General features: G+C 69.9%; 40 protein-coding genes and 9 pseudogenes (1 of these 49 only partly in view). 25 read left to right on the forward strand and 24 right to left on the reverse strand.

Features of this window, described 5'->3' with window-relative positions; genetic code table 11:
- Together AB0958_RS16455 and AB0958_RS16460 are read left to right on the forward strand one after the other, a co-directional pair.
- A protein-coding gene (locus AB0958_RS16455; protein ID WP_366891124.1) for an RICIN domain-containing protein crosses the window boundary here: on the forward strand, nt 1-694 show its end. Its footprint begins 1,040 nt before the window's first position; 694 of the gene's 1,734 nt are visible here — the last part of the coding sequence; its start codon lies beyond the left edge, outside the window; it ends in the stop codon at nt 692-694.
- A gap of 302 nt (nt 695-996) precedes the next feature.
- Nucleotides 997-1,962 carry a pirin family protein gene (locus AB0958_RS16460; RefSeq protein ID WP_366891125.1) on the forward strand — a complete coding sequence of 322 codons (966 nt, stop codon included), beginning with the start codon at nt 997-999 and terminating at the stop codon, nt 1,960-1,962.
- 231 nt (nt 1,963-2,193) lie between these two features.
- Here the strand turns inward: AB0958_RS16460 and AB0958_RS16465 are convergent.
- Together AB0958_RS16465 and AB0958_RS16470 are read right to left on the reverse strand one after the other, a co-directional pair.
- Nucleotides 2,194-2,715 (reverse strand): annotated as a pseudogene (locus AB0958_RS16465) (transposase); the annotation flags it as partial.
- 37 nt (nt 2,716-2,752) lie between these two features.
- Nucleotides 2,753-3,544 carry a maleylpyruvate isomerase family mycothiol-dependent enzyme gene (locus AB0958_RS16470; RefSeq protein WP_366891126.1) on the reverse strand — a complete coding sequence of 264 codons (792 nt, stop codon included), beginning with the start codon at nt 3,542-3,544 and terminating at the stop codon, nt 2,753-2,755.
- 418 nt (nt 3,545-3,962) lie between these two features.
- Between AB0958_RS16470 and AB0958_RS16475 the strand changes: the two genes are divergently transcribed.
- Nucleotides 3,963-4,166: a hypothetical protein gene (locus AB0958_RS16475; protein WP_366891127.1), complete on the forward strand. Its 204-nt coding sequence runs from the start codon at nt 3,963-3,965 to the stop codon at nt 4,164-4,166.
- 42 nt (nt 4,167-4,208) lie between these two features.
- On the opposite strand, the pseudogene AB0958_RS16480 reads toward AB0958_RS16475, so the two are convergent.
- Both AB0958_RS16480 and AB0958_RS16485 read right to left on the reverse strand, forming a co-directional pair.
- A pseudogene (locus tag AB0958_RS16480) lies at nt 4,209-5,042 on the reverse strand (fumarylacetoacetate hydrolase family protein); the annotation flags it as partial.
- Nucleotides 5,043-5,342: 300 nt separating this feature from the next.
- Nucleotides 5,343-6,713: a protein kinase gene (locus AB0958_RS16485; RefSeq protein ID WP_366891128.1), complete on the reverse strand. Its 1,371-nt coding sequence runs from the start codon at nt 6,711-6,713 to the stop codon at nt 5,343-5,345.
- A gap of 199 nt (nt 6,714-6,912) precedes the next feature.
- On the opposite strand from AB0958_RS16485, the gene AB0958_RS16490 reads away from it, so the two are divergent.
- Entirely contained in the window at nt 6,913-7,248 is a 336-nt protein-coding gene (locus AB0958_RS16490) for a trypco2 family protein (protein ID WP_366891129.1), read from the forward strand.
- Between the two features lie 7 nt (nt 7,249-7,255).
- Nucleotides 7,256-8,740 (forward strand): serine protease, encoded by a 1,485-nt coding sequence (locus tag AB0958_RS16495; protein ID WP_366891130.1) that lies wholly within the window; start codon nt 7,256-7,258, stop codon nt 8,738-8,740.
- 258 nt (nt 8,741-8,998) lie between these two features.
- On the opposite strand, the pseudogene AB0958_RS16500 reads toward AB0958_RS16495, so the two are convergent.
- Nucleotides 8,999-9,241, reverse strand: a pseudogene (locus tag AB0958_RS16500) (nuclear transport factor 2 family protein); the annotation flags it as partial.
- A 680-nt stretch (nt 9,242-9,921) separates the two neighbouring features.
- Between AB0958_RS16500 and AB0958_RS16505 the strand changes: the two are divergent.
- The 3 genes from AB0958_RS16505 (at nt 9,922) to AB0958_RS16515 (ending at nt 12,540) form a co-directional block, all read left to right on the forward strand.
- Entirely contained in the window at nt 9,922-10,506 is a 585-nt protein-coding gene (locus AB0958_RS16505; protein ID WP_366891131.1) for a TetR family transcriptional regulator, read from the forward strand.
- 267 nt (nt 10,507-10,773) lie between these two features.
- Nucleotides 10,774-11,589, forward strand: a complete 816-nt coding sequence (locus AB0958_RS16510; RefSeq protein ID WP_366891132.1) for an oxidoreductase — start codon at nt 10,774-10,776, stop codon at nt 11,587-11,589.
- Between the two features lie 222 nt (nt 11,590-11,811).
- Nucleotides 11,812-12,540 (forward strand): SDR family oxidoreductase, encoded by a 729-nt coding sequence (locus AB0958_RS16515; protein WP_366891133.1) that lies wholly within the window; start codon nt 11,812-11,814, stop codon nt 12,538-12,540.
- Between the two features lie 627 nt (nt 12,541-13,167).
- Here the strand turns inward: AB0958_RS16515 and AB0958_RS16520 are convergent.
- Nucleotides 13,168-14,070, reverse strand: a complete 903-nt coding sequence (locus AB0958_RS16520; RefSeq protein ID WP_366891134.1) for a helix-turn-helix transcriptional regulator — start codon at nt 14,068-14,070, stop codon at nt 13,168-13,170.
- A 136-nt stretch (nt 14,071-14,206) separates the two neighbouring features.
- Here AB0958_RS16520 and AB0958_RS16525 point away from each other — a divergent pair, with 136 nt between their 5' ends.
- The 5 genes and pseudogenes from AB0958_RS16525 to AB0958_RS16545 form a co-directional block, all read left to right on the forward strand.
- Nucleotides 14,207-15,439 (forward strand): MFS transporter, encoded by a 1,233-nt coding sequence (locus tag AB0958_RS16525; protein WP_366891135.1) that lies wholly within the window; start codon nt 14,207-14,209, stop codon nt 15,437-15,439.
- A gap of 94 nt (nt 15,440-15,533) precedes the next feature.
- Entirely contained in the window at nt 15,534-16,556 is a 1,023-nt protein-coding gene (locus AB0958_RS16530; protein ID WP_366891136.1) for a zinc-dependent alcohol dehydrogenase family protein, read from the forward strand.
- 309 nt (nt 16,557-16,865) lie between these two features.
- Entirely contained in the window at nt 16,866-17,432 is a 567-nt protein-coding gene (locus tag AB0958_RS16535) for a (2Fe-2S)-binding protein (protein WP_366891162.1), read from the forward strand.
- A 9-nt stretch (nt 17,433-17,441) separates the two neighbouring features.
- A complete protein-coding gene (locus AB0958_RS16540) occupies nt 17,442-18,422 on the forward strand; it encodes a xanthine dehydrogenase family protein subunit M (RefSeq protein WP_366891137.1) in 981 nt (326 codons plus the stop codon).
- Nucleotides 18,419-19,945, forward strand: a pseudogene (locus AB0958_RS16545) (xanthine dehydrogenase family protein molybdopterin-binding subunit); the annotation flags it as partial. The gene AB0958_RS16540 and the pseudogene AB0958_RS16545, both read left to right, overlap by 4 nt.
- Here the strand turns inward: AB0958_RS16545 and AB0958_RS16550 are convergent.
- A pseudogene (locus AB0958_RS16550) lies at nt 19,920-20,390 on the reverse strand (GvpL/GvpF family gas vesicle protein); the annotation flags it as partial. The pseudogenes AB0958_RS16545 and AB0958_RS16550 overlap by 26 nt on opposite strands.
- A gap of 3 nt (nt 20,391-20,393) precedes the next feature.
- A complete protein-coding gene (gene gvpJ, locus AB0958_RS16555) occupies nt 20,394-20,774 on the reverse strand; it encodes a gas vesicle protein GvpJ (protein WP_366891138.1) in 381 nt (126 codons plus the stop codon).
- 343 nt (nt 20,775-21,117) lie between these two features.
- Between gvpJ and AB0958_RS16560 the strand changes: the two genes are divergently transcribed.
- From AB0958_RS16560 to AB0958_RS16570, 3 genes are read left to right on the forward strand one after another with little or no spacing between them, the layout of a single operon-like run.
- Nucleotides 21,118-21,489: a phage holin family protein gene (locus tag AB0958_RS16560; protein WP_366891139.1), complete on the forward strand. Its 372-nt coding sequence runs from the start codon at nt 21,118-21,120 to the stop codon at nt 21,487-21,489.
- A complete protein-coding gene (locus tag AB0958_RS16565) occupies nt 21,486-21,968 on the forward strand; it encodes a DUF3618 domain-containing protein (protein ID WP_366891140.1) in 483 nt (160 codons plus the stop codon). The genes AB0958_RS16560 and AB0958_RS16565 overlap by 4 nt, the downstream gene beginning before the upstream one ends.
- A gap of 4 nt (nt 21,969-21,972) precedes the next feature.
- Nucleotides 21,973-22,239: a DUF4235 domain-containing protein gene (locus tag AB0958_RS16570; RefSeq protein WP_366891141.1), complete on the forward strand. Its 267-nt coding sequence runs from the start codon at nt 21,973-21,975 to the stop codon at nt 22,237-22,239.
- 584 nt (nt 22,240-22,823) lie between these two features.
- Here the strand turns inward: AB0958_RS16570 and AB0958_RS16575 are convergent.
- A pseudogene (locus tag AB0958_RS16575) lies at nt 22,824-23,507 on the reverse strand (serine/threonine-protein kinase); the annotation flags it as partial.
- Here AB0958_RS16575 and AB0958_RS16580 point away from each other — a divergent pair.
- Nucleotides 23,506-24,153: a DUF3592 domain-containing protein gene (locus tag AB0958_RS16580; RefSeq protein ID WP_366891142.1), complete on the forward strand. Its 648-nt coding sequence runs from the start codon at nt 23,506-23,508 to the stop codon at nt 24,151-24,153. The pseudogene AB0958_RS16575 and the gene AB0958_RS16580 overlap by 2 nt on opposite strands.
- A gap of 48 nt (nt 24,154-24,201) precedes the next feature.
- Here the strand turns inward: AB0958_RS16580 and AB0958_RS16585 are convergent, their stop codons facing one another.
- On the reverse strand, nt 24,202-25,056 hold the full coding sequence (locus AB0958_RS16585; protein WP_366891143.1) for a hypothetical protein: 855 nt from the start codon (nt 25,054-25,056) through the stop codon (nt 24,202-24,204).
- A gap of 288 nt (nt 25,057-25,344) precedes the next feature.
- Between AB0958_RS16585 and lspA the strand changes: the two genes are divergently transcribed.
- The gene (gene lspA, locus AB0958_RS16590) at nt 25,345-25,941 is read left to right on the forward strand and encodes a signal peptidase II (RefSeq protein ID WP_366891144.1); all 597 of its coding nucleotides are present in this window, start codon (nt 25,345-25,347) and stop codon (nt 25,939-25,941) included.
- A gap of 78 nt (nt 25,942-26,019) precedes the next feature.
- Entirely contained in the window at nt 26,020-26,319 is a 300-nt protein-coding gene (locus AB0958_RS16595) for an HTH domain-containing protein (RefSeq protein WP_366891163.1), read from the forward strand.
- Between the two features lie 216 nt (nt 26,320-26,535).
- Here AB0958_RS16595 and AB0958_RS16600 read toward each other — a convergent pair whose 3' ends face one another.
- From AB0958_RS16600 to AB0958_RS16640, 9 genes and pseudogenes are all read right to left on the reverse strand, one after another.
- Nucleotides 26,536-29,079: a sensor histidine kinase KdpD gene (locus tag AB0958_RS16600; RefSeq protein WP_366891145.1), complete on the reverse strand. Its 2,544-nt coding sequence runs from the start codon at nt 29,077-29,079 to the stop codon at nt 26,536-26,538.
- A 1-nt stretch (nt 29,080) separates the two neighbouring features.
- Nucleotides 29,081-29,764 (reverse strand): response regulator, encoded by a 684-nt coding sequence (locus AB0958_RS16605; protein WP_366891146.1) that lies wholly within the window; start codon nt 29,762-29,764, stop codon nt 29,081-29,083.
- 133 nt (nt 29,765-29,897) lie between these two features.
- Nucleotides 29,898-30,566 carry a potassium-transporting ATPase subunit C gene (locus AB0958_RS16610; protein WP_366891147.1) on the reverse strand — a complete coding sequence of 223 codons (669 nt, stop codon included), beginning with the start codon at nt 30,564-30,566 and terminating at the stop codon, nt 29,898-29,900.
- Nucleotides 30,567-30,571: 5 nt separating this feature from the next.
- The gene (kdpB, locus tag AB0958_RS16615) at nt 30,572-32,710 is read right to left on the reverse strand and encodes a potassium-transporting ATPase subunit KdpB (RefSeq protein ID WP_366891148.1); all 2,139 of its coding nucleotides are present in this window, start codon (nt 32,708-32,710) and stop codon (nt 30,572-30,574) included.
- Entirely contained in the window at nt 32,707-34,371 is a 1,665-nt protein-coding gene (gene kdpA, locus AB0958_RS16620; protein WP_366891149.1) for a potassium-transporting ATPase subunit KdpA, read from the reverse strand. The genes kdpB and kdpA overlap by 4 nt, the downstream gene beginning before the upstream one ends.
- Nucleotides 34,372-34,378: 7 nt before the next feature.
- On the reverse strand, nt 34,379-34,468 hold the full coding sequence (kdpF, locus tag AB0958_RS16625) for a K(+)-transporting ATPase subunit F (protein ID WP_010351568.1): 90 nt from the start codon (nt 34,466-34,468) through the stop codon (nt 34,379-34,381).
- A gap of 264 nt (nt 34,469-34,732) precedes the next feature.
- Nucleotides 34,733-35,281 (reverse strand): annotated as a pseudogene (locus AB0958_RS16630) (amino acid permease); the annotation flags it as partial.
- A 77-nt stretch (nt 35,282-35,358) separates the two neighbouring features.
- Nucleotides 35,359-36,150: a DUF4118 domain-containing protein gene (locus AB0958_RS16635; protein ID WP_366891150.1), complete on the reverse strand. Its 792-nt coding sequence runs from the start codon at nt 36,148-36,150 to the stop codon at nt 35,359-35,361.
- Nucleotides 36,150-38,645, reverse strand: coding sequence for an ATP-binding protein (locus tag AB0958_RS16640; protein ID WP_366891151.1), 2,496 nt, complete (start codon nt 38,643-38,645; stop codon nt 36,150-36,152). Before AB0958_RS16640 ends, AB0958_RS16635 begins: the two co-directional genes overlap by 1 nt.
- A gap of 237 nt (nt 38,646-38,882) precedes the next feature.
- Between AB0958_RS16640 and AB0958_RS16645 the strand changes: the two genes are divergently transcribed.
- Nucleotides 38,883-40,457, forward strand: a complete 1,575-nt coding sequence (locus AB0958_RS16645) for a Na+/H+ antiporter (protein WP_366891152.1) — start codon at nt 38,883-38,885, stop codon at nt 40,455-40,457.
- Here the strand turns inward: AB0958_RS16645 and AB0958_RS16650 are convergent.
- Both AB0958_RS16650 and AB0958_RS16655 read right to left on the reverse strand, forming a co-directional pair.
- Nucleotides 40,454-41,866 (reverse strand): hypothetical protein, encoded by a 1,413-nt coding sequence (locus AB0958_RS16650; RefSeq protein WP_366891153.1) that lies wholly within the window; start codon nt 41,864-41,866, stop codon nt 40,454-40,456. The genes AB0958_RS16645 and AB0958_RS16650 overlap by 4 nt on opposite strands.
- A 608-nt stretch (nt 41,867-42,474) precedes the next feature.
- Nucleotides 42,475-42,567: pseudogene (locus AB0958_RS16655) on the reverse strand (DUF302 domain-containing protein); the annotation flags it as partial.
- Nucleotides 42,568-42,701: 134 nt separating this feature from the next.
- Between AB0958_RS16655 and AB0958_RS16660 the strand changes: the two are divergent.
- The 3 genes from AB0958_RS16660 to AB0958_RS16670 are packed head-to-tail and all read left to right on the forward strand — an operon-like array spanning nt 42,702 to nt 45,228.
- Nucleotides 42,702-44,078 carry an MBL fold metallo-hydrolase gene (locus AB0958_RS16660; RefSeq protein ID WP_366891154.1) on the forward strand — a complete coding sequence of 459 codons (1,377 nt, stop codon included), beginning with the start codon at nt 42,702-42,704 and terminating at the stop codon, nt 44,076-44,078.
- Nucleotides 44,079-44,116: 38 nt separating this feature from the next.
- The gene (locus AB0958_RS16665) at nt 44,117-44,479 is read left to right on the forward strand and encodes a rhodanese-like domain-containing protein (protein ID WP_366891155.1); all 363 of its coding nucleotides are present in this window, start codon (nt 44,117-44,119) and stop codon (nt 44,477-44,479) included.
- Nucleotides 44,476-45,228, forward strand: coding sequence for a sulfite exporter TauE/SafE family protein (locus tag AB0958_RS16670; RefSeq protein WP_366891156.1), 753 nt, complete (start codon nt 44,476-44,478; stop codon nt 45,226-45,228). The genes AB0958_RS16665 and AB0958_RS16670 overlap by 4 nt, the downstream gene beginning before the upstream one ends.
- Nucleotides 45,229-45,265: 37 nt before the next feature.
- On the opposite strand, the gene AB0958_RS16675 is transcribed toward AB0958_RS16670, so the two are convergent.
- The gene (locus tag AB0958_RS16675; RefSeq protein ID WP_010358257.1) at nt 45,266-45,547 is read right to left on the reverse strand and encodes a metal-sensitive transcriptional regulator; all 282 of its coding nucleotides are present in this window, start codon (nt 45,545-45,547) and stop codon (nt 45,266-45,268) included.
- Between the two features lie 79 nt (nt 45,548-45,626).
- On the opposite strand from AB0958_RS16675, the gene AB0958_RS16680 reads away from it, so the two are divergent.
- Nucleotides 45,627-46,193, forward strand: coding sequence for a rhodanese-like domain-containing protein (locus AB0958_RS16680; protein ID WP_366891157.1), 567 nt, complete (start codon nt 45,627-45,629; stop codon nt 46,191-46,193).
- 24 nt (nt 46,194-46,217) lie between these two features.
- On the opposite strand, the gene AB0958_RS16685 is transcribed toward AB0958_RS16680, so the two are convergent.
- Together AB0958_RS16685 and AB0958_RS16690 are read right to left on the reverse strand one after the other, a co-directional pair.
- The gene (locus AB0958_RS16685) at nt 46,218-46,397 is read right to left on the reverse strand and encodes a hypothetical protein (RefSeq protein ID WP_366891158.1); all 180 of its coding nucleotides are present in this window, start codon (nt 46,395-46,397) and stop codon (nt 46,218-46,220) included.
- 152 nt (nt 46,398-46,549) lie between these two features.
- A pseudogene (locus AB0958_RS16690) lies at nt 46,550-46,913 on the reverse strand (DUF4158 domain-containing protein); the annotation flags it as partial.
- Between the two features lie 125 nt (nt 46,914-47,038).
- On the opposite strand from AB0958_RS16690, the gene AB0958_RS16695 reads away from it, so the two are divergent.
- Complete coding sequence (locus AB0958_RS16695; protein ID WP_366891159.1) at nt 47,039-47,545, forward strand: DinB family protein; 507 nt, start codon at nt 47,039-47,041, stop codon at nt 47,543-47,545.
- Nucleotides 47,546-47,639 lie beyond the last annotated feature (94 nt).

The following is a 47,639-nucleotide window of genomic DNA, read 5'->3' on the forward strand; positions in this document are numbered from 1 at the left end:
CAACCAGATCAGTGTCGTCACCGGCGGCTGCACCGGTGCGTGCGCCGTGACCGTCAACGGACTGTCGTCCCTGTCGGCCTTCGGCAGCACGGTACACGTCAAGCTGGAGTACACGCCGTCCAAGGGCCGTACCACCGCGGTCTCCGGACCGATCACCATCTCCGACACGGACTACCCCGTCAGCGGCGGCTCGATCACCGTCCCGGTGACCATGAACGCCTCGGACGGCTACCACCTGACCATCACCCCGGCCGGCACCGCCGGCTCGCTGGCCGGGCGCTACCAGATCACCAACAGGAACAGCGGTCTCGCCCTGGACACCAGCGGCGCGGGCACCGCCCAGGGCACCGCCGTCGTCCAGGCCACCGGCACCAGCGGCACCGACCAGAACTGGACCCTGGTGGCCGCCGGCAACGGTCTCTACAAGATCCAGCAGCAGGCGAGCGGGCTGCTCCTCGGCATCACGAGCATGAGCACCTCCGCCGGGGGCACGGCCCTGATCTGGGGTGACAACGGCACCGCCGACCACCTCTGGCAGCTGATCCCGTCCGGGGACGGCTACTTCAAGATCGCCAACTACAACAGCGGGCTGTTGCTCGGTGTGACCACCATGAGCACCTCGACCGGTGCCCAGGTCCTCCAGTGGGACGACAACGGCACCGCGGACCACCTGTGGAAGCTCACGGCCCGCTGACGCGCACCGCGGTGCACCCGAGCACACCCGCACGGGGCCACCGTCCACGACCGACCGGCCCCGCCCTCGCGAGAGGCCGGGGCCGGTCGTCGCCGGATCACCGCAGGTGACCGGGGAGGGACGGTAGTCGTGACGGGACTGACCGAACGCGACCTCTGCGCACCGGCCGCAAAGGGGGACACCTGCCCGCGGGTCTTCGACAAGGTGAGGGCCCGCCGGTCGTTCGACAAGGTGAGGGACGGAATCCGCACGGCCCGCCGGTGGCTCGGCAACGCGGATCGGCGCCCGCTAAGTTTGGCGGCATGAGCAACCTTGACCGCGCTCCCGTACCGAGCGTGTGCGGCGGCCGCGGATTCGTCGTCGCCGAACCCGTCCGCGAACTGCTGAGCCCCCGTCACGTGCGACTCGGGGAGTCCACCGAGGTGCGCCGGCTGCTGCCGAACCTCGGCCGCCGCATGATCGGCGCCTGGGCGTTCGTCGACCACTACGGGCCCGACGACATCGCCGACGAGCCCGGGATGCAGGTGCCGCCGCATCCGCACATCGGGCTGCAGACGGTCAGCTGGCTGCACCAGGGCGAGGTGCTGCACCGCGACTCCACCGGCAGCCTCCAGACGATCCGCCCGCGCGAGCTGGGGCTGATGACCTCGGGGCGGGCGATCAGCCACTCCGAGGAGAGCCCCCGGTCGCATGCCCGGTACCTGCACGGCGCCCAGCTGTGGGTGGCGCTCCCGGACGCCCACCGGCACACGGACCCGATGTTCGAGCACCACCCCGACCTGCCTACGGTGACCGCGCCCGGCCTGATCGCCACGGTCATCCTCGGCGCGCTGGACGGGGCGGCGTCCCCGGGCACGACGTTCACCCCGATCGTCGGCGCGGACCTGTCCCTCACCGGGGGCGCGGACCTGCGCCTGCCCCTGGAACCGGACTTCGAGTACGGCGTACTGGCGATGTCCGGCGAGGTACACGTCGACGGCGTTCCGGTGCTCCCCGGTTCCATGCTCTACCTGGGCTGCGGCCGCACCGAACTCCCGCTGCGCGCCGAGTCGGACGCGGCGATCATGCTGCTCGGCGGCGAACCGTTCGAGGAGGAGCTGGTCATGTGGTGGAACTTCGTCGGGCGTACCCAGGAGGACATCGAGCAGGCCCGCGCGGACTGGATGAGCGGGTCGCGGTTTGGGGAAGTGAAGGGGTACGACGGAGCGCCTCTCCCGGCGCCGGAACTGCCGCCGGTGCCGCTGAAACCGCGAGGCCGAGTGCGCTGAACAGGAATTTCACAGCCTGACACACAGAGTGCCGGGGTCGCAGTCGGACTGTCGACCGGGGTGGGACCATCCACGCGGGCGCGGGGATGATCCGCATGCCCGCACACGGGCACCACAGCGCGGGGATGATCCCGCCACCGCCGCCGACGAACCATCGCAGCGACGACCGCCATGCGTGAACGGCCGAGGCTGATCACCGCTGAGCCGGGAGTGCAGGGCGCTACCCCGTACTCTCCCTACGTTTCCGCCCGGGACCCGGAGTACCTGTACACCGCTGTCGATTGCTTCTGCAGTAATGATCGCAGGGGGACAGTGGTGACCGACCTGAAGCTGTTCTGGCCGGATACCGATGGCCGAGACATCGAGCGGAGCGTCCGAGCGCGTGGTCGGCGGGCTCGCCGGCCGCCCCTTTTTGCGCGCTCCGGCGGCGTGCTGGTGGGCGCGGACGACGGTGGAGTCCACCGACACGGTCCAGTCGATGTCGTCATCACCGACCGCCGCTGCCAGAACGGCGGCGAGGATCATCTCCCAGGTGCCGTCGACGGCCCACCTGATCAGCCGTTCATGGGCGGCCTGGAACGAGCCGAGTTCGTCGGGCAAGTCCCGCCAGGGCGAGTTGGTGCGGTACTTCCACACGATGGCCTCGAGGGTGCGGCGATGATCGGCCCACCTCCGTCCGCGGACCGGATCGGCCAGCATCAGCGGTGCGATCCGGCCCCACATCGCACCAGTGATCACTAACCGGACAGGCACATCCGATCACCTGACCAACCCATCAAAGAGACACGCGCTAGAACGCGGAGTTGGTGAACCAGTGAGTCAGCAGGTCCTTGTCTCCGTCACGTGTGAAGACCGCCGCATCGTGGTGCAGTCGGCCGTAGACGAGCAGCAACAGATCGGCCACGTCTCCATGAACCGTTGCGTCGGCGGTTTCGGCAGCACCGGGGTTCGCGGCGAGCCCGAAGCCGTCGGACCGCAGGCGCACGAGCCAGTTTCCCTCACCGTCGGTCGCGTGGAAGCGGATGGCCTTGTCGGGGCCGCGCAGCTTGGCGACGTTGGGCGCGAAGGAGGCGGCGAAGGGCAGATTGACGAGGAACTCGTCGACCCCGTCGACCGCCAACGGGCGGTCGACGATGGGTCGGCGGCCCAGTGCCAGTTCGGCGTCGACCCGGTGCAGCAGGGTCTCGAAGAGCATCCGGCGTGCCCAGAAACGGGCGTGCTGATCGCCGCCCCATGCCCACATGGGCAGGTCCGGGTCGGTGGCCGCGAAGGCCTGCGCGGCCACGGTCGCACTGTCGGTCAGCCAGTCGGGGTACTCTTCCTGCCGCTCCGGGAGTCGCAGGTCCACCTCCCGCTTGCGCGGGGGCTCCTGGATGCGCGCGTGCAGAAGACTCGAGAACCAACGCTGGACGCTGCCGGTGTGCTTGACCAGGTCCGCCAGTGTCCAACCGGGGCAGCTCGGCACGGGGGTCGTCAGGTCGGCATCCTTGAGGGCTGCGACGAGTCGGGCGGTCTCCACCGCGATCGCGGCGCGGTGGTCGACCGGAGCGGGTCCGTGCGCGGGGCGGTCCAACGAGTTCATCTTGGGGGCCTTTCTCTGGGGGCTGGCTTGAGGTGACGGCGGGTCTGCCGCCGTCACGCGGCAGAACTTGTCGAGCTGCAGGCACTCGGTGGCGGGGTGATCCGGCTACTTCTGGCCTCACGCCCTCCGATGGTCGCACCCGCACGCGCACCCCACTCGCACGGGATCCCGCCGCTGGCTGGAGGTGCCCGGGATGGTTCGGTCGAACAACACCGTCGTCCGTGCTCGAGGTGCAGTCCTTCAGCGTTCCGTCCCTGTTGGAGCGACACGCCGGCCTCTGACGCGGACCGGGCGACCCGCATAGCTCAGCGGCCCGACTTCTCGCCCGGCGGTCCGGGCTCCGGCCCCCGCCGTCCGATCGGCAAGTGCCAGGCGATATCGACCGGCGTGCTCGAACGCCTGTCGGTACGGTCAGCCCATGGAAGACCTGCCCGAGAGCGTGGACCGCCACATCCTGGACCATCGGATCGTTGTGGCACTGAAGGCGATCATGGACACGTCCGGCTGCACGCTCCACGAAGCGATCGACATCTTCGGGGTCCGATACGAGGAGCTCCGCTGCGACCGGCCGGACGACTTCCAGGTGAGCCGCGAGGAGTACGGACGCAACGTCTACACCTGACCTGAGCTCTTCCCGCCAGTCGGGATTCGCCTGCTGGCGGGCGAAGAACTTCTGCCAGCGCTTGTGCGGGGGCAGCAGGGCGGCAAGCGTCGTCAGCAGCCTGCCCGGCGACTTCAGGGCGGTGCCGCCGGGCGTTCCGGTGAGCAGGACGTCACCGGGCTGCAGGGTCTGGAAGCGGGCCAGCAGACTGACGGCGCGGGCGGCCCGGACGATCATCTCCGTGGTGGTGCGGTCCTGCCGGGTGGCCCCAATGACCTTGAGGGCGAGCCGAAGGTCCGGCAGGCGGGCCAGGTCGTCGGCGTCGACCAGGAGCAGCCGGGGGCCCAGCGGGGTGAAGGTCGGGTACGACTTGGCCTCGTAGAACTGGGTCTTGGGCAGTTGCAGATCGCGTGCGCTGACGTCGTCGGCGACGACGAGCGCGGCGACGAACGCCGACAGGGTGGAGTCGGTGACCTCGGTACCGACCGGCAGATCGGCGCCCATCACCAGCCCGAGCTCCACCTCATAGTCCAGGAAACGCACGTGTTGTGGACGTTCGATGTCCTGGTAGGGCCCGCTGACGGACCCGGACGCCTTGCGGAAGAACGCCGGCGGAACGGCGTCCGGGTCGAATCCGGAGTCCACCGCGTGGGAACGGTAGTTGACCATCTGCGCTACCACCCGGCAGGGCGTGGTGACAGGCGACAGCAGCTCGGCCTCTCCAACCGAAACCCCGGCGTCGGGGTCACCCGTGGCGCGGGCAGCCGCCTTCTGCACCGCGGAACGGTCGGCGAGCAGGCCGGCGGTGGTGTCCGCGCCGGTGTCGACGCGGTGCAGCCGTCCTGTGCCGCTCTCCACCCACCAGCCGTCTGTGGTGCGGACGACCTGGATACTCATCGGCTCTCCTGAGTCCTGGACAGGCACCGACCGGAACTCCCGCGAGCAGCTCCAGTCAGCAGTGATGAGAGAATCAGTCCAGATGACGACCCCGTCAACAACTGTCAGTCGTGATGGAACCATCAAAATTGACGCCCTGGACATGGGTGGAGAGATGAGTATTGATCGACAGGGCAGGGCCAACCCACCCAGCCACATGCCCAACCGCGTGGACCGACGCAAGGCGCGCACCCGTGCCGCGCTGATCGCCGCCGTGAGTTGGTGTTGGGGTGGGTGCGCGCCGTGGCGACGGCTTTGGGGTCAACCGTTGGCATCCGGATAGGAGCCGTTGGCGCTCTTGGGAGGCGGCTGATCGGGTACGGCTCTCCTGCCGTTCCAGCGGAAGCGGAAGGTCTTGTTGCCGCCGGTGGGGCCGGCCAGGGCATCGTGCGGCCTGTACTGCGGGCAGGTGAAGGCCACGGATGTGCCGCCCTGGGAGATGGTGCACCCGTAGGTGGCGTCCGCCTGCCAGACCAGGGTGGTGCCTGCGAAGAGCGAGACGGCGCCGCAGTGCCCGTCCATGGAGCCGGAGCACACGGTGTAGAAGCCGCGCAGGGGACCGGGCGAGCCTGTCTTCTCGGGGCCGGTGACGATGGTCTGGTGGTCCTGGGCGAGAAGCTTGCGCACCACGGAGTAGTCAAACGGAGCCCCCGTACGCGCGGGCGAGGACGAGTGCGACTCGTCCCAGGCGCCGTCGTGAAGGGTCCACAAGGCTGCCGCGCCACCGGCGACAGCCACCGATGCGAGCCACGCAGCGAGCATCCGGAAGCGCCGCGGCCTCGGCGCGGCGGATTCCGAGGCCGACGACACAGGTGGGTCGGTGAGCGTGGGGGTCGAAGAGTCGTCGGACTCGACGCCCACCGATCGCGCGGCCTCGGCGAGGGCCTGCCGGCCACGCTGTTCCCAGCCGGGCCCGTACAACTGGTCCCCCGCGGATTCGACCTCCGTCACGAACGCCCCGGCGTCACTCGCCCCGCCCGGCAGATCTGCGGACAGACCGCGGCGCGCGAGGAGACGGAGGGACTCGGGGAACTCGCCGAGGTCAGGTGAGCCGCCAGGAGGGCGACCGTCCAGAGCCTCGTACAGGACGGCTGTCGCGGAGCTGATGTCACGCTCAGGTGAGGCGGCCGGAGTGGCCCCGCGACCCGTCAGGCCGAAGTCAACGAGTTTGGTGTCGCCCTCGGTGGAGATCAGGACGGTCTCGGTGCCGCAGGCCCGGTGCACTATGCCCAGCCGATGAGCGGCGGCCAAGCCCAGCAGCAGTCCTTTGAAGAGCGTGAGGGCAGCCTCCGGCGGCAGGGCGCCGTGGTGGAGCAGCACGGAGTGCAGGGCCGGCCCCCGGACCGGTTCCGTCACCAGTGCGGCGGTGCCGCCGTGCTCCACGTACGAGTACACGCGGGCGGTGTAAGGGGAGCGAAGGCCGGTGAGCATGGACACCTCGCCGCGGAACTGCTGCCTGAACCCGAGGTCCGCCAGCAGTCGGTCGCTCAGGTATCTGATGACCACCGGCGTGCCCGTGGCGTCGTCGACCGCGAGGACGACGCGGCCCGCGGTCCCGTCGCCCAGCTCTCGGACCTCGCGGAAGCCGGGCAGCCGCCACGGTCTGCCGAACCGGATACCTGGCGCTCGCATCGTGCCCCCAAGCCCGTGACTCGCGCTCGCGGGCCTCAGTGTGACGATCGCACAGCCGATCGTAAACCCCGCGGCCCGCGCCTGCCGGCCGGCCCGCTGCGGCTGGGCCACCCACTGGCACATGGGGCGCGACGGTGCCACGGCGTCACATCGTCATCGTCTGGAAAGAACGATTCGTTCGAGACACAGGAGCGCTACCGTGCAGCGTACCGTCGGACGGCGAAGCGAGGGGCGCGTGATCGAACTCTCCGAACTCATCAGCGAGTTGCGACGTGAACTGCAGAACGCCATGGTCACGGCAGCGGACCAGTCCCTGCGGTTCGAACTCGGTCCTGTGGAGCTGGAGACCACCGTGCTCGCGGCGAAGGAGGCCGGCGGCCGCGGAACCGTGCGCTTCTGGGTGGTGGAGGCCGGCGGCGACGGCCGCCTCACGCACAGCTCGACCCACAGGGTGAGACTCACTCTCCAGCCACGCGTGTCGGACACCGGCGAGGTCGCCTACATCCACGGCAGCGACCAGCCGGGGGAACGTTGACAGCGGGATGACGGACAACGGCGGGGTGCGGGCGACCCTGGTCGCCGAAGTCCTGGTCGAGGAGGACGGCCGACAGCCGGGGCGCCGCGGCTCCGGCTACCTCGTCTCCTCCGGTCTGGTCCTCACGGCAGCGCACGTCGTTCGCGACGCGCGGGCGATACGCGTGCGTCTGGACGCGGACCGTCCGACAGAGCGGTCCGTGGCGTCCACCGTCATCTGGCTCAACGAGCGCATCGACGTCGCCCTCCTGGTGGGGCCGACCGGCCCCGCCGTGCCCAGGGCCGCGTTCGCGGCCGTGGGTGAGCGGGACGCGACCATACGCTGTAGCGCTGTGGGATTTCCGCTGTTCAAACTCCGCCAGGACGCCGACGGATCCCGATACCGCGACGCGTGTCACGCGACGGGCACCTGCGCGCCGATGTCCAATCGCCGGGAGGGAACGCTGGAGTTGCGGTTCGCCGCTCCCCAGGCCGACCCGGACCCGACGCGCTCACCGTGGGAGGGCATGTCCGGAGCCGCCGTCTGGAGCGGCGCGCGGATCATCGGCGTCGTCGCGTCGCATCACCGTGCCGAGGGCCTGGGCAGGCTCACCGCAAGCCGGGTGGACCGGTGGCACGAGAGCCTCGACGACGACCAGCGGCGCCAACTGGAGGCCCTGCTGGGCACGGGGCTCGGTCCAGGGCGTCTCCCCCAGCTGCGAAGTGGCCCGCTGGAGACCACCACCCGCGCCGAACCGGCGGCACGGCGTCGAACCGTCTGGGCCGCCGTCGGCACCGCCACGGCGGCAGCCGTGATCGCCGTCATCGGGGTCGTGTCGGAACACGGATCGCCCTCCACCACGGCCGCCGGCTCCTCATCCGCGTCCCGCGCCGGTGCCGGCGGTGCCCATACCGCTGCTGACGACATCCTGGTTCAGAAGGCGGACTACTGCCCTCCCTACTACTACCCCGGCACGATCGCGCGGTACGTGATGCGCGCCGGATCCGACTACGCCGCGACCGCTCCCGTCGAGGGGCCGCTGGTGCTGGACATCACCAACCAGACGTCCTCGAAGGAGGCCGTCATCCTCTCCGGCATCCACATCCTGGTGCGCAGGAGAAGCCCCGCGCCGACCTCGGGAATAACCGTGCAGTACAGCGGCTGTGGCGGCGCCGTGATCGTCCGCTACTTCTCGGTCGACCTGGACGCCGCGCAGCCGAAGGTGGTCGCGGAGGCGGGAGGCGGAGCCGACGGCCACGCACCGCCCGTACGCTTCCCGTTCTCCATCACGCCAGGCGACCCGGAGATCTTCGAACTGACGGCGACGGGCACACAGGACTGCACCTTCGACATCGAGATCGACTGGATCGCAGCAGGCAGACCGGGAAAGACGATCCTCGACAACCACGGGAAGCACTTCCGCCAACTGAGAGTTGCCAAGAACCTCCCCAACTACACGTTCCCCAGCGGCCAGAACTCCCCGATTCCCGCCCCACGAGAGGAGATCGGCTGAACTCTGCCGCTCCGCACGGCTGCGACGTGGCCGGCATTCCCTCGGTGATCACCGAGCGGGGCGAGGTTCGGGGAGGTGGAGGATTACGACGGAGCGTCTCTCCCCGCCCCGGAACTGCCGCCCGTGCCGCTGAAACTGCGGGGCAGAATGCGCCGAGCAGGAACTTCACGGCCTGACGCAGGCAGTGCCGGGCGAGGTCGCCCCCCCCCGGCCCGGTTCCCGCACACAGCCGCCCTGGCCTCGTTCCCGCCACCGCTGTCAGAACATGGTGTTGTCGTTCTCGGAAGTGGGTGGCACGACCTGGAGCACGTCCCAGTGTTCGACGATCTTCCCGTCCGGGTCGAAGCGGAAGATGTCGATGCCTGCGTACTCCTCATCGGGCCAGAACTGGTGGCAGTGCAGGACGACATGGTCGCCCTCCGCGAAGGTGCGCTTGAACTCCACGCGTTTGCCGGGGTATTCCGCGGCCATGCGGACGAAGTAGTCGATGAACGCCTGCTTGCCGTCGGCGACGTGCGGGTTGTGCTACTTCTTCCGGAGCAGCCACGTGGTGCCAGCATCGTCCAAGAGCTGCACGGGCGCTTCGAGCTGATCGGGGTTCATGTGGAAGGCCTGCGTGGTGTGAGTATTCGGCATCACGACGGGTGAGGTCATCCTGGTTTTCACGGAACTGCGGTCAGAGTCTTGCGACCGTCCTCATCAGCGGCCGACGAAGGCGGTGCGGTCAGCAACCGGGAGGAGGACGTGGGCGGGGTCGTAGATACCGAGCCCCCTGCCGCACCAAACCCGAGATCAATCGAGGGAATAGTGCACGGTCGGAATAACCCCCTCCCGCCAGTAGCGGCCGGACTGCGCAGCGGATGCTGCCCCGACCCACAGCCGGACAGGGCGGGGCGCACGGGGCGGCACTTGATCACCAGCACCGTGTACAAGACTGCCCGAGATGAAGACGGCAACCACCGCTCCGAGGGCGAAATCCGCGATGCTCCCTGGGTGGCCATTGCCCCCGTCGTGAACGCCATCCGGGTCCTGGAACGCATGGTTCCGCCAGGGCGGCTGCTGTTCGACCACCACCTGTTCCTGAAGGGGGCATGGCGGCCACTTGGGTGCCACTCGTTGAATTATGGTCGTACGATAAGGTTAGGTCTGGGCGATGGCCGTCCACAGGTGAAGGAGGGCCAGTGGCGCGCTACGGGAAAGAGCACAAGCAGGCCACCCGGCAGCGCATCATCGAGGCGGCCGGACGCCGGTTCAAGCGCGACGGCATCGACGGCTCCGGGGTTGCCGTGCTCATGTCGGATGCCGGGTTGACCAACGGCGCTTTCTACGCTCATTTCGCCTCCAAGGACGACCTGGTCGTCAACGCCGTCGCACAACAACTTCGCGACTTGGCCGAGAGCCTGGACGCGATGGCGGGTGACGGCGGCGTCGAACAGCTCGTGCGCGCGTACCTCTCCGTCGAGCATCGCGACCATCCCGCGGAAGGCTGCCCGTCCGCCGCGCTGCTCGACGAGATCGGCCGGTGCGGGCAGGCGACCAAACGGGCTTACACCGACGGAGTGGTCGCCATCGCCGACGACATCGCGGCGCGCCTGGCGCCGCGCGATCCGGCGTCGCTGCGCCTTGCGGTGCTCACCGCCTATGCCGGGATGGTCGGCACGCTGCAACTGGCCCGTGCTCTGGCGGATGAACAGTTGTCGCAGGCGGTTCTCGAACAGGGCATCAGCAACGCCCTCGCCCTCCTGAGCGTGCCGAAGCCGAGCTGAGGCACCGCAGCGCCGGGGCCGTGGTCCCGCGCACAGTTACGGCTGCATGTACTGACATCGGCGCCGATCGATGCAAATCGACGGGTCGCACGCGCGCCGGGCACACGCCCCCGCCGAGCGCCGTCGGCCCGTCTGCCTGCACCCTCTTCCACCCGGGACGTCGCCCTCAGGTGCCGCCCGATCAGCCCGCTTGCCAGTCGACTCCATCCCGCATAGTATTACGAACATAATTTAATCAGCCTTGATCCACTGATGAAGGAGACTGCGGTGACGACGAACAGGCCGGTGGCGCTGGTGACAGGGGCGTCCTCAGGAATCGGGAAGGCGGCCGCCGCCGCTCTCGCCGAGGCGGGCTTCGAGGTGGTCGGGACGAGCCGCAACACCTCCGGGCTCGCCCCCACCCCGGGTGTGACGATGCTCGATCTGGACGTGACCGGCGCCGATTCGGCCACCACCGTGGTCAAACTGGTGATCGAGCGGTTCGGAGGGATCGACGTGCTCGTCAACAACGCCGGCATCGGCGCGGCGGGCGCCGCCGAGGAAAGCTCGCTCGCGCAGGATCAACGCATCATCGACGTCAACGTCTTCGGCGCCATACGCATGATGAAGGCCGTCCTGCCGCACATGCGTGCCCAGGGATCCGGGCGCGTCATCAACCTCTCGTCCGTCGTCGGGCTCGTCCCGCAGCCCTACATGGCCATCTACGCCGCCTCCAAGCATGCGATCGAGGGCTACTCCGAGTCCGTGGACCACGAGGTCCGCGAGCACGGGGTGCGGGTACTGCTGGTCGAACCCGCCCTGACCAAAACCTCGTTCGACGCGAACGCCGTGCGCTCCGACCTGCCGCTGCCCGTCTACGCGAAACAGCGCGGCGTGTTCGACCAGCTCGTCGCGGAACTGATCAAGAAGGGCGACGATCCGTCCGTCGTCGCCAAGGTGATCGTGACCGCGGCCACCGCACCGAAGCCGAAGCTGCGCTACGCCGCCGGCCCGACAGCCTCACGTGTCAGCGTGCTGCGCCGCATCGTGCCCGCCCGGGCATTCGACCGGCAATTGCGCAAGCTCAACCAGCTGCCCGGCTGACCCCTCGCACGCAGACCGCACCAAAAGGCGAACCGCACCGCCACGGTCCGCAGCCACACGGCCATCGACGCTTCGGCAACGAGAAGACCGATACACGCAAGGTGTCCTGCCGGCGGACAGTCCCGCAGGAACGCCACCGGGCAGCAGTCGCGCTCGTCGAGGCGTCGTCGCTCAACCCTCTGGCCGCGCCCAACCCCCAGCACCTGATCAGAAGAGGCAGACATGAAGATCAAAGGTTCGGTCGCCCTGGTGACCGGCGCCAACCGCGGCATCGGCAAGGCATTCGCGGAGGAACTCCTTGAGCGCGGTGCGACCAAGGTGTACGCGGCTGTACGCGATGTCGCCACGATCACCGATCCGCGGCTCACGCCCGTCGCGCTGGACGTGACGGACCCGGCGGCTGTCGCCGCGGCCGCGACCGAGCTCGCCGATGTCGCGATCGTCGTGAACAACGCCGGGATCGCCAGCGGAAACCTCGCCCTCTCCGCACCGCTCGACGTCGCGCGCAACGAGCTCGAGGTGAACTACTTCGGGCTCATCGCCATGACGCAAGCCTTCGCCCCGGTCGTGGCAGCCAACGGTGGCGGTGCCTTCGTCAACATGCTCTCGGTCGTCTCCTGGGCGGCGTACCCCGTGGCCGCAACGTACAGTGCGTCGAAGGCTGCCGCATGGAGCTACACCAACGCCGCCAGGCAGCAGCTCAAGACGCAGGGGACCGAAGTCGTCGCCGTCCACGTCGGGCCGGTCGACACGGACATGCAAGCCGGCATCGACATCGCCAAGACCCCGCCCGCCGACGTGGCCCGCAGCGCCCTGGACGCGCTGGAGACAGGTCGGCCCGAGGCCATCGTCGATGAGCTCAGTCGCAACGTGAAGTCCACGCTGCACGACGACCTGACCCTGCTGTACCCGGCCCTCGAGACGCAGTTCGCCGCGTACCTGGCGAGCTGACCCACGGGGGGTGTGCCAAGGCCGACACAGGAGTCCTCACGCAGGGGTAGCCCCGGTCGCAGCCGCCCAGTTCACTCCGGCACCTGTGGGTGAAGGTGGCGCTCACCACCTTCACAACGATCAGTCTCGTTGCGCTTCGCGAGAGGCAGGCTGTCCGCTGAGGGGGGCAGGTTGGTGGCCAGGTACCAGGTGGCCTTCTCCGGCAGGCGGGCTGGGTCGGTGGTGGCCACGACCAGTCGGCAGGGTGAGCTGGGGCCGTAGCCACTCAGGCGGGCATCGGCGGCCGCCAGGTCTCGGTGTGCCCGTCGCGGAAGTGCCGCGCCACGGGTGTCCAGTAGCCGGGACGCTTGGTATCGCGCCAGGTGTGCGGTTGGTCGGCGCGAACCCGGGCACCGCGGTGCGCTTGAGCGCGACCACGTAGGCCAGGCCCGCCTCGCGTAGTGCGAGGTACCAGCTGGGGGCTGTTCAGACACCGGATCCCAGGCGTGGCTTTTCGAGGCAGCGCGTTGCGGCTGCAGCTCAGAGATCGGTGCCAGCTCCCAACTTGCGCATCGCGCTACGCAGATACGACGTCGGTTGCGGGCAGCAACGAGGATCTCCTGCACCGCAACGGTCGGCTCGCCCGGCTCACGACCGTCGGCGCAGCGAGCTGGTGGGTCCGGGGGTGGCCGTCCAGCTGGCGAGGAGTTTGAGTCGTTCTTCGTCGGGGGTGCCCGGCTGGGCGGTGTAGATGGTCAGTGAGTGCGCTTCGTGAGCGGAGATGGGCAGGTCCAGTGGCTGATAGGTCAGTTCCAGTGGGCCGGCGTCGGGGTGGTGGAAGCGTTTGACTCCGCCGTGGTGGATGCGCACGTTGTGGGCGGCCCACCGGGTGCGGAATTCGGCGCTGATGGTGGACAGCTCGCCGACGAGTTCACGCAGTGCCCTGTCATTGGGATAGCGGCCGGCTTCGGCGCGCAGCAGTGCGACGGTGGTGTTGGCGGCGCGGTCCCAGTCCTCGACGAAGTCGTGGGCCGCGTCGTCGAGGAAGTAGTACCGGGCGAAGTTGGGGAGGCTGCGCTCGCCGGTGGTGCGACTGTCGAACATCGGAGCGAACAGGGCGCGGGCCAGGGCGTTGGTGGCCACGATGTCCAGGCGGCCGTTGCTGACGAAGGCTGCGGACAGCGTCATGGAGTCGAGGAGCCACTGGACGCGGGGCGGGACGTCGACGGCCTTGCGGCGGCGCCGGGGTGCGGGGCTGGGATGGGCGGCTTTGGCCAGGTCGAACAGGTAGATGCGTTCGTCCTCGCTCAGCTGCAGAGTGCGCGCCACCGCGTCGAGGACATCCTCGGACACGCCGCTGATGTGGCCCTTCTCCAGCCGCGTGTACCACTCGGTGCTCACCCCGGCGAGAACGGCGACCTCCTCACGGCGCAGCCCGGGCACCCGGCGCCGGCCGCTGGTGGGCAGGCCGACCTGCTCGGGGGTGAGCTGGGCGCGCCGGCGGGCGAGGAAGTCACGGATGTCGGCGCGGTTCTCGGAGCGGCTTTCCATGCTTCCCACGCTACGGCCCGCAATCCCCGGCAGGGGGGTCGAGCTTGTACCCCCTATAAACGCAGCCTCCCGCGCGGGCGGAAGGAGCGGTTTCGTGGGACGCGCACCCCGATCTCGATCGCTGCGGAGATGATGCATGACCACGCGAGGAGGAGCCCTCCACGCCCCCGCCGATGTAAGCGCCAGTGACCGCGGGCGGTCGCCCACCCGGCTTCCGCTCGTCGTGTACGTCCTGGCGCTGGGCACATTCCTGATGGGCACGACCGAGTTCGTAGTGGCGGGCCTGCTGCCCGAGATAGCGGACGATGTGCAGGTCAGCGTGGCGCGAGCCGGACTGCTGATCACGGTCTTCGCCCTAGGGATGATCGTCGGCGCGCCGCTGATGGCGATGCTGACGCTGCGGCTGCCCCAGCGGCTGACCCTGATCCTTGCTCTGGGCATCTTCGCGGCCGGACACGTCATCGTCGCGCTCGGCTCCAGCTTCACCCTGCTGCTGAGCGCACGGTTCCTGACAGCGCTGGCAACAGGGGCTTTCTGGGCGGTGGCCAACGTGGTGGCCACCCGTGCCGCCGGTCCCGCCGCGAGTTCCCGCGCTCTGGGCGTCGTGGGCGCCGGCGCGATGCTCGCCAACGTCGTTGGTGTGCCGCTGGGCGCCTTCGCCGGACAGCTCATGGGCTGGCGGGGACCGTTCTGGGCCCTGGCCGTCTTCGGAGCGGCCGCCATGGCGCTCATCGCCCGCCAGGTTCCGCACGACACCGACGGCGGCCAGGCGATCTCCGTGCGCTGCGAGCTGGCGGCTCTGCGCTCGGGGCGCCTGTGGCTGGCGCTGGCGGCCTGCGCGACCACGACCGGTGGCGTGCTGTCGACGTACACCTACATATCGCCGCTGCTGACCGACCGGGCCCATCTGGCCGCCGATCTGGTGCCGCTGGTGCTGGTCGGTTTCGGTGTGGGGGCCCTGGGAGGTTTCCTGGTGGGAGGCCGACTGGGGGACCACCGTCCGCACGCGACGACGATCGCGGCCCCCGCGGTGACCACCGTCCTGCTGCTGGCGATCTGCCTGCTGTCCACCCACGCTGCGCCTACGGTCGTCCTGATCGCCCTGCTGGGCCTGTTCGGTCTGGGGGCGAACCCGGTGCTCATTTCCCTGGGAGTGCGCTTCGCGGGCCAGGCCCCGACCCTGGGGTCAGCACTGACCGTGTCGGCGTTCAACCTCGGCACCGCCATCGGTTCCTGGATCGCCGGACTCGCCCTCGACTCCTCCTTGGGCGCCACGGGCCCTGCCGTCATCGGCACCGTCATTGCGGCATTGACCCTCATCCCCACGATCGCCATCGCATTTATCCAGCGCCGGCGCTCGCCGGCGTGAGTCCCACCAACCCCGTAGGTCGCGGCACTGCCGTGCCGTCCCGGACACGAACTGGCGCTGTAGGCGCCGGCACAACAGAGCAAGGAGATCCACCATGCGTGGAGTAGTGATGTACACGGCCGGCGACGTCCGGGTGGAGGAGCGCGAGGATCCGAAGATCGTCGAGCCGACCGACGCCATCGTGAGGCTCACCGCGACCTGTATCTGCGGCTCCGACCTGTGGCCGTACCGCGGCATCGAGCCCGCCGACCACCAGGTCATGGGCCACGAGTACGTGGGCGTCGTGGAGGAGATCGGCTCCGAGGTCAGGAACGTCAAGGTGGGCGACTTCGTCGTCGGATCGTTCGTCATCTCCGACAACACCTGCGAGATCTGCCGGGCCGGGTTCCAGTCCAAGTGCGTGCACGCCGAGTTCGTCTCGCAGACGATCGGCACCCAGGCAGAGAAGGCCCGCATCCCGCACGCCGACGGCACCCTCGTCGCCACCCCCGGCCAGCCCGATCCCGAGCTGATCCCCTCCCTGCTGGCCGCCTCCGACGTGCTCGGCACCGGCTGGTACGCGGCCGTCGCCGCCGAGGCCGGGCCCGGCAAGACCGTCGCGGTCGTCGGCGACGGCGCGGTCGGCCTGATGGCCGTCCTCGCCGCCAAGCAGCTCGGTGCCGAGCGGATCATCGCGATGTCGCGTCACCCCGAGCGGCAGAAGCTGGCCCGCTACTACGGCGCCACCGACATCGTCGAAGAGCGCGGCGAGGAGGGCATCGCGAAGATCAAGGAACTCACCGGTGGGCTCGGCGCGCACTCGGTCGTCGAGGCGGTCGGCACCCAGGAATCCTTCATGCAGGCCGTCGGCGCCACCCGCGGCGGCGGGCACCTGGGCTACGTGGGCGTGAACTACGACGTGAAGATCCCCGGGATCGAGCTGTTCTTCGCCGGCATCCACACGCTTGGCGGTCCCGCTCCCGTGCGCCGCTTCCTGCCCGACCTGATCCAGCTCATCTGGGACCGCGAGATCGACCCCGGCAAGGTCTTCGACCTCACCCTGCCGCTGGAGCAGGCCGCGGAGGGCTACAAGGCGATGGACGAGCGGCGTGCCACAAAGGTGATCCTCACCTTCTGACCCAGCCTTTCGTTCCCCTTCTTCGCCCGCTCCACCCCACCGCAACAGAAGTTTCCGGCTGGGGAGTTGGGACTCTCCAGCCGGTTGCGGCCTCCCATGGCGCGACATGCCGCGTGGGAGGGCGACGATGCCCTGTGCCTGGTCATCCCGTCCTGCGGCGACGGCGATCTCACCCAGTCGTTTTCCTGCGCACGGCTGATCCGTCCACGATGTGAAGGCGTACATACGTCTGCTGATCCCTCTGAATTCGCATCTCCTCCCCCCACCGGATCCAGTGAGTCGTCCTCGGCGCCCAGTCGGCGCGCGTTCATCGCCACCAGTAACGCGGTCGGTGGCGTCGTCGTCGCGGGCGGTGTGGTCGGCGCGACCATCCTCGCCGATCCTGAGGAGGCGAGCGCCGTGGGGGCGTCTCCCTCCAGCCGGGTCTCCCTGACGGTCAACGGCACCCGCAGGACGGTGACGGTCGACAACCGCACCTCGCTGCTGGACCTGTTGCGCGAGCACCTCGACCTGACCGGGTCGAAGAAGGGATGCAACGCAGGGGCCTGCGGGGCGTGCACCGTGCTGGTCGACGGGCGTCGGGTGAACTCCTGTCTGACGCTCGCGGTGCGGCTGGAGGGCGCCGAGGTCACCACCATCGAGGGCCTGACCGAGGGAGACGAACTCCACCCACTGCAAAAGGCGTTCATCGACGAGGACGCCTTCCAGTGCGGCTACTGCACACCGGGGCAGATCCTCTCCGGTGTCGGCTGCATTCAGGAGGGCCACACCAACTCACCGGAGGAGATCCGCGAGTGGATGAGCGGCAACATCTGCCGCTGCGGCTGCTACGTCAAGATCGTGCGCGCGGTCGAGCAGACCGCCGGCCGGAAGTAGGCGGCTCCCGTGCATCCCTTCTCCTACACCCGCGCCTCCGACACCCGGGAAGCCCTCAACGCCGGACGCGCAGGCGGCCGTTACCTCGCCGGCGGCACCACCCTCGTCGACCTGATGCGAGAGACGGTCGAGCGACCCGAGACGCTCGTCGACATCAGCAGCCTGCCGCTGCGCGAAGTCACCGTCACCGAGCGCGGGGGCCTGCGCATCGGCGCGCTGGTGAGCATGGCCGAGGCGGCTGCCCTTCCCAAGGTGCACACCCTGTCCCCGGTCGTCTCCCAGTCGCTGGAGCTGAGCGCGTCGGCCCAGCTGCGGAACATGGCGACCATCGGCGGCAACATCATGCAGCGCACCCGGTGCACGTACTTCCGGGACGTGACCGCCGACTGCAACAAGCGTGAGCCCGGCTCGGGTTGTGCCGCCCTGCACGGCTACAACCGCACGCACGCCATCCTCGGCGCCTCCGACGCCTGCGTGTCCACCCATCCCTCCGACGTGGCCGTGGCCTTCGCGGCACTGGAGGCGACCGTGCACCTGCTGGGCCCGGACGGGGAGCGCAAGGTGCCTCTCGCCGACTTCCTGCTGCGACCCGGCACCACCCCGGACCGCGAACACGCCGTCCATGAAGGCGAATTGATCACGGCGGTGGAGATCCCCGCCCTGCCTCGGCCACTGAAATCTGGCTATCTGAAGGTGCGCGACCGGCAGTCCTACGAGTTCGCCCTAACCTCGGCCGCTGTCGTTCTGCACGTGCGCGGCGCAGTGATCCGCGAGGCCAAGGTCGCCGCCGGCGGAGTGGGCACCGTGCCGTGGAAGCTGCCCGCCGTCGAGCGAGCCCTCCTCGGCGAACGCCCTTCCGATGCCCTGTGGAAAGCCGCCGCCGCGCAAGCGGCGCACGGGGCCCGCCCGCTGGAACACAACCGGTTCAAGGTCGAACTCCTGAAGCGGACCGTCGAACGTCAGCTGCGCATCATAGGAGGTACCAAGTGAGCCCCCAGCCGCAGGCAGCCGTGGGCGCACCACTGTCGAGGGTGGACGGTCCTCTGAAGGTCACCGGCAGGGCACGGTACGCCGCCGAATTCGACGTCGACGGGGTGGTGCACGCAGCCATCGTCGACGCGAGCATCGGCCGCGGCCGCATCACCTCCATCGACACCGGCGCAGCCGAAGCCCAGCCGGGCGTCCTGCGAGTGATCCATCACGGCAACGCTCCGAAACTGCCGTACCGCGACAACTCCAACGGTTCGAACAACCCGGAAGGCCGCAGGCTGCGGGTCTTCCAGGACGACAAGGTTTTCTTCCACGGCCAGCCCGTCGCCGTCGTGGTCGCCACCACCCTGGAGGCCGCGCAGCACGGCGCGAGCCTGATCGAGGTCCGCTACGACGCCGAACAGCCCTCGACCGACCTGACCGGGGCCACGGCGGATGAACCCACCCTCTACACGCGCGGCGACGCCGAGACCGCTCTGCGTGACGCGGCGATACGGATGGACCTCACGTACCGCATGACTCGCAACCACCACAACCCGATGGAGACGCACTCCACCATCGCCCGCTGGGACGGTGACAAGCTGACCGTGTGGGACAAGACGCAGTGGGTGGTGGGCACCCAGACCGAGCTCTCCACGGTGTTCGATGTGCCGCTGGACTCCGTGCGGGTCATCAACCCCTTCGTCGGCGGCGGCTTCGGCAGCGCCTCCCGCTGCTGGCCGCACACGGTCGTCGCCGCGCTGGCCGCCCGCGAGCTGAAACGTCCCGTCAAGCTGGTCCTGACCCGGCGGCAGCAGTACTTCGGTACCGGCTTCCGGCCCAGGTACGAGTACCGGCTGCGCCTGGGCAGCGACCGGCGGGGCCGTCTGCAGGCCACGGTCCACGAGATCGACGCGGAGACCTCGTCGTACGAGACGTTCAAAGAGAACATCATGCTCGCCGGCCAGATGTTCTACAGCACGCCGAACGTCAGCCAGGCGTACCGGACAGTGCCGCTGGACGTGAACACCCCGCTGTGGATGCGCGGTCCGCGCTTCGCGAACGCGTCCTTCGCCATCGAGTCGGCCATGGACGAACTCGCGCACCGGCTGCGTACCGACCCGATCGAGCTGCGCCTGCGCAACGAGCCGGCCGAAGACCAGTCGAACGGCCTGCCCTGGTCCACCCGCCGGCTGCGCGAGTGCTACACCGTGGGCGCCCGCGAGTTCGGCCGGCACCGCCGCAACTCCAAGCCCCGCGCGGCCCGTGACGGCGACTGGCTGATCGGTCTGGGCATGGCAGCGGCCGTGTACGACCCCGACGGCCAGGCGGCCGAGGCCCGGGCCCGACTGAACATGGACGGCACCGCGGTCGTCGAGGCCGCCGCCAGTGACATGGGCCCGGGCACCTACACCTCGCAGACTCAGGTCGCCGCCGACGCGCTCGGGCTCGCCGTGCGCGCGGTCGACTTCCGCCTCGGCGACTCCCTGTATCCCAAGACCCCGGCACACGGCGGCTCATCTCCCCGAGCCGGATCTTCTCTTCCTGCGTGCCGCCACCGGCCTCGCGGTTCGCTTCCGCCAGGGACAGGATGTCGTCGTGGTCAGCCATGATCAGGCGGAGCACGTTCTCTTCGTCGTGGTTGGCCTTGATGTTGTACTCCGCTGTGCCGTCCAGGGCCCGCAGCCGCTCAAGGAGGTGCTCCGCTCGTTCGGCGAGCACCCGGGTCACCGTGTCGTCGTCCGGGGAGGCGCTGCCGAAGCGCATCGGCAGGACCACGCCGACCGCTCCGGCTTCGTGAAGTACGCGCTGGTGGGCGAGCAGATCACGGCGTTTGGGCCGCAGCCGATCGGGGGCGTCACTGACGATCGCGGCCACGTCGCCCTGGCGCAGCACGCGTACCGGCCGCGGAGGGTCTCCGATGCCCTCCAGGTCCTGGCCAAGGGGAGAGTGTGAGGCGCGGACGATCCCGTAGACGTAGACGCTCATCTGTCATTCCCCTCTCCCACGCGCCGCCCGGTCGCCCTGCCGCTCCCGGCCGTCGTGACGTGCCCGCTGGAAAGCACCGGACTCCTCGGCGCCGGGCAGGGCTTGCCTGGTCTTGCCGTGGGCGCCGGACTGCGTGAGCTCCGTGAGTCCGGCCGGTTTGCCCGGCCCCGCTTCCAGATCGAGGCGGTTGCACGCCTCGGCGAAGCGGAGGTACGTGTCGACGCTGGCGACGACGACCCGTACGTCGATCTTGAGTATCTCGATCCCGAGCAGAGAGACCCGCACGCACGCGTCGATCACCAGTCCGCGGTCGAGAATGAGTTCCAGTACGTCATAGAGGCCACTGGAACCGCCTCCGCCGCCCTGCTGTGTCGCGATGGTCATCGCGACCAACCCCTTGTTCGTCTGCCTCTGTACGGTCCCGTCGACGCCGTCCCTCGCTGCGACACAGGCTTCCAAGGTCGAGTAGCCGCCACCACCTGCGCCCAAACGCACGGACGAGCGGGTCAAACCCCGCAGCACCGCGTCCGTCTGCGGCTGCGACCAATCCACACCGCACGCCCTGAAGTCGCCTGCTCGGGGTACTCGCGCCCTCATCGGATGGCCGGGCCCATGACGCAGTCCGGCCCGCACGAACTGAAAGGGACAGGAGGTGACCGCCGTGTCGAGCACGCAGCCGCACCATGCAGGGCCTGGGCCCAGTGCGGACCGCTTGGGCCAGGAGCCGGTGGGCGAGCTGGTGCAGCGCGCCTCGCAGCAGCTGACCGAGCTGATGCGCGGCGAACTGCGCCTGGCGCAGGCGGAGATGAAGGAGAAGGGCAAGCGCTACGGCAAGGGAGGTGGCCTGTTCGGCGGCGCAGGCATGGTCGGCTTCCTGATGGCGCAGGCGCTGGTCGCCACCGTGATCGCCGCGCTGGCGGTGGCGCTGCCGGTGTGGGCAGCTGGGCTGATCGTCACCGCGGTGCTGGGTGTGATCGCCGCGGTGCTGGCCATGAGTGGAAAGAAGCAGGTCGACCAGGCCGCGCCGCCCACGCCCGAGCAGACGGTCGAGAACGTGAAGGCCGACATGGCCGAGATCAAGGAGAGTGCGCACCGATGACCCAGCCGCCCCACGACGAACCCACCGCCGCCGGCCCCGAGGAACTGCGCGAGCAGGTCGAGCAGACCCGCACCGAGCTCGGAGAGACGGTCGAGGCGCTTGCGGCGAAGACCGACGTCAAGGCACGCGCCCAGGAGAAGGCCGCCGAGGTCAGGGAGCAGGCTACGGCGAAGGCCGGCGAGCTGAAGGAACAAGCCGCCCTCAAGGCCGGGGAGCTGAAGGGGAAGGCCGCTGACCTGGCCCACCAGGCACAGGATCGGCTGCCCGATCCAGTCAAGGACAAAGCCGTCCAGGCTGCCGGGCACGCCCGGGCCAAGGCCGCCCAGGCCGGTCAGTTGTGGGAGGAGAAGGCGCCCGAGCCGGTGAGGGAGAAGACGGCCCAGGGAGCGCGGCTGGCGCGAGACAACCGCAAGGTGTTTCTGGCTGCGGCAGGTGCGGCCGTCGTGGTGTGGCTGGCCTGCCGCCGCCGGAAGGGCTGAGCCGGTGAAGGCATCGAAGATCGCCTACAAGCCGGTCGGTCTCGCGCTCGGGGCCGTCAGCGGCATGGCCGCGGGAGCGCTGTTCAAGCAGACGTGGAAGATGCTGGGCCATGACGAGGACGCTCCGGACGCCACCGACGAAGACCGCTCCTGGCGCGAGGTGCTGCTCGCGGCCACGCTCCAGGGCGCGATCTTCGCCGGAGTCAAAGCGGCCGTCGACCGTGCCGGCGCCACCGCCGTCCGCCGCCTGACCGGAACCTGGCCCGGCTGATGTGCATAAGGCGGTGGGAGGGCTGGTAGGACACGGATACGAGCCCTCCCCTGCCCCGGCCAGCACCCGTACGAAGGACCCTTCACAGCCATGTCCGATCAGCATGCGGCTACCGCGCTGACCGCCGCAGCAGTCATCGCCACGATCTTGGTCGCCCGGGCAGCCATCCTCCATCAGGGCGATCGAAAGCGTATCCAGCGCGTGGCAAGCCTCGTGCGCCCTCGCACCGCACCTCGCGCCGGCAGGGCCGCGTCATCTGCGGAATCGCTCTCGGACGCTGCCTCCTGCGCGGTGCGAGAGGCTGAACAGCACGTCCACCACTGCTGGCAGCAAGTCCAGACGCGCGCCGACCCGTCCGAGTGACCCACGCGTGGGCGCACTCGGCGCATGCACGCAGCGGTGGCGGGCGGCGGCGCATACGGGCGATAGCGCTGGTGGAGGCTGAGGCTCAGATAGAACGGCCCACCCGGCGCCGAGCGCGCGGATCTGCTCCTCAGCGAATCCACGGTGGAACGAGTCCTTGATGGCAGCCCGGTGCGAGGCCGTCCCGCCGGGAGCGCTCGCCGCCCCGACGCGCACGACTGCGTGCCCGAGCGGCGCAGGGGGTGGCGGCCTTCGAGTGCGACGTAGAGGGTCATGGCCAGGGACCACAGGTCGGAGGCGGGGCCGCCCTCGTGGCCGCGTATGCGCTCGGGCGCCATGTACTCGGGGGAGCCGATCAGCGATCCGGCCGCGGTCAGCGCCGTGGCGTCGTGCAGGGTCGCGATGCCGAAATCGGTGAGTACGGGTGTGCCGTCGGCGCGCAGCAGGATGTTGCCGGGTTTGACGTCGCGGTGCTGGATCCCGCCCGCGTGGGCGGCGCGCAGGGCCGCGAGCACGCCGCGCCCGATCCGTGCGGCCTCCGGCACGCCGAGCGGGCCGGAAGTCAGCCGGTCGGCGAGGCTGCCGCCGTGGACCAGTTCCATCACCAGGTAGGGATGCGGGTACTCGGCGGTGTCGATGATGTGATGGATCGTCACCACGTTGGGGTGCTGGAGGCGGGCCAGAGCCCGCGCCTCGCGCAGCACCCGCTCGCGCACCGTGCGGGCGCCCTCGGGGTCCGCGGCGGCGATCGCCGGATCGGCGGGGCGGACTTCCTTCAGCGCCACCTCCCGGTCCAGGGCGGTGTCGTACGCCCGCCAGACCACTCCCATGCCCCCGCCGCCGAGTTGCTGCAACGGCTCGAAACGGCCGTCGATCAGCTCCCGTTGTGCCCCTCCATGATTCATGGCGGTCATCGTAGAGCCCGCCGGCGCAACGCCGTTGGGTTACGAGCTGGTTGCGGCCGCCTGCGTGGATCTTGGAACCGTGCGGGTGCCGGCGGCATCTTCTCTTGCGGACATCCGGTCGCGGGGGCGGGCGGAGCATGGCAGTGGGGGACGGCGTGCCTGTTTCTGCTGGTGTGGGCTCATTCGGCGTGGTGTTCGGGGTCGTCGGGCTGCTTTTCGCGTCGATCGGGGTGGCCCTGGGCGTGATGCTCGTGCGGCGTCGGGCGAGAGTCCGCCGCTGCTCCGCGAAGGGCTGGTGGCTGAGGGCGTAGTCCTGGACACCTACCTGTACGTCCATGGTCAGCAGCATGTGACCACCTCGCGGCGCGCGATCATCGCCTTCAGGGCCGCCGATGGTGCGGAGCACCGGATCGACGACTCTTCCCGCCGCACGCGCCTGGCGGGAGATCGTGTCCTGGTGCGCTACCTGCCCGGGGCGCCGGAGCGGGCGGTGGCCGCGGACGCCGCCTTCAGCGGATCGTCCGCGCTGATGTTGCTGCCGCTTGCGTTCCTCGGGGTGTTCGTGTTCCTCGGGCTGTTCTTCGCGGTGATGGGCTTCGGCATGGCCCACTTCGGCTTCACCGGCTCCGCGTCCCCGGCCCCGTGAGAGGTGCTCTCGCAGGGGCGGCCGAGTAGCCGCGCTCGGCAGTCTCTTTCAGTCCACGTCCCAGTCGTCGGGGTCCACCCATCCGATCAGCGAGAGCTCCAAGCCGGTGAGCATGGACACCGCAAAGGCCGCCGGTGAAACAACCAGGGTGCCGACCAGTACCGACAGGAAGCCGTGCACATGGAAGTCCAGTCCCCACCAGTGCGAGACCCAGTACGTCAGCCAGAACGCCGGAAGCGACGAAGCGGTGGTCACCGCTATGACTGTCATCAGTGAATTCGGCAGCCACGCCATCAGAGCGACCGACGCCATCAGCAGCGCGTAGATCGCGGCGACCTGCAAAGAGGTGAGGATCTGGTGTCCGGTGCCGCCGGATAGGGAGATCCCGTCGCTGATCCAGGCGGCCACCCATATACAGAGGACGGTGGCGACAACCATCAGGCGGACGAACTCGACCAGCGCCGACGCGGGATGACGTGGACCTGTTCGAGACTTGCCGTCGGAGCTCCACCACCCGATCTTCTTGAGTCCGATCGCGGCGAACGAGATCACTATGAGGGTCACCGGCGAAACGGCCAGTGCGCCGATCACCACCGCCGTGAAGCCGTGCACATGGAAGTCCAGTCCCCACCAGTGCGAGACCCGGTACGTCAGCCAGAACATCAGAAGCGACAGACCGGCAGTGACCCAGAACGGCTCTGACAGCACCGCCACCGGACTGGCCAACGCCATCAGCACCACGTAGATCACGGCAACCAGCAACGCGGTGAAGATCTGGTGTCCCGTGCCGCCGGAAAAGCTGAGCCCGTCGCTGAGCCAGACGGCCACCCCCATACAGAGTCCGGTGAAGAGGGCCAGCCCGAGGACGGCCACCAGTACCGCCGCCGCCAACAAAAGAATCATGGCGTGATCATGGCGATGCGTGTGGAGCTCATGAAGGCCTGTGGGACTGCTGTTACCGGCGTGCTACAGCACCGTCGCATTCGTCGCGGCCCTGGCCGCCACGCTTCCGCGAGCTGTTTGGCCAGCCGTTCTTCAAGCGGGTCCAGCTCCGCGCCTCGGGCGGTGATCCGTTCCAGCAGTTCGGGATCGAGGCATGCCTGGGGTGTGAGAGCTGGGGCCTAGCACCGGCTGAACGTCTCATCCGACAGTCCCCTGTAATGTGGGCTTGTCCAGGGCGGCTCGGCATCCATGGAGCAGATCATCTCTACCGAAAGTGCCCCGCAATCCCAGCCCGATACAGCAACGCGTGGTGTTGATGAGCGCGCACTGACTCCAGGCTCTGTGACCGCTCTGCTGGTGACGGCCGCTCTTGCCTATGCCTTGGACCTCGGCAGCAAACTTGTGGCTGTCTCGCGGCTGGAAGGTCAGGAGCCCGTTGCCATAGCGGGCCGCGTGCTCACGCTCCAGGTGTTCCGTAACTCGGGTGCGGCTTTCAGTTCGGGCCAGGCCTTCACTGGTGTGTTCACGGCGATCTCGGCCGCGGTTGTCGTGGTCATCGCGCGTGTCGCGCACAGGCTTCAGAGCCTTCCGTGGGCTGTCGCTCTGGGCCTGTTGCTTGGGGGCGCGCTCGGCAATCTGACTGACCGGATCTTCCGGGCGCCCGGGGTCTTCCGTGGGCACGTCGTCGACTTCATCTCCGTTGAGCACTTCGCGGTGTTCAACCTCGCCGATTCGGCCATTGTCTGCGGCGGTGCCCTGGTGGTCCTCCTGTCGTTCCTGGGCACTTCCCTGGACGGCTCGGCCTTGCAGGATCGGCGCGACCGGAGCATTCGCGCTCCGCGATGAGATGCTCCGGACCCGCGAGATGGACTGCCGTGCAGCGGCGTTGAGCTCCTCGATCAGCGCATCCTGCAGCGCCGCGCCCTGCGGGTACCCACACGGGAACTCGCCTCAGCACTCGGGGGGTCCCGTCGAACCATCACCCGAGACCTGAACTGGCTCCGCGACGCCGGTCTGCCGGTCACCGCACACCCCGGCCGCCTCGGAGGCGTGACCATGCCGCCCGGATCCGGACTCGACCTCACGCGACTCACACCGGACGAGCGGGACCCTTTTGTCGCTCATCGGGCTGGACGAGAAGCAACGTGCGGAGCTCGACGCACCGGTCGAAAGCCGACGCGCGCTCTCCAAGATCGCGGCCGCACAGCCACGTCGGGTCCATGAGCTCCTGGCGCTCGCCGACGTGCTGCACGTGGACAGCAGCCCCTGGCGCCAGGCACGAACTTCCGGCCCGACTTCGGCCTCGCTGATCGGCGCGGTACGACGAGGTGGAGTTCGAGACCGTGCCGCCCGAGATCTGAGGTCCCGGGCCCCGCCCGTCCCAGGCGGCCATGGCCGGAAGGCCCTGCCACCCGGGAGCTGAGCCCCCGCTCCCGCCCGTCAGGAAGTGGCCTCGGCCGGCAGGTCCGGCGTCTCCTGCGCACGCTGCGGTGCCGTCGGCACGCTGAGCACCATCGTGAGGCCGCCGCCGGGGGTGTCCTCGGCGCTCAGGGTGCCGCCCATGGCCTCCGCGAAGCCGCGGGCGACGGCGAGGCCGAGTCCGACGCCGTTGCCGCGCGGGGAGTCGCCGTAGCGCTGGAAGGGTTCGAAGATGCGGTCCTTGGCGTCGTCGGGAACGCCGGGGCCCTGGTCCACCACGCGTATTTCGACGCGGTCGGCGATGGCGCTGGCCGAGACGAGGACCTTCTCCTGCGGTGGGCTGTACTTGACGGCGTTCTCGACGACGTTGGCGACGGCCCGCTCCAGCAGTCCCCGGTCCACGTGGACCATGGGCAGTGTCTCGGGGACGTCCAGCTCCACGCTGTCCTCGGGCACGCCGCCGAGGGCCATGGGGACGACCTCGTCGAGGTCGGTCTCGCGGATGATCGACGTGACGGTGCCGGTCTGGAGCCGCGACATGTCGAGGAGGTTGCCGACCAGGTTGTCGAGGCGGTCCGCTCCCTCTTCTATGGCCTCCAGCAGGTCTGCCTGGTCCTCCTCGGACCACTCGACGTCGTCGGAGCGCAGGGAGGTGACGGCCGCCTTGATGCCCGCGAGGGGGGTGCGCAGGTCGTGGCTGACGGCGGCGAGCAGTGCGGTGCGGATGCGGTTGCCTTCGGCCAGTTCCTTGGCCTGGTCGGCCTCCTGCCGCAGGCGCTGGCGGTCGAGTACTACGGCGGCCTGGGCGGCGAAGGCGGCGAGCACCCGACGGTCGGCGGCCGGCAGCACGCGTCCTGAGAGCGCCAGGGACATGTGGTCGCCGACCGGTACGTCGACGTCGGCGCCGTCGGGGTCCTGGCAGGGTCTCGGTCCCACGCTGCCCGCACAGGTCCACGGATCGGTCTCGCCTGCCCGTTCCAGCAAGGCCGCCGACTCCATGCCGAACGTCTCGCGCACGCGCTCCAACAGCTCCTCCAGGCTGGTCTCGCCGCGCAGCACGTTGCCCGCGAGGAAGGACAGGATCTCGGACTCGGCGCGCAGCCGGGCGGCCTGGTGCGTGCGCCGGGCCGCGAGGTCCACCACCGAGGCGACGGAGACGGCGACCCCTACGAAGATGGCGATGGCGACGATGTTCGTCGGGTCGGCGATCGTCAGGGTGTGGACGGGCGGGGTGAAGTACCAGTTGAGCAGCAGGGAGCCCACGACCGCCGAGGCCAGCGCCGGCAGCAGCCCGCCGGCCAGGGCCGCCGCCACCGTCAGGGTGAGGAACAGCAGCATGTCGTTGGCAAGGCCGACGCTCGGGGTGGCGCTCGTGAGGAGCCAGGTGAGGAGGACCGGGCCGAGCACGCCGACGAGCCAGCCCCACATGACCCGGGCCCGTCCGAGCCGCGCTCCGCGTGCCACCGGCAGTCCGCGGCCCTTGCCGACCTCGTCATGGGTGATGAGGTGGACGTCGAGGTCGGGGCCGGAGTCGCGGGCGACGGTGGCGCCGACGCCGGGCCCGAAGGCGTACTGCCAGCTCCGGCGACGCGACACACCCAGGACGATCTGGGTGGCGTTCACCCCGCGGGAGAAGTCCAGCAGCGCGACCGGGATGTCGTCGCCGACGACCTGGTGGAAGGTGCCGCCCAGGTCCTCGACGAGGGTGCGCTGGACGGCGAGTTCCTTCGGGGAGGCGGCGGTCAGGCCGTCGCTGCGCGAGATGTAGACGGCCAGCACCTCGCCGCCGGCGCCCTTCTCGGCCAGCCTCGCCGCCCGGCGGATCAGGGTGCTCCCCTCGGGGCCGCCGGTCAGGCCGACGACGATCCGCTCGCGCGAGCCCCAGATGGTCGAGACATGGTGCGCGCTGCGGTACTCGGTCAGATACGCGTCGACCCGGTCGGCCACCCACAGCAGCGCCAACTCCCGCAGCGCGGTGAGGTTTCCGGGCCGGAAGTAGTTGGACAGGGCCGCGTCGACCTTGTCCGGCTTGTAGATGTTGCCGTGCGCCATACGGCGGCGCAGCGCCTGCGGCGACATGTCGACCAGCTCGATCTGGTCGGCGCGGCGTACCACCTCGTCGGGCACGGTCTCCCGCTGCCGCACCCCCGTGATCGACTCCACGACATCGCCGAGGGACTCCAGATGCTGGATGTTGACGGTCGAGACGACGTCGATCCCTGCTGCCAGCAGCTCCTCGACGTCCTGCCAGCGCTTGGTGTTGCGGGAGCCGGGGATGTTGGTGTGGGCGAGTTCGTCGACCAGCGCGACGGCGGGAGCGCGCCGCAGCACGGCGTCCACGTCCATCTCGGTGAAGGTGCTGCCCCGGTACTCGATCTCCTTGCGCGCGATTTCCTCCAGGCCGTGCAGCATCACCTCGGTGCGTGGCCGGTGGTGGTGTTCCACGAACGCGACGACACAGTCGGTGCCGCGCTCGATCCTTCGGTGGGCCTCGGAGAGCATGGCGTAGGTCTTGCCGACGCCGGGCGCCGCGCCGAGGTAGATCCGGAGCTTTCCGCGTGCCATGTCATCCCTCGAAGCGGTAGCCCATGCCGGGCTCGGTGATCAGATAGCGGGGGTGGGAGGGGTCCGTCTCCAGTTTGCGGCGCAGCTGAGCCATGTAGACGCGCAGGTAGTTGGTCTTGGTGCTCTGGGAGACGCCCCAGACCTCCTGCAGGAGGTGCTTCTGCGTGATCAGCCGGCCGGGGTTGGTGACCAGGATCTCCAGGAGGTGCCATTCGGTCGGGGTCAGCCGTACGTCCCGTCCGTCCCGGACCACCTTCTTGGCGAACAGGTCGATGCTGAAATCTCCGGTCTCGACCAGTGTCGTCTCCGGGACGAGCGGAGTGTCCTCGGTGCGGCGGACGGCCGCCCGCAACCGGGCGAGGAGCTCGTTCATGTTGAACGGCTTGGTGATGTAGTCGTCCGCGCCGGCGTCGAGCGCGGCGACCTTCTCCTCGGACCCCTGCCGCGCGGACAGCACCAGGATCGGCACCCGGGTCCAGCCGCGCAGGGCCTTGATGACGTCGACGCCGTCCATGTCGGGCAGTCCGAGGTCGAGCATCACCACGTCGGGCTGGCGGGCGGCGGCCAGCCGCAGTGCCGTGGCCCCGTCGGGCGCGGCGTCGACGCCGTACTTCCGCGCCTGCAGGTTGATCACGAGGGCCCGCACGAGCTGCGGGTCGTCCTCCACCACCAACACCCTGGTCATGGGTGCGTGCCCTTCCTGTCGTACGCCGGGCCCGGCGGCACCGGACGCGAGGCAACCGACGTCATGAAGGCGGGAGTTGACGGACCCGGGACGATTCCAGGCCGCCAACTCCCTCGCATGTCGCGTCATCCCATCAGCTCTTGGCCACAAGGTCCTTGAGCGCGATGTTGAGTTCGAGGACGTTCACCCGGGGCTCACCCATGAAGCCGAGCGTCCGGCCCTCGGTGTGGCCCTTGACCAGCTTCTCCACCGCCGCGACGGACAGGCCGTTCTTCTCGGCGACCCGGTGAACCTGGATCTCCGCGTAGGCCGGGGAGATGTCCGGGTCCAGGCCCGAGCCGGAGGAGGTGACCGCGTCGGCGGGGACCTCGGAGGCGGTGACCGTGTAGCCGGGCACCGAGTTGTCCTTGACGACGGCGGCCTTGGCGTCCTTGACCTGCTGGACCAGAACCTTGCTGTCGGCCGAGAGGTTCGTCGCGCCGGACAGCAGCAGCTTGTACTGGGTGTTGACGCTGTTGGCGCCGAGCCCGTTGGCCGGGCGGCCCTGGAACCACTTCAGGTCCGGGTCCGGGGTCTGCTGCCCCTTCTTCAGCGGCAGGTTGTACGACTGCCCGATCAGGGACGAGCCGACGACCTTGCCGTCCGCCTTGATCTCGGAGCCGTTCGCCTTGTCGTGGAACAGCGCCTGGGCCACGCCGGTGACGACGAGCGGATAGATGACGCCGGTCACCAGGGTCAGCACAAGGAGAGCCCGCAGGCCCGCCCCGAGCAACCGGAGCGTGCTGGATACGGAGTTGTTCATGGCGATCAGCCGATTCCGGGGATGAGGGAGATGAGCAGGTCGATGATCTTGATGCCGATGAACGGGGCGATCAGCCCGCCGATGCCGTAGATCGTGAGGTTGCGGCGCAGCATCTTGTCGGCGCTGACCGGCCGGTACTGCACGCCCTTCAGGGACAGCGGCACCAGCGCGATGATGATCAGGGCGTTGAAGATGACGGCCGACAGGATCGCGGAGTCGGGCGAGGACAGGCCCATGATGTTGAGCTTGTCCAGGCCCGGGTAGACGACGGCGAACAGCGCCGGGATGATCGCGAAGTATTTCGCGACGTCGTTGGCGATGGAGAACGTGGTCAGCGCGCCGCGGGTGATGAGGAGTTGCTTGCCGATCTCGACGATCTCGATGAGCTTGGTCGGGTTGGAGTCGAGGTCGACCATGTTGCCGGCCTCCTTGGCGGCCGACGTGCCCGTGTTCATCGCCACGCCGACGTCGGCCTGAGCGAGGGCCGGCGCGTCGTTCGTACCGTCGCCGGTCATCGCGACGAGCTTGCCGCCCGCCTGCTCCCGCTTGATGAGGGCCATCTTGTCCTCGGGGGTGGCCTCGGCGAGGAAGTCGTCGACGCCCGCCTCCTCGGCGATCGCCTTGGCGGTCAGCGGGTTGTCGCCCGTGATCATGACGGTCTTGATGCCCATCCGGCGCAACTCGTCGAACCGCTCCCGCATGCCCTCCTTGACGACATCCTTCAGGTGGATGACACCCAGCACGCGGGCGCCCCGCTCGTCCTTGACGGCGACCAGCAGGGGCGTCCCGCCCGCCTGCGAGATGGCGCTGGAGAGCGTGTCCGCGTCCTCCGCCACGGTGCCGCCTTCCTCCTTCACCCAGGCGATGACCGAACCGGTCGCACCCTTGCGGATCTTGCGCCCGTCGACGTCCACACCCGACATCCGGGTCTGGGCGGTGAAAGCGATCCACTCGGCTGCGGCCAACTCGCCCTGGTGACGCTCGCGCAGGCCGTACTTCTCCTTCGCCAGGACGACGACGGAGCGGCCCTCGGGCGTCTCGTCCGCGAGCGACGACAGCTGGGCCGCGTCCGCGACCTCGGCCTCGGTGGTGCCCAGCACCGGCACGAACTCGGACGCCTGCCGGTTGCCGAGGGTGATGGTGCCGGTCTTGTCGAGCAGCAGGGTCGAGACATCACCGGCGGCCTCGACCGCCCTGCCGGACATGGCGAGGACGTTGCGCTGGACCAGGCGGTCCATGCCCGCGATGCCGATGGCGGAGAGCAGCGCGCCGATGGTGGTCGGGATGAGGCAGACCAGGAGCGCCACCAGCACGACCATCGTCAGGTGGGTGCCCGCGTAGTCCGCGAACGGCGGCAGGGTCGCCACCGCGAGCAGGAAGACGATGGTCAGCGAGGCGAGCAGGATGTTCAGCGCGATCTCGTTGGGCGTCTTCTGCCGCGAGGCACCCTCGACCAGGTTGATCATCCGGTCGATGAAGGTCTCGCCGGGCTTTGTCGTGATCTTGATGACGATCCGGTCGGACAGCACCTTCGTACCGCCGGTGACGGCGCTGCGGTCACCGCCGGACTCACGGATGACGGGCGCCGACTCGCCAGTGATGGCCGACTCGTCGACCGAGGCCACCCCCTCGACGACGTCACCGTCACCCGGGATGATGTCGCCGGCCTCGCAGACCACGAGGTCGCCGATGGTCAGGGCGGTGCCCGGGACCTGTTCCTCGGACGTGCCGTCCCTGAGCAGCCGGCGCGCGACCGTGTCGGTCTTGGCCTTGCGCAGGGTGTCCGCCTGCGCCTTGCCGCGCCCCTCCGCGACCGCCTCCGCCAGGTTGGCGAAGACGACGGTCAGCCACAGCCAGGCGCTGATCGCCCAGCCGAACCAGTCCCCGGGGTCCTTGAAGGAGAAGACGGTGGTCAGGACGGACCCGATCCACACCACGAACATCACGGGCGACTTGACCATCACCCGCGGGTCGAGCTTGCGGCACGCGTCCGGCAGCGACTTGACCAGTTGCTTGGGGTCGAAGAGGCCCGCGCCGACACGTCCTTCGGCGGGCTTGTGCCCGGTGGGTACGTCGCTGTGCGGCGCCCGGGTCGGAGTGGCTGTGGACATCGAGTCCTCCGACTTCTCTGTGCGGGTGGTCATGACGCCAGCCCCTCGGCCAGCGGGCCCAGCGCCAGGGCCGGGAAGTAGGTCAGACCGGTGATGATCAGGATCGCGCCGACCAGCAGGCCGGTGAACAGCGGCTTCTCGGTGCGCAGAGTGCCCGCGGTCTCCGGAACCGGCTTCTGGTCGGCGAGCGAGCCGGCCAGTGCCAGGACGAACACCATCGGCAGGAAGCGCCCGAGGATCATCGCAAGTCCGGTCATGGTGTTGTACCAGTCGGTGTTGGCGTTCAGGCCCGCGAAGGCCGAGCCGTTGTTGTTCGCGGCGGAGCTGAAGGCGTACAGGACTTCGGAGAAGCCGTGCGCACCGGAGTTCAGCATGGAGTGCGGCGGGGTGGGCAGGGCCATGGAGGCTGCGGTGAAGATCAGCACCAGGGCCGGGGTGATGAGGATGTAGCAGGCCGCGAGCTTGATCTCACGGGTGCCGATCTTCTTGCCCAGGTACTCGGGCGTTCGGCCGACCATCAGGCCGGCGATGAACACCGCGATGACCGCCATGATCAGCATGCCGTAGAGGCCGGAGCCGGTACCGCCGGGCGCGATCTCGCCCAGCTGCATGCTCAGGATGGTGATGCCGCCGCCGAGTCCGGTGAAGGAGGAGTGGAAGGAGTCCACGGCGCCGGTCGACGTCAGGGTCGTGGACACCGCGAAGATGGACGAGGAGCCGACGCCGAAGCGGACCTCCTTGCCCTCGTACGCCCCGCCCGCCAGCTGCAACGCCGGGCCGTGGTGAGCGAACTCGGTCCACATCATCAGCGCGACGAAGCCCAGCCAGATGGTGAACATCGTGGCGAGGATCGCGTAGCCCTGCTTGACCGAGCCGACCATCACGCCGAAGGTGCGGGTCAGCGCGAACGGGATCACCAGCAGCAGGAAGATCTCGAAGAGGTTGGTGAAGGGCGTCGGGTTCTCGAAGGGATGCGCCGAGTTGGCGTTGAAGTAGCCGCCGCCGTTGGTGCCGAACTCCTTGATGGCCTCCTGGGAGGCGACCGCGCCACCGTTCCACTGCTGGTGCCCGCCCATGAACTGGCCGACCTCGTGGATGCCGGAGAAGTTCTGGATCGCCCCGCACGCCACCAGCACGATCGCGGCGATCGCGGCGCCCGGCACCAGGATGCGGATGGTGCCGCGCACCAGGTCGGCCCAGAAGTTGCCCAGCTCACCGGTACGGGAGCGGGCGAAGCCACGCACCAGCGCCACGGCGACGGCGATGCCGACGGCGGCGGAGACGAAGTTCTGCACGGCCAGACCGGCGGTCTGCACGACGTGTCCCATGGTCTGTTCGCCGTAGTACGACTGCCAGTTGGTGTTGGTCACGAAGGACGCGGCGGTGTTGAACGACTGCGCCGGGTCGACCGAGGAGAAGTGCAGCGAGCCGGGCAGGATGCCCTGCAGACGCTGCAGCAGGTAGAGGAAGAGGACGCTGACCGCGGAGAAGGCGAGCACGCCGCGCAGGTACGCGGGCCAGCGCATCTCCGTGTCGGGGTTGGCACCGATGCCCTTGTAGATCCACGTCTCCACACGCCAGTGCTTGTCGGAGGAGTAGACCCTGGCCATGTAGGTGCCGAGGGGAATGTAGGCGAGCGCCAGCGCTCCTATGAGGGCGAGCAGCTGGAGCACGCCCGCGAGTACGGGACCCATGTCTGTCTCAGAACCTCTCCGGGAAGATCAGGGCGAGGACGAGATAGCCCAGCAGGGCGACGGCCACGATCAGGCCGACTACGTTTTCGACGGTCACAGCTTCGTCACCCCCTTGGCGACGAGGGCCACCAACGCGAAACACGCGATCGTGGTGACGACGAAGGCCAGATCGGCCATCGCGAGCTCCTGGAGTGAGGTTCGATGAAAGGCGGACGGTTAGAGGAAACCGCCTCGCCGACCGGATCCGGCCACCCGTTGACGGCTCTCTTACGGCGACCCTTACGGCTTTGACGGGGCTCTTACGCCCCGGGCCCGAACCGGTGGGTAGGCAGTCGTGACCACCGGTGACCCGGCTCACTGGGAGCCGGAACCGCAGTCGGCAGATCACCGCGTCGGTCTCCCGCCGGACCGCGTGCGCGACAACAGCGCCGCGCTGGTTCTGCAGCAGCCTCCCCCACGCTCCGCGCGGGGGGACCCCCAGCCACAGCCGCTCGGGCTCCGTCTCCGGGACGAGCACGGTGACCCGGGTGGGCCGGCTCGGTGGCGACCGTCTCGCGGACGTACGCGGCGATGGGCCGGCCCAGGCTGCGCCGCTCGCACGCCAACCGGACCAGCGGCACTCCGGGGTCCCATTCGGCCCAGGCGCGCTTCAGGGCATGCATCTGGGCCCGGTCCTCGGGGTCGGGATGACAGACGGTGACCGCCCGGATCTCGTCACCGAGGGAGGCGGCCGCCGTCAGGGCCTCCGCGGTGAGGCGGGAGATCGACGACACGGGGACGATCACCAGCGAGCGCTCGCGGTGCGGGTCTCCGGTATGCGGCCCCGGCCCAGACGCTCGCCGATCCGGCCGTAGGCACGGTGGACGGCCTCGGAGGCCACGACGAGCAACGGGAGAGCGATCACGATCAGCCTCTCCCGGCGTGTGGACCGGGAGACCGCCCGCGCCGTGGTCAAAGCCTCCGGTCTGGAGTGAGTTCCGGGTCGGCTCAGCCGGCCGGCCCCGACGTGTCCAAGGCGGCCCCCGTCTGGTCGGCCAGGGTTGCAGCGACCAGCCGGGCCTGAAGCGGGGGCACGGGACCCTGCCCCGGGGTGAGCATGAAGCGGCCGAGGTAGCGGGCGTTGCCGTGGACGCGCAGCTCGATCTCACCCTCGGGCCAGCCAACGGCGTCCACGTCCCAGGAGCGCCTGCCCACCGTCACGCTGCCGTCGTTGTGCAGCCGAGGCGGCTGTCCCAGCAGGGTGCCGTACTGGAAACGGCAGGCGTTCAGGCCGAGCAGTTCGGTGAGTTCACGGCGGACTTCGTCGACCACGGTGTCCGCGTCGAGGGTTGCGACGCGGTGGATGCGCGCGAGGTGAGCGGCGTCGGTGACCGTGATCACCTCCAGGCGGCGGGCGTGGGCCGCCAGTTGGGACACGATCAAACCGACGATCAGGAGCAGGACCGCCGTCTCCACGTCCCTGGAGGCGGTGATGTCGAACGTCTCGTACGGCCGCGTCAGGAAGAAGTCGAACCAGGCCACCGCCGACAGCGCGGCCACCACGCCCGCCGTGCGGCTGCCCAGCGCGGCCACCGCGACGACCACCACGACGAGGATCAGGGCGGCGTTGGTGTGCGACACACTCGCGCGGAAGCGGAAGGGGACGAGGGCGAGGGCCACCAGGAAGGGGACGGCGAGACCGGCCGTCAGGGCGATCCGGTCGCGCAGCGGCCAGGCCCGGAGTGTGGCGCGGGCCCTCCCCCTACGGTGCAGCCTCCAGGTGCCGGTCACTGTGCTCATCACGCACCTCCTGCGTTCTGCTCGGTCGGTACGGCGCTCAGGGTCTGTGCCGCGAACGGCAACGACACCACCATCGTGAGGCCGCCGCCCGGGGTGTCCTCGGGGCTGAGGGTGCCGTTCATGGCCTCGGTCAGGCCGCGGGCGAGGGCCAGTCCGAGGCCGAGGCCGGTGGTGTTGTCGGTGTCGCCGAGCCGCTGGAAGGGCTCGAAGAGATGGTCGCGGCCCTCTGCGGGCAGTCCGGGTCCCCGGTCCACGACCCGCAGCTCCACCCGGCCGGCCAGGGCACTGACGGTCACCAGCACCCTCTTGCCCGCCGGTGTGTGGCGGGCGGCGTTGCCGACGAGGTTGGCGATCACCCGTTCCAGCAGCGGCGGGTCGGCGAGCACCGCCGGGATCCCCTCCAGGTCCACCACGTCCACGTCGGAGACTTCCGCCAGGGCCATCGGCAGGACCTCCTCCAGGGAGGTGGCCCGGAGGTTCAGCGTGAGGGCCCCCGCTTCCAGGCGGCTGAGGTCGAGGAGGTTCTCCACGAGACGGTTGAGTTTGGCCATGGACTCGTCGGCGGTGGCGAGGAGCTCGTCCCGGTCCTCGGGCGGGAACTCGACATCACGGCTGCGCAGCGAGGCGACCGCGGCCCAGCCCGCGGCGAGCGGGGTGCGCAGGTCGTGGCCGACGGCCCGCAACAGTGCCGTACGCAGCCGGTCGGCGGCCTTGACCGGTTCCACCTCGGCGGCGGCCTCGGCGAGCCGGGCCCGCTCCACCGCCGATCCCACGTGCGCGGTGAACGCGGCCAGCACCCGCCGCTCGGACGACGACAGCGTGCGGCCGCGCAGCGCGAGCCAGGCACCGGGACCGGCGGGAACGGCCGTCACGCCCAACGCCACGGGCGGCTCGTCCACCAGCTCCGCCGACTCCATGCCGAACGTCTCGCGGGTACGCTCCAGCAGGGCCGGGATGGTCGCCTCGCCCCGCACAATGCTGCCGGCCAGGGACGACATGGTCTCCGCCTCGGCCGTCGCGCGGGCGGAGCGGCGCGACAGGCGCAGGGACCGGTCCACGACGGCGGCCACTATGGCGGCCACCACCGCGAACACCGCCAGGGCGAGCAGGGCGTTCGGGTCATCGAGCGTGAAGGCGCCGACGGGCGGGATGAACCAGTAGTTGAGCAGCAAAGACGCCGTCACGGAGGCGATCACCGCCGAGGTGACCCCGCCTATGCAGGCCACCCCCACCACGGCGAGCAGGAAAAGCAGGGCCTCGCTCGTCAGGTTCAGGGTTCCCCGCATCTGGGCGAGGACGAGCGTGAGCAGCACCGGCAGCACCAGGCCGGTCACCGGGCCGGCGATCAGCCGGGCCGTGGACAGGGTGCGCCGCCGCGAGGGCAAGAGCGTGCCGCGTCCGGCTCGCTCGTGGGTGACCCGGTGAACGTCGATGTCCCCGGACAGCTCGGTCACGGTCTCCCCCGTGCCGGGCCCGGTCAGGAACCGGGCCAACCGGCCACGGCGGCTGGTGCCCAGGACCAGCTGGGTGGCGTTCTCGGCGCGCGCGAACTCCACCAGCGTGGCGGCCACGTCGTCGCCGACCACCGAGTGGTAGCTGCCCCCCAGGTCCTCGACGAGCCTGCGCTGACGGGCGAGCGAGGCGTGCGAGACGCCTGCCGCGAGACCGTCGCTGCGGGCCACGTGTACAGCGAGGAGATCCCCGCCCGCCGACCGGTCGGCGATCCTGGCCGCCCGCCGGATCAGGGTGTCACCCTCCGGGCCGCCGGTCAGCGCGACGACGACCCGCTCGCGGGTCTCCCACACCCGGCCGATGCCGTGCTGCGAGCGGTACTCCTGCAACGCCTCGTCGACCCGGTCGGCCACCCACAACAGCGCCAACTGCCGCAGCGCCGTCAGATTGCCCGGCCGGAAGTAGTTGGCGAGGGCCGCGTCGACCTTCTCCGGCGCGTAGATGTTGCCGTGCGCCATCCGACGGCGCAGCCCCTCGGGCTCCATGTCCACCAACTCGATCTGCCAGGCCCGCCGTACGACCTCGTCGGGCACGGTCTCGTGCTGCGGCACCCCGGTGATCTTCTCCACCACGTCGTTGAGGGACTCCAGGTGCTGGATGTTCAGCGCGGTGATCACGTCCACGCCGGCGTCGAGGAGTACCTCGATGTCCTGCCAGCGCTTGGCGTTGCGGCCCTCGCCGGGCACGTTCGTGTGGGCGAACTCGTCGACGATCGCCACCTGGGGGCGACGGGCTAGCAGCACGGCCAGGTCCATCTCCTCGAACCGTCCGCCGCGACAGGCACAGGACGTCCGAGGCACGGTCTCCAGACCGTCGAGCATCGCCTCCGTGAGCGGACGCCCATGGCACTCCGCGAACCCCACCACCACATCCGCACCGCGGGCGGCACGGCGCCGCCCCTCGTCGAGCATGCGGTACGTCTTGCCGACTCCCGGGGCAGCCCCGAGGTAGACCTTCAGTCGTCCGGACCGTACGTCACTCATCGCCGCCGACGCGCTCCGCTCACCGAATCAACTCCCCTGTCGCCAGGGATCCCTCCTCCCAAGGAAGCCCTTTCGCGGGCCGGTCGGCGCGGTTGTTAGCGCTTCCTTGGCGCCGGTCCCCGGGGACCTTGACACTGTCTTGACGTGACCTGGCCCGATAGGGTGAGGGCAGGTGTGCCGGGAAGTCTGGTCGGCCGGGGAGCCACGGCGGTTCTCCGTTAGCCCCAGGGGGACGGCATGCGCAGCGTCGGTACGGTTCTCGCCCTCGTGGTCCTCGCCACGGTGGTCGCCACGTTCGCGCGCCGCTGGCGCATCCCCGCCCCGTCCCTTCTCGTGGTCGCCGGTCTCGCAGTGGCGCTGCTGCCCGGCACTCCGCAGATCGAGATCAGCCCCGAGATCATCGGCCTGGTCGTGCTGCCGCCGCTGCTGTACGCCTCCGCCGAGGAGATGCCCTGGCGCGAGCTGCGGGCGGTGTGGAAACCGGTCGGGATCCTCGCCATCGGGCTGGTGCTCGCCTCGGCCGCCGCCGTGAGCGCGGTCGCGGTGTGGGTGACACCGCTGTCCTGGCAGATGGCGTTCGTGCTGGGCGCGGTCCTGGCCAGCACCGACCCCGTCGCCGTCACCGCGCTCGGGCGGCGCCTGTCCCTGCCGCCGAAGGTGCAGGTCCTCGTCCAGGCGGAGAGCCTCTTCAACGACGCCACCTCGCTGGTGCTGGTGCGGGTGGCGGCCGGCATCGCCATCGCGTCGGCGGCGGCGAACTGGGGAGCGGCGGGCGGGCAGTTCCTGCTGCTGGCCGGCGGCGGCACACTGATCGGCGCCGCCGTTGCCGGGGTGATCACCCTGATCCGGCGGCGCACCGAGGACCCGGTCCTGGAGACGGTGATCGCCCTGGTCACCCCGTACGCCGCTTACCTGCTGGCGGAGGCCGCGCACACCTCCGGCGTCACCTCCTGCGTCGTCGCCGGCGTCGTCCTCGGCGGCCGGGGCGACCGGCTCACCAACGCCCGCATCCGCCTCCAGCTGCACGCCGTCTACGGCACGGTGGTCTTCCTGCTGGAGAGCGTGGTGTTCTCCCTCATCGGCCTGGCGCTGCCCGCGGAGGTGCGGGCCCTGGCCGACGGCGACCATGCGTGGCCCCTGTACGCCCTCGCCGTCGCCGGCACGCTCATCGCCGTACGGCTGCTGTGGATCGCCCCGCTGTCGGCGGTCGTCCAACGCAAAGGCGCGGTCGGCCGGATGAACTGGCGGATCCCCGTCGTGCTGACCTGGGCAGGCACCCGGGGTGTGATGCCACTGGCCGCCGCCCTGTCCATCCCGGAGATCGCAAAAGACGGCACCGCCCTCGCCGACCGGCCGCTCGTCCTCGTCCTGACCACCTCGGTCGTGGTCGTCACCCTCGTCGTGCAGGGCTTCACCCTCGCCCCGGTCGTCCGCCGCTCCGGCATCGCCCTGGAGCCCGCCCACACCGAACGCGAGGAGGTCGAGGCCCGCTCCCACCTCGCCCACGCCGGCCTGGCCCGCCTGGAGGAGCTCGCAGAGCTGGAGGCCGCACCCGACATCGTTCTCGACCGGCTCCGCCGCGGCCTGACCGCCCGCCTCGAAGACGCCCGCGAGCGCCTCACGGAACAGAACGCGACCACGGTCGCGTCCGAGTCCGCCGACCTCGTCTACCGCCAACTGCGCCGCGACCTGATCGCCGTCGAGACCGCGGAACTGCAGCGGCTGTACGACACCCACCGCATCAGCGACACCACCCGACGGCGCCTGCAACGCTCCCTGGACCTGGAGGAGGCCCGGCTGGCGGACGCCTAACGGAACTCGGCCAGCCTGGGCCGCAGCCCCAGGGCAGTGAGAGCGACGGCGACGGCGAGCAGCCCGCCCGCCCACGGAAGCAGGCCGGTGACCGCCGAGCGGCCCGCGTCGACGGACGCCGTGAAGTGGGCGCGGTTGATGTCGGTCACCTTGTCCAGGGCCGCCGTCCACGCCCCGAATTGCGCGTTGGAAGTGCCCGGGTCCCAGCCCATGCAGAACTCGACGGCCTCCTTCTCCTTCCCCGTAGCCAGCAGGGCCCGTATCTTCCGGTCGTCGCGCTGGTAGACGGCGTAAGCGTCAACCGTCTTCTCGGCGGCGACCCGCTCACCAGGGAAGGTGATGTTGTCCAGTTCCCGTCGGAACTCGCCGGTGAAGCGCAGATCGTGGTGATCGGACGCGTACGCCTGCCAGGTACTGACGAGTTCGGCGTCGTACGACGAAAGAGTCGCCCCCTTCAAGCCGTACAACTCCTGCGACTTGGCGAGGAACGACTGTGCGTACTGGTCGCGGCGCTGCGGGTCGAGGAGGTAGCGGCTCTCGTCGGCGTTGGCGTCGTACGCGATCGCCCGGGCCCGCGAGAGAGCGACGACCGAGTCGAACGCGTCGCGCCGGGCGCCCCGCAGGTGCGCCGCCGAGGAAGCCAGCATCTGGACGCCGAGGACCACCGCGAGCAGCGTGCACACGGTGGCGGCGAGGAGAGGCGGGTTCAGGACGCGCCGGAAGCGTCGAGTCAGGTACCACTGCAGGACGCCGAGGGCAGCCAGCAGGAGCAGGACGAGGGCGACCGTGGCCCACAGCTGACCGGAGAGGGTGGAGCGTGCGGCGGTGTACTCCGCGTCAAAGGCACTGTCGTTCGAGGACACCAGCCTGCGCGATGCGGGCAGCAGCCTGCTCTGCAGCAGGTCGGTGGCCCTGCGGTAGTCCACGAGGGCCGACGGCTTGCCGCCAGGACGCCCGTCGTTCTCCAAGGCGCGTCCGATGAGCTCCTGGTACTCGGCGAAGTCGTCGGCCAGGTTCTCCACCGTCTTCTCGTCGGGCCTGTCCCCCTGCGCGGCGACGGCGAGGGTCCGCAGATCGTGCCCGATCTCGCGCCGCGCGTCGCCGTAGAAGCCGACCGCCTTCGCGTACGGCGTCCGCAGGCGGCCCTTCCCCGCATCGCCGTTGGACAGCAGGGTGTTGGCGGCCTGGGCATCCATGTCGTTCAGAGCGAGGTCGAGGTCGGCGGCGCTGGTCGTGCGCGGCGCATCCCGTCCGGCCACGCCGTCCCACATGCCGTTCGCCGCCAGGCCGGCGACGGTCAGCAGCACCGCCAGGGCTACGGCGAGCAGAACCGTGGCCGCACGCAGAAGACGCAGCCGCGCGGGCACGGTGGCCCAGTAACGGCGGCGTAGAGCGGCCCGCGCGGCCATGGTTTGCCGGGCCGGGCGCAGCCCCGGACCGGGATCGCGCGAACCCTCCGGTCCGCGGGGCCCGGAGCTGCCACCGGCCGGGGCGACCGCCTCTTGCCGTGGCGGTGTCTTCCCCTCGGTCCGAGGAGCCTGACCCTGCGCTGTGCCGGCCGTGAGAGTCACGGTCCCTCCAACGTCACGCCACGGACGGTCGCCCGTCCCCCGTCGTCGATCAGTCTGTGACCGGATTCCGCCACGGACAGGTGTCGTTGACGGGTTCCTGATGGCTGCTCAGCTGGGTTTGACGGGACCTTGACGTGGGTCGCACCTGCTCCGTACGGGGACTGCAAATTCCTTGCCGAGCTGGGTTGTTCGCCTACCGATCGCGACAAGCACCAGCGCGTGGCGTCCCGTCGTCCCGCGCCGACGTCCGCACACCACCGTGCGGTGCCGAGGAGGACCGCACCGCCGCCGACCGCCTCATCGCCAGCGCAGGCATCGACGCCGGAATGGCGACCTGGGGAACGGATCGACTGCGGCCCTCTCACAGAACTCACACCACTGGTCATTTGTGAGAGGCGTGCACGTGCCTCTTCTGCTGAGTCCGCCTGGGGTTGCCGGCCGGGCATGAGTGCGCCCGGGTCGAGGGCCTGGACGAGGGTGGTGTCGCCCTCACGGCGGACCACGACGTTGCCGGGCAGGAGCAGCCCGATGATGCGGTCGCCTATACCCCGCCGGGCGTCAGGCGAAGCCTTGAGGGGCGCTTCCCGCCTCCGGAATACCCCCCTGGGTATAGCTGTTAGAGTGAGTGTTCAGATACCCCCCGGGGTACGTCCTTCGAAAGGAGTCATGAGCCGTGTTCTTCGTCGACACCCTGGTATTCGAGGGCCTGGGTAACCGCAGCTACCTGGCCGGCGGGCTCCATGCGGCGGTGGTCATAGACCCGCCGCGTGACATCGACCAGGTCATAGCCGCAGCGGCCCGCCGTGGGGTGCGTATCGCTTTCGTGGCCGAGACCCATGTGCACAACGACTACGTCACCGGCGGTCTGGAGCTGGCGCGCGTCACCGGCGCGGGGTATCTGGTGCCGGCCGGGGCGAACGTGTCGTTCCACCGCACCCCGGTTGCCGACGGCGACACGGTGACGGTGGACGAGGGTCTGGTGCTGCGCGCCATTGCCACTCCCGGGCACACCCCGCACCACACCTCCTACGCCCTGACCGAGGACGGGCGCGGTGTGGCGGCGTTCACCGGCGGATCGCTCCTGATCGGCACCGTCGGCCGCCCTGACCTGGTCGAGCCGCGGCTGACCGAGCAGTTGGCCCGCGCCCAGTACGCCTCCGCCCATCGGCTGGCTGACGAGCTGGACGACGAGGTGCCGGTACTGCCCACCCACGGCTTCGGAAGCTTCTGCTCCTCCTCCCAGGCCGAGGGGGACGCGACCACGATCGGCAAGGAGCGCGAGACCAACGACGCACTGACCCTGGACGTGGACACCTTCGTCGCCCAGATGCTCGCCGGGCTGGATGCCGTGCCCGCCTACTACGCGCACATGAGCCCGGCCAACACCGAGGGCCCTGCGCCGGTCGACCTCACCCCGCCGAGGCGTGCGGACGCCGAGGAGATCGCCTCCCGGCTGGCCGCGGGTGAGTGGGTGGTGGACCTGCGCGGCCGCATGGCCTTCGCCGAGGGGCACGTGGCCGGGTCGTTCAACTTCGAGGGCGAGGGCAAGCTCGCCACGTACCTGGCCTGGCTGATCCCGTGGGGCAGGCCCGTCACCCTGCTCGGCGACACCGCGGAGCAGATCGCCGACGCGCAGCGGGAGCTGGCGCGGGTGGGCATCGACCGCCCGGCCGCCGCCGCCATCGGCGACCCGGCCGGCTGGATCCGTGAGGGCGAGCGGCTCGCCTCCTTCCCCCGCGCCCGCTTCGCCGACCTCGCCGATGTCCGTGAGCGCGGCGATGCCGTGGTCGTGCTGGACGTGCGCCGGGACTCGGAGCGTGCGGGTGGCTACCTCGACAGCTCCGTCCACATCCCGATCCACGAGCTGCACGGCCGCATCGGCGAGGTGCCGGACGGGGTGGTGTGGGTGCACTGCGCCGGCGGGATGCGCGCGGCGATCGCCGCCTCCCTGCTGCATGCCGCCGGCCGCGACGTGGTCGCCGTCGACGACGGCTTCGAAGCCGCTGCCGAGGCAGGACTGACCCTCACCCGCCCCGACGGCACCGACTGACACGCCCTGACGCGCCAGCGCACGAAAGTGATCCAACGATGTTTTCGCTTCTCCGCCGCGGCCCCGGCCGCCTCACCCCCCGGCAGGCCCGTCAGCGGACCGGCGACGGCACCGCCGTCCTGCTGGACGTCCGCGAGACACCGGAGTGGAGCGCCGGGCACGCGCCCGACGCCCTGCACCTGCCCCTCTCCCGGCTTGCGGCAGGGGCGCCGCTCCCGGCGGCCGCGCAGGGCAGGCCGGTGGTCACGATCTGCCGCTCCGGTCACCGCTCCCAGCAGGCCGCCAAGCTGCTGGCCGGACGCGGCGTTCAGGCCGCGGACGTCACCGGCGGCATGACCGCCTGGGCGCGTGCCGGGCTGCCGGTCATCGGTCCGGGTGGCAACGAGGGTGTCATAGCGTGAGTGCCCTGATCCTGGCCCTGATCGCGGGGGCGGTGGTCGGACTCGCGCTCGGCGCGCTCGGCGGGGGCGGCAGCGTCCTGGCCGTCCCTGCGCTGATCTACCTGCTCGGCTTCACCCCGGCCGCCGCCACCACCGCCAGCCTGATCATCGTCACCGCCACCTCGCTCACCGCCCTCTACGCCCACGCCCGCACCGGCACCGTCCGCTGGAAAGCCGGCGCCCTGTTCGCCGCGGCCGGACTCCTGCCCGCGGCCGCAGCCGGAGCCGCCGCATCCCGCCTGCCCCAGCCGGTACTGACCGCCGCATTCGCGGCTGTCGCCGCACTCGCCGCCGTCGGGATGCTGCGCCCCAGCCGCAGCGCCACCGGCCCGGCGGCTGGCGAGGCACGGCCCGCCAAGGCCGCCGGAACCGGCGCAGGGCTCGGCGCGCTGACCGGTCTGCTCGGGGTCGGCGGAGGCTTCCTCGCCGTCCCGGCCCTGGTCACCGTGCTGGCGTTCGAGATGCAGGCCGCCGTAGGCACCAGCCTGCTGGTCATCTCGGCAAACGCGCTGGCTTCCCTGGCGACCCGCGGCGCCACCACCGCCGGCGTCAACTGGGCGGTCGTCGGCCCTTTCACCGGGGCGGCGATCCTGGGCGCCTGGGACGGCAAACGCCTGGCCGCCAAGGTCACCGGCACCCTGCTGCGGCGCACCTTCGCCGTCGTGCTGCTGGCCGTGGCCGCCTTCATGCTCGTCGACGCCTTCACCTGAAGGGTCAGACGGATGATCGGCGCCGCGGCATCACGGCTCAGGCCAGGGACAGGAACAGCTTCTCCAGCCGAGTGCGCATCTGCTCCCGGTCGCCGGAGGCGGCCATGTCCGCGTCGGTCAGGCAGTGCTGCAGGCCGGTGGCGATGATCGCGAAACCGGCCTTGTCCAGAGCCCGGGACGCCGCGGCGAGCTGGGTGACGACGTCCTCGCAGTCCCGCCCCTCCTCGATCATCTTGATCACCCCGGCGATCTGGCCCTGCGCCCGACGCAGCCGGTTGACCACCGTCTTCAGTTCCTCGGCCGCCATCGCCAGTTCCACAACCCACGCTCCTTCGCTTAGATACCCCCTTGGGTATCTTACCGAAGGGGCGACCCGGACCAAGCAAAGGAAAATCCCCGTGGCACCCACCACCGCCCTCACCGCCGGTCAGGCCAACGCCCGCCTGCACGAGCTGACCGTCATCGACGTGCGCACTCCCGGCGAATACGCCGTCGGCCACCTGCCCGGCGCCCACAACATCCCCCTCGACCGTCTCGATACCGCCCTGCCCGCCCTGAAGACCGCCGCAGGACGCGGCGACCTCCTCATCGTGTGCGCCTCCGGCGCCCGCTCCGCGACCGCGTGCCGGCGCCTGGCCGAGCACGGCATCACCGCCGCCGCCCTCACCGGCGGGACCACCGCCTGGACGCAGCTCGGTCACGACACCCACCGCCCGGCCGGCACCCGCGTCCCCTGGGCCATGGACCGCCAAGTCCGCCTCGCCGCCGGATCCCTCGTCCTGACCGGCCTGATTGCCGGGCAACGCTGGAATGCGGCCCGCTGGCTCTCCGCGGGCGTCGCGGGCGGGCTGGTCTTCTCCGCCCTCACCAACAGCTGCGGCATGGCCAAGATCCTGGCCAAGCTCCCCCACAACCAGCTCAAGGCCACCGACTTGGACGACACCCTCACCGCCCTGACCGGCTGACCTCCGGGCCGCGAGGCGGGGCAATCACCGCCTGCTCAGCGTTCTCCCGCGAGCCCTTGCGGTCGGCGCAGACCGGGCGAAGCCGGCGGAGCGGACCTGGGCCTTGTCCCCGGCGAGGCGGGTGCGAAAGGCGGCGCCCATCTGGGAGCGGCCGGCGTTGTGCACGCAGACGAACAGCACGGACGGGGCGGCGGGAGTGCTCATGAGGTCGGGGCGCTTTCTTCAGCAGGTCGGGCGAGTGCGGCGGACTGCTGGTCGCCGTGCGGGAGAGCAACTTCTTCGGCTGTAGCAGGGGCCGGGCGGCCGAAGCAGGCCGCGACCACGGCCAGACCGAAGTCGCGGTACCTGAACCGCTCCCGGATCTGGCCCGCGTGCTCGTACACCGTCGACCGGCGCTCCGGATACTGCTTGACGCACGACGCGTCATCGATACCGAGCTGCCCGACCAGGGACTCCTCGGCCTCCCACGACACCTCCGGGGGTCCTCGCCGAGGACCGGCCGACGTAGCGGACCGTGCAGATCTGCACCGCCATCCCCAGCCGGTGGGCGTGCGTACGAGGCAGCGCGATCAGATCACGGTCGTCATCGTCAAGGAAGATGAACCGCTCCAGCTCCGGGCGCGTCGGCACCTCGGTGAACGTCCCGTACGCCTCGGCCTGCTCATCAGTCAGAAACTCCACTGGCCCGAAACGGACCTGAGGGCCTGTCCGGCGGATCATGCCGGGGCGGGCCACTGGCGCTGAATCGCTGTGGCGTCCCGCCGGACGAGGAGCTGGGTGGAGCAGGTTGGGTCCGTCGATAAATCCGTCGACATCGGTCGCGGTGATCGGGGACGCTTCGCGCGATGACCAGAATCGACGACACCCCGCCCGCGTGGGACGAGCGCACCCAGCTCACCACGTTTCTCGACTACGCACGTGACACCGCCCGCGCCAAGTGCGAGGGCGTCTCCGCGGAGAACGCACGCAAGGCGCTCCTGCCCGGCTCACCGCTGATGACCATGAGCGGACTGATCAACCACCTCCGCTGGGTCGAGTACTACTGGTTCCAAGTGGTCTTCCTCGGCGAGGAGGACCGGGGCCCCTGGACCGAGGAGGACCCCGACCGCGAGATGCGTATCGCCGTCGACTTCCCGCTCACGCAGTTGCTCGATGAATACGCTGAACAGAGTGCCCGCTACCGCGAATTGGTCGCCGGGAACGGCCTGGACAAGCAGGCCCAGCGAGCCGTCCGCAACGGCCTCCACGTCGACCTGCGCTGGATCCTCCTCCACCTCACCGAGGAGACGGCCCGCCACAACGGCCACCTGGACATCCTGCGCGAGATGCTCGACGGCACGACCGGCGACTAGGGTGCGTTTCAAATGTGCTGGTCATAGCCATTCGTTGATGGCTGCGACCAGCACGGTCGCCTCGTAGCGGACCGCCAACTTGTCGTACCTTGTG

Origin of the sequence: Streptomyces sp. NPDC006655 (genome assembly GCF_040703965.1) — a bacterium.
Classification (GTDB): domain Bacteria; phylum Actinomycetota; class Actinomycetes; order Streptomycetales; family Streptomycetaceae; genus Streptomyces.

Coding starts and splice junctions, on each gene's coding strand:
- AB0958_RS16460 (WP_366891125.1), top strand. CDS start 997: ATGAGCAACCTTGACCGCGCTCCCGTACCGAGCGTGTGCGGCGGCCGC.
- AB0958_RS16470 (WP_366891126.1), bottom strand. CDS start 3,544: ATGAACTCGTTGGACCGCCCCGCGCACGGACCCGCTCCGGTCGACCAC.
- AB0958_RS16475 (WP_366891127.1), top strand. CDS start 3,963: ATGGAAGACCTGCCCGAGAGCGTGGACCGCCACATCCTGGACCATCGG.
- AB0958_RS16485 (WP_366891128.1), bottom strand. CDS start 6,713: ATGCGAGCGCCAGGTATCCGGTTCGGCAGACCGTGGCGGCTGCCCGGC.
- AB0958_RS16495 (WP_366891130.1), top strand. CDS start 7,256: ATGACGGACAACGGCGGGGTGCGGGCGACCCTGGTCGCCGAAGTCCTG.
- AB0958_RS16515 (WP_366891133.1), top strand. CDS start 11,812: ATGAAGATCAAAGGTTCGGTCGCCCTGGTGACCGGCGCCAACCGCGGC.
- AB0958_RS16520 (WP_366891134.1), bottom strand. CDS start 14,070: ATGGAAAGCCGCTCCGAGAACCGCGCCGACATCCGTGACTTCCTCGCC.
- AB0958_RS16525 (WP_366891135.1), top strand. CDS start 14,207: ATGACCACGCGAGGAGGAGCCCTCCACGCCCCCGCCGATGTAAGCGCC.
- AB0958_RS16530 (WP_366891136.1), top strand. CDS start 15,534: ATGCGTGGAGTAGTGATGTACACGGCCGGCGACGTCCGGGTGGAGGAG.
- gvpJ (WP_366891138.1), bottom strand. CDS start 20,774: ATGACCATCGCGACACAGCAGGGCGGCGGAGGCGGTTCCAGTGGCCTC.
- AB0958_RS16565 (WP_366891140.1), top strand. CDS start 21,486: ATGACCCAGCCGCCCCACGACGAACCCACCGCCGCCGGCCCCGAGGAA.
- AB0958_RS16580 (WP_366891142.1), top strand. CDS start 23,506: ATGGCGGTCATCGTAGAGCCCGCCGGCGCAACGCCGTTGGGTTACGAG.
- AB0958_RS16585 (WP_366891143.1), bottom strand. CDS start 25,056: ATGATTCTTTTGTTGGCGGCGGCGGTACTGGTGGCCGTCCTCGGGCTG.
- lspA (WP_366891144.1), top strand. CDS start 25,345: ATGGAGCAGATCATCTCTACCGAAAGTGCCCCGCAATCCCAGCCCGAT.
- AB0958_RS16600 (WP_366891145.1), bottom strand. CDS start 29,079: ATGGCACGCGGAAAGCTCCGGATCTACCTCGGCGCGGCGCCCGGCGTC.
- AB0958_RS16605 (WP_366891146.1), bottom strand. CDS start 29,764: ATGACCAGGGTGTTGGTGGTGGAGGACGACCCGCAGCTCGTGCGGGCC.
- AB0958_RS16610 (WP_366891147.1), bottom strand. CDS start 30,566: ATGAACAACTCCGTATCCAGCACGCTCCGGTTGCTCGGGGCGGGCCTG.
- kdpB (WP_366891148.1), bottom strand. CDS start 32,710: ATGACCACCCGCACAGAGAAGTCGGAGGACTCGATGTCCACAGCCACT.
- kdpA (WP_366891149.1), bottom strand. CDS start 34,371: ATGGGTCCCGTACTCGCGGGCGTGCTCCAGCTGCTCGCCCTCATAGGA.
- AB0958_RS16635 (WP_366891150.1), bottom strand. CDS start 36,150: ATGAGCACAGTGACCGGCACCTGGAGGCTGCACCGTAGGGGGAGGGCC.
- AB0958_RS16640 (WP_366891151.1), bottom strand. CDS start 38,645: ATGAGTGACGTACGGTCCGGACGACTGAAGGTCTACCTCGGGGCTGCC.
- AB0958_RS16645 (WP_366891152.1), top strand. CDS start 38,883: ATGCGCAGCGTCGGTACGGTTCTCGCCCTCGTGGTCCTCGCCACGGTG.
- AB0958_RS16650 (WP_366891153.1), bottom strand. CDS start 41,866: ATGGCCGCGCGGGCCGCTCTACGCCGCCGTTACTGGGCCACCGTGCCC.
- AB0958_RS16665 (WP_366891155.1), top strand. CDS start 44,117: ATGTTTTCGCTTCTCCGCCGCGGCCCCGGCCGCCTCACCCCCCGGCAG.
- AB0958_RS16685 (WP_366891158.1), bottom strand. CDS start 46,397: ATGAGCACTCCCGCCGCCCCGTCCGTGCTGTTCGTCTGCGTGCACAAC.
- AB0958_RS16695 (WP_366891159.1), top strand. CDS start 47,039: ATGACCAGAATCGACGACACCCCGCCCGCGTGGGACGAGCGCACCCAG.